This is a genomic window from Neotabrizicola paludis, assembly GCF_044142105.1.
Lineage (GTDB): Bacteria > Pseudomonadota > Alphaproteobacteria > Rhodobacterales > Rhodobacteraceae > Pseudogemmobacter.
In genome coordinates, this window is the sequence record NZ_JBGTYM010000006.1 from 168,877 (window position 1) to 225,545 (window position 56,669).

Sequence of the window (56,669 nt, forward strand, 5' to 3'; positions counted from 1 at the left end):
TGAGCAGCAGTTTTGTCATGTCTTGCAAGCGTCTTCCCAATGTCTTCCGAACGTCTTCCGCAACGCGCGCCCACGACAGGGCGAGCGCAACAGATTTCGGCGGCGCAAGCTCGGGCCTAATTGCCCGCGCTTTCCATCTTGCGATGTGCGATGGTCCGTTCCAGCCAGCCAATCTCCATCTCGGGCACCGAAGACAGGAGGAGGTCGGTGTAATCGTCGAAGGGCGGGGTCAGAACATCGCTTTTCTGGCCGTAGCGAACGACCGATCCCTTGTACATGACCGCGATCTTGTCGGCGATGGCGCGCACCGTGGCGAGGTCATGGGTGATGAAGAGATAGGCCACCTGCGCCTCGGCCTGCAAAGCCATCAAGAGTTTGAGGATGCCATCGGCGACCAGCGGGTCGAGGGCGGAAGTCACCTCGTCGCAGATGATCAGCCTGGGATTTGCCGCCAGCGCCCGGGCGATGCAGACGCGCTGCTTCTGGCCGCCCGAAAGCTCGGCCGGGTAGCGGTCTGCAAAGCCCTTGCCCATCTCGATCTGGTCGAGCAGTTCCTGCACCCGCGTATCGCGCGCCTTGCCGCGCAGGCCGAAATAGAATTCCAGCGGCCGCCCGATGATCGTGCCGACGGTCTGGCGCGGGTTCATCGCCGTGTCGGCCATCTGGTAGATCATCTGGATCTCGCGCAGGTCGTCCTTGGAACGGCCCTTCAACTCGCGTGACAATTGCCGCCCGGCAAAGCTGATGCGACCCTGCGTGGGGGGCAGAAGGCCGGTGATGGCGCGGGCCAGCGTGGATTTGCCCGAGCCGCTTTCCCCCACCACGGCCAGGGTCTGGCCGGGCGCAAGATCGACATTGATGTTCTTCAACACGTCGAAAGTGGTGCCGCGATAGCGCGCGGTCACATTTTCGACCCGGAGCACCGGCGGCGCGGGCGGCTTTTCCTCATGCTCGAGCGAGCGCACCGAGACCAGGGCCTTGGTGTAATCCTGCCGGGGTTCGTGGATGACCTGCGCGGTGGGGCCGTATTCGACCATGCGGCCATGGCGCAGCACCATGATGTCATCGGCGACCTGCGCCACCACGGCAAGGTCATGGGTGATGTACAGAGCGGCGACGCGGGTGTCGCGGATTGCCTCTTTGATCGCGGCGAGAACGTCGATCTGGGTCGTCACGTCCAGCGCGGTGGTCGGCTCGTCGAAGATCACAAGATCGGGCTTGGGGCACAGCGCCATGGCGGTCATGGCGCGCTGCAACTGCCCGCCTGACACCTGATGCGGATAGCGGTTGCCGAAGGTTTCGGGGTTGGGCAGGCCCAGCTTTCGGAACAGCATGACGGCGCGGGCCTCGGCCTCGGACTTCGTCATCACGCCATGCGAGAGCGAGGTCTCGATCACCTGTTCCATCAACTTCTTGGCCGGGTTGAAGGCCGCCGCCGCCGATTGGGCGACATAGGTCACTTCCTTGCCGCGCAGGGTGCGCAGGTCGCGCGGCCCGGCTTCGCGGATCTCGCGCCCGTTCAGGTGTATCGTGCCCTTGGTCAACCGCACCCCGCCACGGCCGTAGGACATGGCGGAAAGGCCGATGGTCGATTTGCCCGCACCGGATTCGCCGATCAGGCCCAGCACCTTGCCGCGCTGAAGTTTCAGGTCGACCCCATGGACCAGCGTCACCTCTTTCGGCGCCTCGCCGGGCGGGTAGGACGTGGCCTCGATCACGAGGCCCTTGATGTCGAGAAGCGTGTCGTCAGCCACCGCGGCCTCCTTTCAGGCTTGAGGTGCGGGTCAGCACCCAATCGGCCACGAGGTTGACGGAAATCGCCAGCGCGGCGATGGCGAAGGCGGGGACCAGCGCCGCCGACTTGCCATAGACCAGGCCGTCCTTGTTTTCCTTGACCATGCCGCCCCAGTCGGCCAGCGGCGGCTGCACGCCAAGGCCCAGGAAGGACAGGGTCGAGATGAAGAGAACGGCGAAGATGAAGCGCAGGCCGAATTCGGCGACCAGGGGCGACAGCGCGTTGGGCAGGATTTCGCGGAAGATGACCCAGCGCCCGCCCTCGCCCCGCAGCTTGGCGGCCTCGACATAATCCATCACCGCGATGTCGACCGCGACGGCGCGCGACAGGCGGAAGACGCGGGTGCTGTCGAGCACCCCGATCACCAGGATGAGGACGGTCAGGTTCAGCGGCAGGACCGAGAGCATGACGAGCGCCACGATCAGCGAGGGGATGGCCATCATCAGATCGACGATGCGCGACAGGGTCTGGTCGATCCAGCCGCCATTCACCGCCGCGAAGAAGCCGAAGAAGGCGCCCAGCGAGAAGGACAGCGCCGATGAGGCCAGCGCGACGAAGATGGTGATCTGGCCGCCATAGATCAGGCGCGACAGGATATCGCGGCCGATCGTGTCGGTGCCAAGCCAGTATTTGTCACTCGGCCCCTCCCACACGCCGCCGACGGCAAGGTCGATCGGATAGGGGGCGATCCATTGCGCGAAGATGGCGCAGAACAGGAACAGCCCGGTGAGGGTGAGGCCGATGAAGGCCGAAACGGGAAGGCGGGTCTGGGTGAAGGGAAGTCTCATTTCGGATGCCTCAGCCGCGGGTTGGCGAGGATGCCGATCACATCGGCCAGCATATTCAGCCCGATATAGACGGCGGCGAAGATCAGGCCGACGGCCTGCACCACCGGCAGGTCACGCTTGGTGACGTGATCGACCAGATATTGGCCCAGGGCGTTGTAGCCGAAGACCACCTCGACCACGACCACGCCCACCACGAGATAGGCGAGGTTGAGCATGACGACCGAGACGACCGGCGCGATGGCATTGGGGAAGGCATGGCGCCAGATCACGGTCATGGGCGAAAGGCCCTTCAGCTCGGCCGTCTCGATATAGGCCGATTGCATGACGTTCAGGATCGCAGCGCGGGTCATGCGCATCATATGCGCCAGGACGACCAGCACGAGCACGATCACCGGCAGGATGACGGCGTTCAGCCTTTCCCAGAACCCCATGCCGGGGAAGACCATGGCGACGGGCAGAAGGCGGCCCGAGCCGCCGGTGAGCCAGCCGATGCCCTGGGTCAGCCAATTGTCCTGGGTGAGAAGGAAGATCACGAAATAGCCGGCGACGAATTCGGGCAGGCTGATCGTGGTCAGCGTGATGCCCGAAATCAGCTTGTCCTGCCATTTGCCGGCATGGCGGGCGGCGATCAGGCCAAGGATGATGGCCAGAGGCACCGAGATCGCGGCGGCGCAGGCGGCCAGGAACAGCGTGTTGCCCAGCCTCTGGCCGATGGAGGTGGCGATATCGGCGCCATTGGTCAGCGCCGTGCCCAGATCGCCGGTCAGTACCCCGCCGAGCCATTGGAAATACCGCGTCAGTGGCGGCTGATCGAGCCCCATCTTCATCCGCAGGTTTTCCAGCGCCTGCGGGGTGGCCGACTGGCCGAGGATGGCCTGGGCGGTGTCTCCCGGCAGCGCCTCGACGCCCAGAAAGATCACCGCCGAACAGGCGAGAAGCAGGATCAGGCCCAGCGCAAGGCGCTGGACCACCAGTTGCAGGACGGGGTGCATGGGTCTGGCCCTCTCAGGCCAGCCAGCACTTGACCTGGGAGCGGCCGTTCATCAGCTCGCCATTCGGATCGTCGACCCAGCCGCCGATCGTGTCGGACACGCCCGAGACGAAATCGTTGAACATCGGCAGGATCAGCCCGCCCTCGTCGCGCAGGATATGGGCCATCTCGCTGTATTCGCCCTTGCGCTTCTCGGCATCCAACTCGCCCCGCGCGGCGAGCAGCAACTCGTCGAACTTGGCATTCTTGAACTTGGTGTCGTTCCAGTCGGCGGTCGAGAGATAGGCGGTCGAATACATCTGGTCCTGCACCGGACGGCCGCCCCAGTAGGAGGCGCAGAAGGGTTCGACATTCCAGACATTCGACCAGTAGCCGTCATCGGGTTCCAGCTTGACCTGAAGCGGGATGCCTGCCGCATTGGCCGAGGCGGCGAAGAGGTTGGCCGCATCCACCGCGCCCGGGAAGGCGCCCGGCGCCGTGCGCAGGATGATCGGGCTGCCGTCATGGCCGGCCTTGTCGTAATATTCCTTGGCCTTGGCGGCGTCATAGTCGCGCTGCTCGATCGTGTCGTCGAACAGCGGATAGGCGGCGTTGATCGGGAAGTCATTCCCGCGCGAGCCGAGGCCGCCCAGGATCTTGTCCACCATTTCCTGACGGTTGATCGCGTATTTCAGCGCCATCCGCATGTCATTGTTGTCGAAGGGCGCCTTGTCGCAATGCATGATGAAGACGTAATGGCCGCGGCCCGCGACGGCCTTGATCGACACGCCGGGAACGCCTTTCAGCAGTTCCACGATCTTGGGATCGACCCGGTTGATCATATGGACCTGGCCCGATTGCAGGGCCGCGGTACGAGCGGTGTTGTCGTTGATGACCAGAATCTCGACCTCGTCGGCATGGCCGATCGAGCTGTCGAAGTAATTGGCGTGCTTCTGGAAGGTGTGGCGGACGCCCGGCTCGTTCACGACGACCTTGTAGGGACCGGCGCCGATGCCCGCAGCCGGATTGTCGACCCCGCCGCCGGGCTGGATGATCAGGTGATAGTCGCCCATCAGATAGGGCAGGTCGGCGCTGGCCGAGGCGAGTTTCAGCGTCACCATATCGCCTTCCTGGCTGATCTCGCTGATACCCTGCACGATGCCCAAGGCGCCCGATTGCGACTTTTCATCGGTATGGCGCTTGAGCGTGGCCACCACGTCCTCGGCCGTGACGGTGCTTCCGTCATGGTATTCCACGCCCTTGCGGATCTTGAACTTCCATTCGGTCGCGTCGGGGGAAGAAGAGATTTCCTCGGCGATGCGATAGTCGATCTGACCGTCCGGCGTCACATCGACCAGCATCTCGCCCCAGGTCATGTTGACCTGGAACGGCACTTCCGAGGCGGCCAGCGCCGGGTCGAGCGAGTTGGTCGATTCGCCGCCCTGCATGCCAACCTTGATCGTGCCGCCCTTCTTGGCTTCCTGCGCCAAGGCGGCCTTGCCAAAGAGCGCCCCTGCGAGGCCCGCCGAGACGCCCAGCGCCGTCGAGCGGCCCAGGAACTCGCGACGGCTCATCGCGCCTTTGCGGACGCGAGCAATGAGCCAGTCCAACTGGTTGTGCTTGTCGTTCATATCCGTCTCCCTGTGGTCTTTCCCCCGGGCGTTGCCGTGGGATTCTTTTGTTGATTGTGCACTCAATAAACCGCGATCTTGACCGCGCGGCAACGGTTTTTACCCGGTTCGTCACACAAAGCTGCGTTCCACCTCTTCGTCCCAGCTCCGTTCGAAAACCAGGGTCTCGCCTTCCCAGGCCCTGAGGTGGGCTTTGAGGCGAAGATGGCTGAGCGTGCCGGTCATTTCCGCCTCGACCCTTGTGCGCACGGACCAGCCGCCGCGCGACAGGCGCTGCTCCCAGCTGTGGAGGGCCTTTGCGCTGAGCGGATCGTCAGGGGCGATTTCCCAGCGCTCCGACATGGTCTCGCCCGAGATGAGGCCGTGGCCCAGGTTTTCGGTGTCGCCCAGGTCATCCTCGACCACCAGCGCTCTTGTGCCTGCGATGAGATCTTCCTCGATGAAGCGACGGGTCTTGCCGGGGCGGATCACCCGATGGGCGAAGGGGCGCGCATGTTCGGCGGGCGGCGGGGTCCATTCCGGGGCATCGGCGCCGCGATGGGCCGGTAGGGTCAGGCTTCCGCCGGTCAGGGTCAGGCTGCCCGCTTCGGGCGAGGGCCAGACGAAGGGCCAGTAGCTGTTCGACAGCGCCAGCCGCAGCCGGTGGCCCGCCTTGAGCCGGTAGCCGGTGAGGTCAAGCTTGAACGCCACATCCATCGCCTGCCCCGGCACCATGGGCGCGGGCCGGTCCATGCCGTCGCGATGGCAGAGGTTCAGCATGCCATGGCAGATGCGGACCGAGGCCCCGTCAGGCCCGACATCGCAAAGCCGCGCCACCACGAAACCAAGCGGCCTGTCGGAAGACAGCGACAGGCGCAACTCGGCCTGGCCCAGAAGCTGGAAGTCCGCCGCCAGGGGCGCCATGTCGAAACAGACCGACAAAGCATCGTCGCCCGCCTGATCGCCCGGCATCTCGGCATTCAGGCCCATCGGGAAGAATTCGCCCGTATGCATGCCCAGATGCTGCGGGGTGGCGATGTCGACGGCAAAGGCCTTTTGCGTTTCTTCTGTTCGCAAATATCCCACGGGGGTCCGGGGGTGTGAAACCCCCGGGGCGTCAAGATGCACCACCATCGGCGTTCCGCGGGCCGATGGCCAGGCGGCTTCGGCCACCCAATGTCCGGCACGGTGCTTGGCGCTGGCATCCGGCGGTTCGGAATGCAGGATATAGGCGCGCAGGGCCGGGTCGTCCTCGGCCCCGTTGTCGATGCCTTTCAGCCAGCGGTCCCACCAGCGGATCGCGCATTGCAGGAAGCCCACCTGCGGCCCCGGCACGGCGGTGTGGGGGTATTGGTGAACCCAGGGGCCGATGACGCCCTTGACCGGCCCCGGCGCATGTTCGGCCAGAAGCCCGACCGTGTTCATGTAATTGTCCGCCCAGCCGCCCCAGATCATCGCGGGCACGGTCATCCGCGTCCAATCCTCGCAGACCGACCCATGCGCCCAATAGGCGTCGCGGGCCTGATGGCGCGCCCAGACCGGCGCGAGCCAGGGTTCGGCATTCAGGCGGGCGAGCCAGTCGCCGCGCCAATCGTTGCGCAAAAGCGGATCGGCCGGGCGCGAGGAATAGGACAGCATCACCGCGCCCCAGCCGAAATTCTCGCCCAGGAGGCAGCCGCCCTTGAAATGGATGTCATCGGCAAAGCGGTCGGTGGTCGAGCAGACCGAGATCACCGCCTTGAGCGCGGGCGGGCCGTTGAAGGCGGCCTGCAGGCAATTGAACCCGCCCCAGCTCTTGCCCATCATGCCCACGCTGCCGTTGCACCAGGGCTGCGCCGCAAGCCAGCCGATCACCGCCTCGGCATCGTCCATTTCCTGACGGGTATATTCGTCGGCCATCAACCCCTGGCTGTCGCCATTGCCGCGCATGTCGACGCGGATGCAGGCATAGCCATGGCCGGCGACATAGGGATGCATCATCTCGTCGCGCGGGGTGGTGCCGTCGCGCTTGCGATAGGGGATATATTCCAGCACCGCCGGGACCGGACGGGTTTCCGCATCGACCGGCATCCAGACCCGGGCCGAAAGGCGGGTGCCGTCGGCCATGGGGATGGACATGTCCTCGGTCTCGGCGATGGCATGGGGTAAGTCGGTGCGGATGGTCATGGCGGCTCCTTAGAGGCTGGATCAGACCAGCGCGGGGGGCGAGAAATTGCCGGATCGCGGCATCTGACCTGACATTTCCGACATTGCGGGTCGCGCGGGCGAAAGGCTAGGCTGTCGCAGGAGGCACCGCGCATGACCGAGCTTTCCTGCCGCTGCGGCCGGTGCCGACTGGCGGTCACCGGCCCGGCCCGACGGCGTTATGACCGCGAAGAACCAGTCGCCCGGATTGATCGCGGCGCTGCTGAAGGCCCGGGCGGCCCTGGCGCGCCGGGCACCGGAACCCGACATGACGGAGGTGGCGGATGACTGATCGCAAGAAGCCTGACAGTGACAAGATCGAAGTGCGCAACGTCGCCTCGCCCGGCCACATCGCTCGCGTCGATGCTGCAAAATATGCCGCCATGCGTCTGGCGCTGTTGAAAATCCTGCCCGACAGCCCGCCCGGCCTGACTGTCGCAGCGGCGAAAGAGGCGCTGTTGCCGCATCTTGACGGCGGGCTGTTTCCGGGGGGCGAGAAGGCGGGCTGGTGGCTGAAATGCGTGCAGCTGGATCTGGAGTTCAAGGGCGTGATCGCGCGGGCGAAGGGCGCGCCGGTGCGGCTTTTCCGCAAGGCGGATGTCGCCTGACGTGGGCGGGGCGGCGCATCCCCGCTATCGCGGCGCGATGGCTGCGCCTAACCTTTCGCCAGACCCCGCGCCGGAGCCCCCGATGAGCCGCCCCAATATCCTGATCCTGATGGCCGACCAGTTGAACGGGACCTTCTTTCCCGATGGCCCGGCGCCCTTCCTTCATGCGCCGAACCTCAAGGCGCTGGCCGCGCACTCGACACGGTTTGCACAGGCCTATACCGGATCGCCGCTTTGCGCGCCGGGGCGCGCCAGCTTCATGTCGGGCCAATTGCCGCGCCGCACCCGGGTCTATGACAATGCCGCGGAATTCGCCTCGGACATCCCGACCTATGCCCATCACCTGCGCCGGGCGGGGTATCAGACCGCGCTGTCGGGCAAGATGCATTTCGTCGGCCCCGACCAGTTGCACGGCTTCGAGCAGCGCCTGACCACCGACATCTACCCCGCCGATTTCGGCTGGACCCCGGATTACCGAAAGCCGGGCGAAAGGATCGACTGGTGGTATCACAACCTCGGTTCGGTCACCGGCGCGGGCGTGGCCGAGATCACCAACCAGTATGAATATGACGACGATGTCGCCTTTCAGGCGAGCCAGAAGCTCTATGACCTGTCGCGCGGCCAGGACAATCGCCCCTGGTGCCTGACCGTCAGCTTCACCCATCCGCATGACCCCTATGTCGCGCGGCGCAAATACTGGGATCTGTACGACGGCGCGGCGGAACTGGAACCGCCGCAGGCTATTCCCTATGACAAGATGGACCCCCATTCGCAGCGCCTGATGGATGCCTGCGACTGGCGCGGGCTGGAGGTCACGCCCGATCATATCCGCCGGGCGCGCCAGGGCTATTTCGCCAATATCTCTTATATCGACGACAAGATCGGCGAGATCCTTGCGGTGCTGGAGGCGACGCGGCAAGAGGCGGTTGTCGTCTTCGTCTCGGACCATGGCGACATGCTGGGCGAGCGCGGATTGTGGTTCAAGATGAACTTCTTCGAAGGCGCGGCGCGGGTGCCCTTGATGGTCGCGGCGCCGGGCATGGCGGCGGAGCGCATCGACACGCCGGTCTCGTCGATCGACCTGCTGCCGACGCTCTGCGATCTGGCCGGGGTGGACATGTCCGAGATCCTGCCCTGGACCGATGGGGTCAGCCTCGTGCCGGTCGCGGGCGGCGCGGCGCGCGGCGCGGTGCCGATGGAATATACCGCCGAAGGCTCGATCACGCCCTTGGTGGGGCTGCGCGAGGGCGCGTGGAAATACATTGCCTGCCCCGCCGATCCCGAGCAGCTTTACGACCTCGCCTCGGACCCGGGCGAACGGGTGAATCTGGCGGGCGATCCACGCGCGGCCGAAGTGCTGGCGCATTTCCGCAAGGCGGCGGCGGCGCGCTGGGATCTGCCCGCCTATGATGCCGAAGTCCGGCAAAGCCAGGCGCGGCGCTGGGTGGTCTATGAGGCGCTGCGCAATGGCAGCTATTTCCCCTGGGATTACCAGCCGCTGCGCGCGGCCAGCGAACGCTATATGCGCAACCACATGGACCTGAACGTGCTGGAAGAGCAGAAGCGCTTTCCCCGGGGGGAGTAGCCTCGCGCGACGGTTGCAGGGGGCTCTGCCCCCTCGGCGCTACGCGCCTCACCCCCGGGATATTTGGAAACAGAAGAAAGACCAGGGATCGCTTCGGCCCTTCTTATCCCGCCAAATATCCCGGTGGCCGCTGCCGGGCGCGCCCGCAGGAAGCTCAGCGCGCGTCATGCAGGATCATCTCGGCCCCCTTCCAGCCGACCATCATCGCGGGCGCATTGGTGTTGCCGGCGATGAGATTGGGGAAGCTTGACGCATCGACCACGCGCAGGCCGCCGATGCCATGGACGCGCAGACGGGTGTCGAGCACGCTTTCGGTCGGGTCGGGCCCCATTCGGCAGGTGCAGGACGGATGATAGACCGTGCCGGAGCGGTTGCGGAAATCCTCGATCAGCTCGGCATCCGACTGAATCTGCGGACCGGGGCGCAATTCCTCATCGACCCAGCGGGCCATGCTGGGTTGCGCCATGATCCGGCGCAGGAATTTCACCGCCGCCAGCATCTCGGTCACGTCGTCCTGGGTTGCATAGGCATTGGCGGTGATGGCCGGATGGGCCAGCGGGTCGGGCGAGGTGATGCGGACATGGCCGCGCGAGCTGGGGCGGCAGTTCGACAGGCCGACCGAGAGGCCGGGGAACGGGTCGGGGGTCAGGAGCGGGCGTTCGCCGGCGCGGGGCAGCAGGGTCGAGAAAGCCTGGAAATAGAGCTGCATATTGGGGCGGTCATGGCCCTCATGCGTGCGGAAGAAGCCGCCGCCATGATTGATCGATTTCGCGAGCGGGCCGCCGCCCAGGGCGAGATACCACAGACCCATCAGGGCCTTGCCCCACCAGGGCCGCAGGATGTTGTTATAGGTCGAGACCTTCATCTTCCAGGTGTAGTTCAGGCCGTGATGGTCGGACATATGGTCGCCGACATTGGCGTTTTCGTGCCGGACCGGGATGCCGTGAGACTGGAGCAGGCTGCCCGGGCCGATACCGGAGAGTTGCAGAAGCTGGGGCGAGTTGATGGCGCCGCCCGCCAGAATGACCTCGGCCTTGGCCCGGAGGGTCTGACGCGCGCCGCCCCGGATGTATTCGACGCCGGTGGCGCGGCCGTTTTCGATCAGGACGCGGGTGACCTGGGCCTGGGTGATGACGCGCAGATTCTTGCGGCGCATCGCGGGGTGCAGGAAGGCGCGGGCGGCCGAGTTGCGGCGGCGGCCCTTGATCGTCATCTGATAGGTGCCGGTGCCTTCTTGGGTGGCGCCGTTGAAATCGGCATTGTAGGGCAGGCCCGCCTCGGTGCAGGCGGCGATGTAATCCTCGACCAGCCAATGCAGGCCGCGGCGGTTGTTCGAGACGTAAAGCGGCCCGCCCTGGCCGCGGAAGTCGTTGGCCCCGGCCTCGTTATGTTCCATGGCCTTATAGGCCGCGAGCACCTGATCCCAGCCCCAGCCGGGGCCGGCCGCCGCCTGCCAGTCGTCGAAATCCCGCTTCTGTCCGCGGATATAGACCATGGCATTGATTGAGGACGATCCGCCCAGGATGCGGCCGCGCGGGATATGGTCGCGCTGGCCGTTGAGACCGGGATCGGGTTCGGCGGCATAGAGCCAGTTGACGGCGGGATCGTAGAACAGCTTGCCATAGCCGAGCGGCATCTGGACGAAGAAGCGGCGGTCATCGCCGCCAGCTTCCAGAAGCGTCACGCGATGGCGGCCATTCTCGCTGAGCCGGTTGGCCAGAACGCAGCCCGCGCTGCCCGCGCCCACGATGATATAATCACTCTCGTCCATATCCGTCCCCTTCGGCGGCACCCTAGGCCACCGCGCCCGCGTGACTTGGCGGTTTGCGACAGGGGGGTGTCGGGTTTCAAGGCTTGCCGTCGGGGCCTTGCGCTTCGGAGGCTTTGCGTTCCACCGGACCGCCCGCCGCGACCCAGCCGGTGAAGCCCTCGGCCACATGGGCGGCGGGAAAGCCCATGTCCTGCAAAAGCGCGACCGAGAGGGCCGAGCGCCAGCCGGAGGCGCAATGGAAGACGAAGCGCTTCGCCTCGCCGAAGATCGGCTTAAAATAGGGGCTGTCGGGATCGACCCAGAATTCCAGCATGCCGCGCGGGCAATGGAAGGCGCCGGGGATCGCCCCCATGCGGTCGCGCTCGCGCGGGTCGCGCAGGTCGACAAAGACGGTATCGGGATCGCCATGCAGCCTGACCGCCTCGGCCGCCGGGATTTCCGTGATCCTTGCGCGCGCCGCCGCGACCATCTGCGCCGCCGTGGTGTTCAGTGCCATATGCGCCCCCTGCTCTGGGCCGCAGTTCAGCGCGGACGGGTCAGAAGGGCAAGGGTCTTGTCGCAGCGCGTGCCGTCAAAGAAGGCGCGCAGGATATCGGCGAAGATGCGGTCCTGCGGGGCGAGGGCTTCGAAAAGCGTCATCGAGGAGCGCAGCTTCTGCGCATCGACCGGGCCAAGCACCTCGGCCGCGGGCTTGGCGCGATGGGCCAGCATGACGCGGCTGATCTCGACCAGGCGGGGGCCGAGGAGAGGATGGGCGCGATAGGCCAGCCCCTCGTCGCGCCCGGCGATGCCATAGGTCTGGGCCATGGCCGAAAGGCCAAGACCGCGCAGTTGCGGCCAGATGAACCACATCCAGTGGCTTTCCTTGCGCCCGGCGCGGATCTCGGCCAGCGCCTGCGGCCAAATCGGGGCCTGAGCCGCGACGAAGCGGTCCAGCCCCTCGAGCTCTACCACCATGGCGCGCAGCGCCCTCATTTCCCCTTCCAGACCGGATCGCGCTTTTCGGCAAAGGCACGGGCGCCTTCAAGCTGGTCTTCCGAGGAATAAAGCTTGTCGACCGTGGCGAACTGGCGCTTGCCGATGCGGGACATGGCATCCTGAAAGCGCAGGTTCTCGGCCTCGCGCACGACTTCCTTGATCGCGGCATAGACGAGGGGCGGGCCGGATTCCAGGAGGCGGGCCAGATCCCAGGCCTTGGACAGCAGGTCCCCGGGCGTGCAGATTTCCTTGATCAGGCCCCAGCGGAACGCTTCCTCGGCATCGAACCAGCGCCCGGTGAGAAGAAGGTCCATGGCGACATGATAGGGGATGCGCTTGGGCAGCTTGATCGAGGCCGCATCGGCCACGGTGCCCGAGCGGATTTCCGGCAGGGCGAAGGTCGCGGTGGTCGAGCAGAGGATCAGGTCGGCCGACAGCGCCAGCTCCAGCCCGCCGCCGCAGCAGATGCCCTGGACGGCAGCGATCACCGGCTTGTTGAGGTTCGGCAATTCCTGCAAGCCGCCAAAGCCGCCGACGCCGTAGTCGCCATCGACGGCATCGCCCTCGGCCGCGGCCTTGAGGTCCCAGCCGGGGCAGAAGAATTTCTCTCCCGCCGCGCGCAGGATGCAGACGCGCAGGCTGTCATCGTCGCGGAAGTCGCGGAAGACATGGCCCATGGCGCGGCTCGTTTTCAGGCTGATCGCATTGGCCTTGGGCGCATCCAGCGTCACCTCAAGGATCGCGCCTTCGCGGCGGGTCTTGACCGGGCTTTCGGTCCGCATTTCCATGGCCATCTCATGCTCTCCTGATCAGCGCATCCACCGCGACCGCGCCCTGCGGGCGCAGGAGGATGGGGTTGATTTCAATCTCTTCCAGTCTCGGATCTTCCAGCATCAGGCCGCCCAGCCGCAGCGCCACATCGGCCAGGGCGGCGGTATCGGCCCTTGGCCGGCCGCGATAGCCGTCGAGGAGCGGCCAGAGCCGCAGGCGGCGCAGCGCATCAAGGATCTGCACCTGCGTAGCGGGCAGGATCAGGGTGACCGTATCGGCAAGTACTTCCGCCGTGACCCCGCCCATGCCAAGCGTCAGCGTCACGCCATAGACCGGGTCGCGGCGCAGGCCGAGCAGGATTTCGGCCACCGTGCCGGTGACCATTTCCTCGACCAGATAGCCCGCAGCGCCCGGCATCTCGGCCTGGCCGTCCAGCGAGGCGAGGCCCAGCCGCACGGCCCCGGCCTCGGTCTTGTGGGCGAAGCCCAGGCCCTTCAGCGCGAGGGGCGGGATCAGGCCCGCCGCACCCTGGGCCAGATCGGCCAGCGTCGGCGCGGTGAAGGAGCGTGGCACCGCAACCCCGGCTTCGGCCAGAAGCGCCTTGCCCTCGGCTTCGGACAAGAGCCTGGTCTCGCGCGCCGGCAGCGCCGGGGCGGGCCGCCAGCCCTGCGGGCCCGGCGCGGTCTGCGCGGCCCTGACCGCGGCCAGCGCGGTTTCAAGGCCCAGAAGCGTGCAGACCCCCTGCCCCATCAGCTCGGCCACGCGCGCCTCGCCGAAATTCTCGGGCAGCGAGGCCACCGGCAGCGCCACCTTGCCGGTGGCCTTCTGCGCCGCGACGATCGCGTCCAGGGCGGGCTGGTAGCCGGACGGATCGCAACGATCGGCGCGTGGCGGGTCGATGATGTAGAGGCCCGCATCATAGGCCTCGAGCATGGCGGTGAAGACCTCGGTCGTCTTCGGCCCGTCGCCCCAGATGAACGTGTGGTAATCCAAGGGGTTCGAGATGGTGGGGATCTCGCCCAGCACGGCGAAGAGCCGGTCATGCGTCGCTTGCGGCACCGGCGGGAAGTCAAGGCCATGGGGGGCGGCCAGATCGGCCACCAGACCGGCCTCGCCGCCCGAACAGGAGAGCGAGCAGATCCGCGTGCCGATGCGCGGGCCGTGGACATGGAAGATCTTCAGCGTCTCGATCAGCTCGGCCGGCGTATTGACCTCGGCCACGCCGATCTGGCGCAGAAAGGCGCTGGAGGCCGCGCCCCCGCCCGCCAGCGAGGCGGTGTGCGAGGCGGCGGCGCTGCGCGACAACTCGGTCTTGCCCGATTTGATCGCGACCACGCCCTTGCCCATCGCCCGCGCCTTCTCGGCCAGGGCGGCGAAGGCCGGGGCATCGTCGATCCCCTCGATGTAAAGCCCGACCGCGGTGACGCGCGGATCGTCCAGAAGCGCCCCGGTCAATTCGGCCAGGCCGACGACAGCGGCATTGCCCAGACAGGCGACATAGGCGACGGGCAGGCCGCGCTGCTGCATGCCAAGGTTGATGACGATGTTCGAGGACTGGCTGACCAGCGCCACCCCCTTTTCGACCCGGACCCCGCCATGCTGATCGGGCCAGAGAAGCGCGCCGTCGAGGTAATTGATCACGCCATAGCAATTGGGGCCAAGGATCGGCATGTCGCCCGCCGCGGCGATGAGCTTTTCCTGCAGCTCCGGCGCCCCGGCCTCGGTCCAGCCCGAGGCGAAACAGATCGCCCCCCCGGCGCCCATGGCGGCCAGTTCGGCCACGACATCCAGCGTGGCATGGCGGTTGACGCCGATGAAACTGGCATCGGGCGGCGCGGGCAGGTCGGCCAGGCTGGCATAGGCCCTGAGCCCGCCGATCTCGGATTTCGTGGGATGGACCGGCCAGACCGGACCGTCAAAGCCCATCTTGCGGCATTGCTCGATGACATTCAGCGCCCAGCCGGCGCCGAGAACGGCGATATGGCGGGGGCGGAGCAGGCGGTCGAGGCGCGTCATCTGCGGGCCTCGCGCTTGTGGCCATTCCCGGGGGCTCTGCCCCCGGACCCCCGGGATATTTTTGAACAGAAGAAAGCGAGACCGGTGGGCGCCGAAATGCCTCGCCCGAGAGATCCGAGCGAGGCGCCTTCTCCCGTTACGGTCATCGGCGTCCCCGCCTGTACCGTGCTGCAAGACTGGCGAATCGAGGTTAACATTCGGTTTCTTCTTCTGTTCAAAAATATCCCGGGGGTCCGGGGGCGGCGCCCCCGGGGCGGATGCGGCAAGACCGGGCCCTACGCCCCGAGGGGCCGCAAGAGCTCGCGGCTGATGATGTGGCGCTGGATTTCCGAGGTGCCTTCCCAGATCCGCTCGACCCGGGCATCGCGCCAGATCCGCTCCAGCGGCAGCTCGTCCATCAGCCCCATGCCGCCATGGATCTGGATCGCCTCATCCGCAATTTTCGCCAGAACCTCGGTCGCCTTCAGCTTGGCCATGGCCATATCGGCCTCGGTCACGGTGCCCTGATCGTATTTCCAGGCCGCCTCGCGGGTCAGCAGTTCCGCCGCCTTCAGCTCCATCGCCATATCGGCAAGCTTGAAGCTGATGCCCTGGAATTTGGCGATCTGCTGGCCGAACTGCTTGCGGTCCGCCGCCCAGGACAGCGCGTGCCCCATGGCGCGTTCGGCACGTCCGAGACAGGTGGAGGCGACTTGCAGCCTTGTGGCGCCCAGCCACTTGCCCGCGACCTCGAAGCCCTTGTGGACCTCGCCCAGAATCTGCGCCCTGGGCAGGCGGCAATTGTCGAATTCGAGGATCATATTGTTGTAGCCGCGATGGCTGACATTGCGATAGCCGTCGCGCACGGTGAAACCGGGGGTGCCCTTGTCGACCAGGAAAGCGGTGATCAGCTTCTTCCTGCCGCGCGGCGTGTCCTCTTCGCCGGTCGCCATCCAGACAATGGCAAAATCGGCGAGATCGGCGTGGCTGATGAAATGCTTGGTGCCGTTCAGGACGAAATCATCGCCGTCCTGGTGGGCGAAGGATTTCATGCCGCGCAGGTCGGAACCGGCACCCGGTTCGGTCATCGCCTGGCAATCATGCTTCTCGCCGCGGATGCAGGGGAAGAGGTACTTGTCGCGCTGCTCGCCCTCGCAGGCGAGAAGGATGTTCGAGGGGCGTGAGACGCAGGTCCAGTGCAGGGCGTAATTGGCCTTGCCCAATTCCTTTTCATAGAGGAGCCAGGTCAGGGTATCGAGACCGGCCCCGCCGACCTCGACCGGCATATTGGCAGCGTAAAGACCCGCGTCGATGGCCTTTTGCGCCAGTTCCTTGCGCAGCTCTTCCCGCAGCACGCCCGTGCGTTCGACCTCGGCCTCATGCGGGTAAAGCTCCGTCTCGACGAAGGCCCGCGTCGTGTCGACGATCATCTGCTGTTCTTCGGTCAGGCCGAAATCCATAATCTTACCTCACGGGTCCACATTGTAGGTCATGCCATCGACCGACAGCGCCTGGCCCGAGACCATGCGCGCCGCGTCCGAGGCGAGGAAAAGCGCCATATCGGCGACGTCTTCCGGGTTGGTCAGTTGTTTCAGCGCCGTGCCGGAGGCATAGCCCTGGCGAACGGCATCGGGTGTCATGCCCTTGGCGCGGGCTTCCGCCTCGATCACCTGGTCGATGCGGGGACCGTTCACCGAGCCTGGGCAGATCGCATTGGCGCGGATACCATGGGGGCCAAGTTCCATCGCCACGGTCTTCATCAAACCAATCACGCCCCATTTCGCCGCCACATAGGGCGCGCGGAAGGGGGTGCCATAAAGGCCGGAGGTCGAGGAGAGAAAGACCATCGCCCCCTTGCCGGCCGTTTTCATCAGCCGCGCCGCACCGCGCGCCGCAAGCATGGCGCCGTCAAGATTGACGCCAAGACATTGGTGCCAGCCTTCCAGCGGCATGTCCTCGATCGCCGCCGTGGGACCCTTGATCCCGGCATTGGCGACCAGCACGTCCAGCCCGCCCCACTCCGCCGTGAGTTCGGCAAAGAGCAGATCCATCGCGGGTTCCGAGGCCGCATCGCAGAGCGTGCCGCGGATGCCCGGCGGCAGGGCCGCAATCATGGCAGCGTCAACATCCGTCACCCAGACCTGATCGCCATGGGCGGCAAAGGCCCGGGCCATCACCAGCCCGATGCCATTCGCCCCTGCGGTGATCAGGATCCGGCGGATCACTTCTTCTGCCCCACGGCGCGGCCGGCGCCTTCAGGAAGGGGCAGGCCCGCCTGGGCCTCGGCGATCGCCTTGAGCTTGGCCCAGACCTGCGGCGCGGCCGGGGCCGACTTGCCCGCCGCCATATCGACATGGAGGCAAAGTTGCTCAACTGTGGCAACCACTTCCTTGCCTTTCTTCACCTGCACAAAAGAGCGGAAGCGCTTCTCGTCGGCAGAGAGGATCTGCAGAGTGCAGGTCAGACGGTCGCCCAGTTTCGCTTCGCCCAGATGGCGGATATGGGTTTCGGCCGAATAGAAGGAATGGCCGCCGGCGACATAGTCCATACCCGCCCCGATCAGGCGCAGGAAATTGTCGACCGCTTCGGAATTGGCGAAGTAGTAGCGGCTTTCGGTCATGTGGCCGTTATAGTCGATCCAGCCCGGCAGGACCTGCAGCTGGGCCATGACCAGCGGTTCGGCTTTCGGCCCGCTGTCAAGATCGCCCAGGAAGGTGGCGGCGCGGCGTTCGTCATGTTCGCGCAGCACCTTGCCGGCACCCCAGTTCCGCTCCTTCAGCGCACGCAGGAAGCCCACCAGGTTCTGATCGCGGATCCGTTCCAGCTCGCGGATGCCATACATGCCCGATTGCGCGTCGGACTGGTTCGCCACCAGATCGACCAGCTCGTCGTTGAATTCGGGCACGTCCATCAGCTTGGTCCAGGGCCATTTCAAGGCCGGGCCGAATTGCGCCATGAAATGCCGCATGCCCGCCTCGCCGCCGGCGATGCGATAGGTCTCGAACAGGCCCATCTGGCCCCAGCGCAGGCCAAAGCCCATGCGGATCGCCTCGTCGATTTCCTCGGTCGTGGCGATGCCGTCCTTGAGCATCCACAGCGCCTCGCGCCAGACGGCTTCGAGGAAGCGGTTGCCGATGAAGGCGTCGATCTCATGCCGGATCACCAGGGGGAACATCCCGATGTCCTTCATGATCTGCACCGTCTTTTCAACGGTTTCCGGGGTGTTCTTCGGGCTGCCCGAGACCTCGGAAAGCGGCAGCAGGTAGACCGGGTTGAACGGATGCGCGACGATGATGTTTTCCGGCGCAGGGCTGCCCTGTTGCAAGTCGCTGGCCTTGAAGCCCGAGGTGGATGAGCCGATCAGCACGCCGGGATTGGCCTGTTGCAGCTGGGCATAGACCTTGTGCTTCAGCTCGATCCGTTCGCTGACGCTTTCCTGCACATATTCCGCACCCTCGACCGCCTCGCCGATCGTGCCGTGGAAGGTCAGTTTCCCTTCGGGCGGCATCGGCACATCCGACAGCGCCGGCAGCGCCAGCCGCGCGTTGGACATGACGGCGGCGATCTTGCGTTCCGCCTCGGGATCGGGATCGAAGACGCCGACATCCCAGCCATTCAGCAGGAACCGCGCGGCCCAGCCGCCGCCGATCACCCCACCCCCGATAATTGCAACCTTGCGCGCCATTTCGGCCTGTCCTCGCATGAAGAATATTCGATTAGGTAAAGCGGCGCCGGGCTACTTCGCCATCGGCGCCCGCTTTTCCAGCTTCAGCCGCGCCCGCACCTCGGCCGGGGTGATCACCCGCGCGCCCAGGTTCTCGATGATCGTGGCGGCGCGTTCCACCAGTTGCGCGTTGGTGGCCAGCACGCCCTTGTCCAGCCAGAGATTGTCTTCCAGCCCCACCCGCACATTGCCGCCCGCCAGCACCGAGGCCGCGACATAGGGCATCTGGTGGCGGCCCAGCGCGAAGGCCGACCAGTGCCAGTGCTTGGGCACGTTGTTGACCATGGCCATGAAGGTGTTCAGGTCATCCGGCGCCCCCCATGGCACGCCCATGCACAGCTGCACCAGCACCGGGTCGGGGATGACGCCCTCGTCGGCCAGGGCCTTGGCCAGCCAGAGATGGCCGGTGTCAAAAGCCTCGATCTCGATCCGGGTGCCGCTGGCCACCATGCGTTTCGCCATGTCGCGCAGCATGCCGGGGGTGTTGACCATCACGTAATCGGCTTCGTTGAAATTCATCGTGCCGCAGTCGAGCGTGCAGATCTCGGGCCGGCAGTCGACGACATGGGCGACGCGTTCCTCGGCCCCGGCCATGTCGGACTTGGCGCCCATGCGGTTCATCGCTTCGGTGCCGTCGAACAGCAGGTCGCCGCCCATGCCGGCGGTCAGGTTCAGCACCACGTCGGTGTCGCTGTCGCGGATACGCTCGGTGACTTCGCGATAGAGCGCCGGGTCGCGGGCGGGCTTGCCGGTTTCGGGATCGCGGACGTGGCAATGCACCACCGCCGCGCCCGCCTTGGCCGCCGCGATGGCGCTTTCGGCGATCTGCTGGGGCGAGCGGGGAACGTGGGGCGAGCGGTCCTGCGTGCCGCCCGAGCCGGTCACGGCACAGGTGATGAAGACTTCGCGATTCATGGTCAGCGGCATGGGGCCCTCCTGTCTTGGGCGGCAGATTAGCCCCCTTGTGCGGCGATGTTTTGCGATTTACGAAATTACCATGACGGAAAACGCGATCTTCACGGCGGCGACAGGGCCGCTGACCATGGCGCTTCTGGTACTGCCGCAAGCCTCGATCCTTGAGGTCGCCTCGGCGCTGGACCCGTTGCGCAACGCGAACCGGCAACTGGGGCATGAGGCCTATCGCTGGCGCGTGGTGACGCCGGATGGCGCGCCGGCGCCGCTGACCTGCGGGTTATCGTTGCCGTCCTCGGGGCCTTTGTCGGCGGCGGTGGGGGCCGAGGCGCTGATCGTGATCGCGGGCTACCGGCTGCAAGAAGCGGTGACGCGACCCCTGATCCGAGACCTGGCCCGCATCGCGCCGCGTTTCGCGCTGGTGGGGGGCGTGGATGCGGGGCCCTGGGTGATGGCGCGGGCGGGGCTGCTGAACGGCTATCGCGCCACGGTGCATTGGGAGGATCTGGAGGATCTGGCCGCGAGCTATCCGGAGGTCGAGGTCGTGCCCGACCGCTATGTGATCGACCGCAACCGCGCCTGCATCGGCGGCGCGGCCCCGGCGCAGGATTTCATGCTGCATCTGATCCGGGCGCGGCATGGCGCGGCGCTGGCACGGCAGGTGGCGAATTCCTTCCTGACCCGCGCCCGGCCCGGGGCCGAACCGCAGATCGCGCCGCCCGCGCTGGACCCGGTTCTGGATCCGCGCGTCGCGGCGGCGCTGGCGCGGATGGAGGCGCGGATCGACGCCCCTGAAACGGTGGCCGAGACGGCGGCGGCGGTCGGCCTGTCGCCCCGGCGGCTGGAGGCGCTGTTCCGCGCCGCCCTGGGCATGCCCCCCGGCGCGCATATGCTGGGGTTGCGGCTCCAGGTGGCGCGGCGCATGCTGACCGAGACCCCCCATCCCTTGGCCGAAGTGGCGCTGCGCACGGGGTTTTCCAGCCCGGCCACCCTGAGCCGGGCCTTTCGTGGCGCTTTCGGCCATGCACCCGGGGGATTGCGCAAGCCAAAGGCCCGGAAGACCTGACGGTCAGGCCGGTTCCAGAAGGCCCCTGCCCTTCAGCAGCGCCTCGACGCCGGGCATGCGGCCGCGGAATTGCAGGTAAAGGGCTTCGGCCTCTTCGCTGCCACCCGCCGAGAGGATGAATTTCTCCAGCTTCTGCGCGGTCTGCGGATCGAAGGGATCGCCCACCTCTTCGAAGGCGGCGAAGGCATCGGCATCCATCACCTCGGACCACATGTAGCTGTAATAGCCCGAGGAATAGCCGTCCCCCGAGAAGACATGGGCGAAATGCGGCGTGGCATGGCGCATGCGGATGGCGTGGGGCAGGCCCAGGGATTCCAGCACTTCCGCCTGTTTCTGCATCGGATCGGCGGGGGGCGGGCCGCTGTGAAACTCAAGATCGACCATGGCGGAAGAGACAAACTCCACCGTGGCGAAGCCCTGGTCATAGGTGCCGGCCTCGAGAAGACGCTTGAGCAGGTCGGCCGGCATGGGTTCGCCGGTCTGAAAGTGTTTCGCGTGTTCTTCCAGGACCGAAGGAACCTCAAGCCAGTGTTCGTAAAGCTGGCTGGGCAATTCGACGAAATCGCGCGCGACGGAAGTGCCCGAGATGAAGCCATAGGTCACGTCGGAAAGCATCTGATGCAGCGCATGGCCGAATTCGTGGAACAGCGTGCGGGCATCGTCATAGGACAGAAGGCAGGGATCGCCCTTGGCGAAGTTGCAGACATTGACCACGATGGGGCGCTGATCGCCGCCCAGCTTCTTCTGGCTGCGCATGGCGGAACACCAGGCACCGGAACGTTTCGAGCCGCGGGCGAAATAATCGCCCAGAAAGACCGCGATATGCGCGCCGTTGCGTGTGACCTCCCAGCCGCGGACGTCGGGGTGGTAGAAGGGGCCGGGGATCTCGTGGAATCCGAGCCCGAACAGCCGATGGGCGCAGTCGAACATCGCGCCCAGCATCGCATCCAGCGACAGATAGGGTTTCAGCGCCGCCTCATCCAGATCATGTTCGGCCTTGCGGCGCTTTTCCGAATAATAGCGCCAGTCCCAGGGTTCCAGCGGGCCGGAGATGCCATCGGCCTGCAGCATCGCCTCGAGCACGGCGCCATCAGCCAGCGCCTTGGCGCGGGCGGGTTGCCAGACCCGCATCAAGAGATCGCGCACGGCCTGCGGCGTCTTGGCCATTTCGGGTTCCAGTTTGAACTGTGCGAAATCCGCATAACCCAGAAGCTGCGCCCGCTCGTGACGCAGCGCGAGGATTTCCGCTGCGATGCCGCGATTGTCGGTGCTCCCGCCATTCGCGCCGCGCGCGACCCAGGCCGCATAGGCCTTTTCGCGCAGCGCGCGCCGGGGTGAGAATTGCAGGAAGGGCACGATGAGCGAGCGGTTGAGCGTCACGACCGGGCCGCCCAGGCCCCGCTCCTGCCCCGCTGCCCGCGCCGCTTGCACCACGAAATCGGGCAGGCCTTCCAGATCGGCTTCGGCCAGATCCATGTACCAGCTGCGCTCATCGGCCAGAAGGTTCTGGCTGAACTGCGTGCCCAGCACGGCAAGCCGCGCCTTGACGGCGGTCAACCGCTCGGCCTTCTCCCCTTCAAGCGCCGCGCCCGAGCGGACGAACATGCGGCGGTAAAGGTCGAGCACGCGGCGCTGTTCCGGCATCAGGTCGAGCGTTTCGCGCACCTGCCACAATGCCTCGATCTTGGCGAAAAGCGGCTTGTTGTTGGTCACTTCGCTGGAAAAGGCGCTGAGCTTCGGCGCCAGGACGCGCTGCAATTCCTCGCGCGCCTCGTTGGAATCCGCACCGGCGAGATTGTAGAAGACGCCCGAAACCCGGTCGAGATCGGTTTCGGCCAGTTCCAGCGCCTCGATCACTTCTGCAAAGCTTTGGCCCGGCCCCTCGGCAATCGCCGCAATCGCCGCGCGCGCCCGGGCCAGCGCCTCGTCAAAGGCGGGCAGGAAGTCCGCGTCCTTGATCTCGGCAAAGGGCGGCAGGCCAAAGGGCGTGTCCCAGTTCTGCAAAAGCACGTTCATCGCCCTCTCCTTCGCCATTTCATCTTGGCAAGAAATACTCGGGGGGTCCGGGGGCAAGGCCCCCGGGGCTTCACATCAGCGCGACCGCATCCTGGCCTCGACCCGCCGCAGCAACAAGGACAGGCCGATCGTCATCATGAGATAGAGCAGCGCCGCGACGTTATAGGTCTCGAAATAGCGGAAATTGCCCGCCGCCGTCACCTTGGCCAGCTGGGTGATGTCGGCCACGCCCAGAACCGAGACCAGCGAGGAATCCTTCACCATGGCGACGAAATCATTGCCAAGAGGCGGCAGGATCAGGCGGAAGGCCTGCGGCAGGGTGATGTGGCGGAACCGTTGCCAACCCGACAGGCCCAGCGCCTGCGCCGCCTCGATCTGGCCCACAGGCACGGCCTGAAGCCCGGCTCGGAAGATCTCGGCCAGAAAGGCGGAATAGGCCAGCATCAGCGCGATCACCGCGCGGGCGATCAGGGGAAAGTCGCGCGGGCGCCAGACCTCTTCGCCCGCCAGCGCGTTGACCCCGGCGACCAGAGCGGGCGCCAGCGCGAAAGCGACATAGAGGAGAAGCACGATGATCGGCACGCCGCGCATCACCTCGATGTACAACCGGGCGATCTGGCGCAGGATCAGGTGGCGCGAGAGCGACATCACCGCCAGGCCAAGCCCGATCAGGCAGGCGCCAAGATAGGCGATGACCGCGACGGCAACGGTCACGCCGATGCCCTTGGCCAGCGTCTGCAAGACGGCGGTGTAATAGTCGCGCGAGAGGACTTCCCAAAACAGCCAGAGGCTGGTGAACACAAGGATCACCAGCCACCAGGGGAAATCTTCGTCCCTTTTGCCTTGCGGGCCCAGCATCGGCCCCCTGCCCCGTCTTGCGCCCGGATCAGTTGCCCATGGCGTAGTCGAGGAACCACTTCTTGTTCAGCGCCTCGAAGGTGCCATCGGCCTTGAGGCTGGCGATGGCGGCATTGATCGGGGCCACAAACTCGGATCCCTTGGGGAAGATGAAGCCGAATTCCTCGGTGCCAAGCGGCGCGCCCACGATCTTCAGCGCCCCGTTCGAAGCGGCGACATAGCCCGCGCCGGCGGTGCCGTCGGTCAGGACCAGATCGACATCGCCCGCTTTCAGCGCCTCGACCGAAGCGCCGAAGGTTTCAAAAAGCTTGATGCGCGGGTTTTGCTCATTGCCGTCCAGCACGGAATAGACGGCGGTGTAGAAGGGCGTGGTGCCCGCCTGCGCGCCGATCAGCAGGTCGGCATTGGCACCGAAGCTGGTGGCATCGGTGAAGCGGGTCTCGTCACCGCGCACCAGCATGACCGATTCCGAGGTCATGTAGCTGTCCGAGAAATCGACCTGCTCTTTGCGCTCATCGGTGATGGTGATGCCGGTCATGCCCATGTCATACTGGCCTTCGGCCACGGCGGGGATCATCGCCTCCCAGGAAGTGTTCTGATAGGTGACCTTGAGGTTCAAGCGCTTGGCGATCTCGGCCATGGCGTCATATTCCCAACCCACCGCCGCACCGCTGCCATCGACGAATTGCAGGGGCGGATAGGCGTTCTCGGTGACGACGACGATTTCCTTGCCGGACAGGTCGGGCAGGTCCTGGGCAAAAGCCGCGGCAGCGGCAAGAGACAGCGCGACGGCGCCGAAGGCGGCGGAGAGTTTCATGGGTCAGGCTCCCGTTTGGTTTCACCCAGTTAGCCCGGCCCGCCGGGCGCTTGCAAGCGGGTGCGGACGGCCGGCGACAATCGCAATGCGGTCAAGGACTGCCGCAGACCGGGCAATCGGGGCGTTTCTTGACGGTGATGGTGCGAGTCTCGGCATAAAGCGCGTCATGGATCATCAGGCGGCCCGTCAATGTTTCGCCCGCACCGGTCAGGTGCTTGACCGCCTCCATCGCCATCATCGCGCCGATCACGCCCGGCAAGGGCGAGGCGACACCCGCCTCGGCGCAGGTCGGCACCATGCCGGGGGCCGGGCGCACCGGGAAGACACATGCATAGCAGGGCCCGCCCGACGCCGGATGCCAGAGCGAGAGCTGGCCTTCCCATTGCGTGATGGCGCCCGCGATCAGCGGCTTGCCCAGCGCGGCGCAGATGCGGTTGACCAGATAGCGGGTGTCGAAATTGTCTGTGCCGTCCAGCACCAGATCGTAGTCGGCGATCAGTTCTTTGGCGGTCTTCTCGTCCAGCCAGCGGTGGTAGGGCAGGATTTCGATGAAGGGGTTCAGCGCCTGCAGGGCCTGTTGCGCCGAAAAGACCTTGGGCATCCCGACCCGGTCTTCGCTGTGGATGACCTGGCGTTGCAGGTTCGACGACTCGACAACATCGGGGTCGATCACCCCGATCCGGCCTACGCCGCTGGCGGCGAGGTAGAGAAGCGCAGGCGCGCCAAGACCGCCGGCGCCGACCACCAGAACCTTCGCCCCTTTCAGCGCCTTTTGCCCCGGTCCGCCGATTTCGCGCAGCAGGATGTGACGGGCGTAGCGGTCGAGTTCCGCGGGCGAGAAGCTGCCAGAGGCGGCGGGGGCTTTGGCGGGCGCGGCGCGGGCCTTGAGGCGGCTCAGAAGCGCCAGATAGCCCGCGACCAGCACGGCGAGGGCGCCAAGCAGCACCCAGAGCCGGAAATCGCCGCCCAGCGTGGCGGCAAGGCCGGGCGCGCCGATGTGCGGGGCAGTGGCAAGCACAAGGAACGCCCACCAGAGGGCAATGAGGCCAAGCGCCAGCGCGCGCGGCCAGCCGAACCAGCGCGACAGGCCCCAGATCGCAGCAAAGCCAAGAAGGCCGATCATCTGTCGCCCATCATCGTTTTCCGGTGGAGCCGAAGCCGCCCTCGCCCCGATCGGTCGCCTCAAGGGCTTCGACCAGCACATAGGCGGCCCGGATCACCGGCGCGATCACCGCCTGCGCCACCCGGTCGCCGTGGCGGATCGTGTAATCCTCAGCGCCAAGATTGATCAGCGCCACGCCCAGGGGGCCGCGATAATCACTGTCGATCGTGCCGGGCGTGTTCGGCAGGGTGATGCCATGTTTGGTGGCCAAGCCCGAGCGCGGGCGGATCTGCATCTCGTAGCCGTCAGGAATGGCGACGCGCAGGCCCGTGGGGCAGATCAGGCGCTGCATCGGCGCAAGGGTCACGCCCTGCGACCGGATTTCGGGCGGCAGGTTGGCGACAATATCAGCCCCGGCGGCGCCTGCGGTCTGGTATTCCGGCAGCGGCAGGTCGGGATCGGCCCAGCTTTCGCGCAGGATCTGGACGGTGACGCTCATGCCAGAGCCTCTGCGATGCGTTCGGCCAACCGGCGGGCGACCATGGCTTTCGGCATCCGCTCCCAGGTCTCGGCGCCCGCTGCGCTGATCAGCGTCACCGCATTCTCGGCCCCGCCCATGATCCCGGTCGCCGGGCTGACATCATTGGCGACGATCCAGTCGCAGCCTTTGCGCAGCCGTTTGGCGCTGGCGTGATCCACCACCTTCTCGGTTTCGGCAGCGAAGCCGACCACCAGCCTTGGCCGCTGCGCGCCTTTCGATACGGTGGCGAGAATGTCGGGGTTCTCGGCAAATTCCAGCGCGGGCGCGCGGCCAGAGCCGTCCTTCTTCATCTTCTGCGCGCCCTGATTGGCGACACGCCAGTCGGCCACCGCCGCCGCCATCACCGCCGCATCGGCGGGCAGCGCCGCCTGCACGGCGTCCAGCATCTCGCGCGCGGTTTCCACGCTGACGACCGCCACGCCCTGCGGCGGCGGCACTGTGGCGGGGCCGGTGATGAAGGTCACGCGCGCCCCAAGATCGCGCAGCGCGGCCGCCAGAGCCGTGCCCTGCGCCCCGGACGAGCGGTTGGCGATGTAGCGCACCGGATCAATCGGCTCATGCGTGGGGCCGGAGGTGACAAGGACATGCCGCCCCGCCAGCGGTCCGCCGCCCAGGGCCGCCTCGGCAGCGGCAACGATGTCCAGCGGTTCGGCCATGCGGCCTTCGCCCGCCTCGCCCGCCTCGGCCATCTCGCCCCGCGCCGGGCCGATGAACAGCACGCCATCCGCCGCCAGCGTGGCGCGGTTGCGCAGCGTGGCCGGACGAGACCACATGCGCGGGTTCATTGCCGGGGCGATCAGCACCGTCTTGTCGGTGGCAAGAAGAATGGCGCTGGCAAGATCGTTCGCCAGCCCATTGGCAAGTTTCGCCATGAGGTCGGCCGTGGCGGGCGCGACGACGATCAGATCTGCCTCGCGCGCCAGGCGGATATGGCCGACATCCTGCTCGTCCTGCCGGTCGAAAAGATCAGTGAAGACATGGTCCGCCGTCAGCGCACCAACCGACAGGGGCGTGATGAATTGCTGGGCGGCCTGGGTCATCACGGCGCGCACGCGCGCGCCCCTTTCCCGCAAGCGGCGGATCAGGTCGAGCGCCTTATAGGCCGCGATGCCGCCGCCGATGATCAGAAGAATGCGCTTGTCCGCCAGCATATGCCACCTTTCGTTGCGCCGACCCTAGGCCCGCGCCGGGGCAAACTCAACCGTCCGAAGGGGGTGCAAAGGCGGCGCAGGGGTCCGGGCGCGGCGCGGGCGCGGTGACGAGCCAAAGGTCGAAGGGGGCGCCGACACCGGGGTCTTCCTCGGCCTGGCCGATCGCCAGCACGCGCAGCCCCGGCGCGGCAAGGGCAAGGGCGGCCGGAACGCCGCGATCCTTGCGGGCATGTTCAGTGCCGGTGATCACGGCGACCGGGCCGCCGGTCTCCTGCATGGCCTGCAGAACGGCACGTGCAAGGGTGGCATCGCGCAGGCGCTGCGCCTCGACCATGCCATCCATCATCTCCATCGGCATGGCACCGCAATGGGCGCTGAACTGTTCCTCCGCCCGGGCTGCGGCCTCGGCTTCGGGCAGCGGCTGGTCAAGGCCGTATAGGGCGGCATCGGCACCGAAGACCGCTGACGCACCCTGCGAGACGGCAAGCCGCGCCTGATCGCGCTCGACCTCGCCGCCATAGATCCGCGCGGCAGGCGCGGCGAGGAAGATCGGATGATAGAGCGCGAAATCGGGCCAGCCGGAGCCTTCCCAGCCGAATGCCGCCGCCAGCGCCTTGGGATCGTTGCGGTCGGCGGGGGCGCGGGCGGCCTCGGCTTGTGTCAACATCTCGAAGACCAGCGCCCTGGGCTGCAAGGCCGCCACGGCGCGGGCCTGATTGGCATGATGTTCGGGATTGTCATGCACCTCGCCCAGCACCACCACATCGGCGGCGGGCAGATGGTCGAGGGCCGCGGGATCGATCCGTTCGGCCAGGGCCGGGGTTGCGCAGAGAAGAAGCAGGGACAAAAGACGCATGCCCCCTGATGCACAATGCGCAGCGCGGCGGCAAGACGAAGGGCTCTGGTCGCGCGCGAAGGCGGCGGATAGGGTCCGGCCATGCAGATCGACCTTCCCCAACTGACCCTTGTGACCGGCGGCGCCCGTTCGGGCAAATCACGCCATGCCGAGATCCTGGCCCGCGCCACCGGCCTGCCCCGCCGCTATATCGCCACGGCCCAGGCGCTGGACGATGAAATGGCCGACCGCATCGCCCAGCACCGCGCGGATCGCGGCGGCGACTGGGAGACCTTCGAGGCACCGCTGGACCTTGGCCCGGCGCTTGCCGTTGCGCCGCCGCATAGCGTCACGCTGGTCGATTGCGCGACGCTGTGGCTGACCAACCACCTTCTGGCCGGGCATGACCTGCCCGCCGCCATGGCCGATCTGCGCGCGGCGATCGCGGCCTGTGCGGGCCGGGTGATCGTGGTGACGAATGAGGTCGGCTGGGGCATCGTGCCCGGCGATGCGCTGTCGCGGCAGTTCCGCGACGAACAGGGACGGCTGAACCAGCGGCTGGCGCAGGATGCCGGGCTGGTGGTGGCGGTGATGGCGGGCCTGCCTTTGGCGCTCAAGGGCCAGTTGCCCGCCCTGCCCCCGGATCTGGCATGAGCCGCTTCTGGCTGGTCCGCCATGGCCCGACCCATGCGAAAGGCATGGTGGGCTGGACCGATCTGCCCGCCGACCTGTCGGATCATGCCGCGTTGGCACGGCTGAACGCTCATTTGCCGGCGGTGCCGGTGATCTCTTCCGATCTTTCGCGCGCCGTGGCCACCGCCGACGCCCTGGCCCCCCGCCCGCGCTTGGCCCATGACCCGGCCCTGCGGGAAATGCATTTCGGCCGGTGGGAGATGCGCGGCTGGACCGAGGTCGAGGCCGAAGACCCGGTGCTGGCCCGCGCCTTCTGGGAGCGGCCGGGCACGGTTTGTGCCCCCGGCGGCGAATGCTGGGATGCGCTGACCGCGCGGGTGGAAGGCGCCCTGATCCGGCTGGCGCAGGAGACCGATGAGCTGATCGTCGTCGCCCATTTCGGCATGATCGTCGCGGCCGTGCAACTGGCCGAAGGCCTGTCGCCCGAAGCGGCACTGGCGCATCGGATCGACAATCTGTCGGTCACAAGGGTCGAGTTCGGACCGGGCACCCGGCGGGCGGGGCCGATCAATCACATTCCGTGATGGACGGCGCCACAATTCGTCGTTTCCCGAGGTTTGTCTGCGCGCCTATCCTGCCGCCAGTGATGGAGATGTGGCATGACCTATGACCTTGTGATCGGCGACCGCGGCTATTCCAGCTGGTCCTTGCGTGGCTGGCTTCTGTTCGATGCTTTCGACATTCCGGTCCGCACCCATTCCGCCCGTCTTTACACCGACGAATTGCCGAAACTCTTGCAGGACTATCGCCCCGCCCGCACCGCGCCCACCATGCGCACGCCGGAAGGCGCGGTGGTGCCCGAGACCATCGCCATCGCCGAGGAGCTGGCCACCCGCCATCCCGAGGCCGGGCTCTGGCCCGAAGCGCCGGTGGCGCGGGCCACGGCCCGCGTGCTGGCCGCCGAGATGCATGCGGGCTTCGTCGCCCTGCGCAGCCATTGCCCTATGAATCTGCGGGTGAGCTATGAGGACTGCGCCCCGACGCCCGAGGTTCTGGCCGATCTGGCCCGGCTGGAGGAGATCTGGGCCTGGGCGCGCGACGCGACGGGCGCGCGCGGCCCCTGGCTGTGCGGCGAGTATTCGGCGGCCGATGCCTTTTTCGCCCCGGTCGCGGGGCGGATCGCGGGATACAATCTGCCGGTCGGCCCGGCCGCCATGGCCTATGTGAATGCCCATCTTGCGCATCCCTCGTTCCGGCGCTGGCGGGCCATGGGGTTGGTGGACGGAGCCGATCAGGCCTTCTACCGCCGCGACTACAAGCGGCGCGACTGGCCCGGTCCGGTGCCGCTGCCCGCCCGCGCGGTGGCGGGGACCCAGGCCGAGAATGCCGCCTGCCCCTATTCCGGCAAGCCGATCACCCATGTGCTTGAGGTTCAGGGCCGCCGCTTCGGTTTTTGCAACGCCTTCTGCCGCGACAAGACCGTCGCCGATCCGGAAGCCTGGCCGAAGTTCCGCACCCTTCTGGCGGGCGAGCTGGCCTGAACGCCAGGGGTGCGATTTTTCGACGAAAAATCGGCCTTGGCGGGCGGATCTTTACCTTCCGCTAACCATTGACCGACTACCGATTAACCAAGGTTAAACGGAGTCGGGTATGGTGGCGCGGGCCTATACGGTGGCCTTCGAGGGGATCGAGGCCCGCATGGTCGAGGTGCAATGCGCCGTCACCACCGGGCCGCCGACCTTCGCGCTGGTCGGACTGCCCGACAAGGCGGTTTCGGAGGCGCGCGAAAGGGTGCGGGCGGCGCTGCAATCGCTATCGATCGCACTGCCATCGAAGAAGATCACCGTGAATCTCTCGCCCGCCGACCTGCCGAAAGAGGGCAGCCATTTCGATCTGCCCATCGCGCTGGCGCTGCTGGCGGCGATCGAGATCATCCCGAAGGACGAGATCGAACATACCGTCGCCTTGGGGGAATTGTCGCTGGACGGGCGGTTGATGCCCGTTCTGGGCGCCCTGCCCGCCGCGATGGCCGCAGCGGAAGAGGATCGCGCGCTTCTCTGCCCGCGCGCCTCGGGGGCGGAGGCCGCCTGGGTGGGGGCCGCCGAAGTGCTGGCGGCGGGGTCTCTGGACGAGGTGGTGCGACACTATACCGGCCAGGCGCCCCTGCCGCCGGCCCGGGCGGGCGAGGTGGTGCCGGGGCCCTCTGGGCGCGACCTGCGCGATGTGAAAGGCCAGGAACGCGCCCGCCGCGCGCTGGAGATTGCCGCGGCGGGGCGGCATCACCTGATGATGATCGGCACGCCCGGTTCGGGCAAATCCATGCTGGCGGCGCGTCTGCCGGGCATCCTGCCGCCCCTGACCCCGTCCGAGGCGCTGGAGACCTCGATGATCCATTCCCTGGCGGGGTTGCTGAACGAGGGCGGCATCTCACGGCAAAGGCCGTTCCGCGAGCCGCATCACACCGCGTCGATGGCGGCCATCGTCGGCGGCGGCAAGGGGGCGAAACCCGGCGAGATCAGCCTGGCGCATAATGGTGTGCTGTTTCTGGACGAGTTCCCGGAATTTCCGCGCGCCGTGCTGGAAACCCTGCGCCAGCCGATCGAGACCGGCGAAGTCATGGTGGCGCGGGCCAATGCCCATGCGCGCTATCCCTGCCGCTTCCTGCTGATCGCGGCGGCGAATCCGTGCAAATGTGGCTATCTGAGCGATCCGTCCCGCGCCTGCGGAAGGGCGCCGCTTTGTGGCGAGGATTACCTCGGCCGCATCTCGGGGCCTCTGATGGACCGTTTCGACCTGCGCGTCGAAGTGCCGCCTGTGGCCTATTCCGATCTCGACCTGCCCGCGACAGGCGAGACTTCTGCCAAGGTCGCGGCACGGGTGGCACAGGCGCGGGCGGTGCAGGCCGACCGCTTCGGTCCGGGCAGCGGGTTGCGGGTGAATGCCGATCTGGAAGGCGAGATGCTGGAACACCATGCCGCGCCCGATGCCGAGGGCCGGGCGCTGATCTCGCAAGTGGCGGAACGGATCGGGCTTTCGGCGCGCAGCTATCACCGGGTCTTGCGGGTCGCGCGCACCATCGCCGATCTCGACGGGGAAGAGGCGGTGCGGAAACGCCATATCGCCGAGGCGGTCTCGTTCCGGCTGGTCAGCGCGAAAGGGGTTTGAAAGCGGACTCGTCGAGAGGAAGACAGGCCGCAGGCCCCGGAGAAGACCGCTCAGCCCGCCCGTTTCGCCTCGATCGCCTCCCAGATCTTCGCGGCCGTGTTCGTGCCGTCGAACCGCTCCAGTTCCTGAATGCCGGTGGGCGAAGTCACGTTGATCTCGGTCAGCCAGTCGCCGATCACGTCAATGCCAACGAAGATCTGCCCCTTCTCGCGCAACACGGGGCCGATGGTGCGACAGATCTCCAAATCGCGCTCGGTCAGGCCCACCTTCTCGGGCCGCCCGCCGACATGCATGTTCGAGCGCGTCTCACCCGCCTGCGGCACCCGGTTGATTGCGCCGACCGCTTCACCATCGACCAGGATCACGCGCTTGTCGCCCTTCGCCACGGCAGGCAGGAATTTCTGCACGATCAGCGGCTCGCGCGAGAAGCCGGTGAAAAGCTCGTAAAGCGACGAGAGGTTGCGGTCATTCTCGTCCAGCCGGAACACCCCCGCCCCGCCATTGCCGTAAAGCGGCTTGAGGATGATGTCGCCATGCCGTGCCTTGAACGCGCGGATCGTGGCCAGATCGCGGGCTATGGCGGTGGGCGGCGTCAATTTCGGGAACCGCAGGACCAGAAGCTTCTCGGGAGAATTGCGCACCCAGAACGGGTCGTTCACCACCAGCGTCTTGGGATGGATCATGTCCAAGAGATGGGTCGAGGTGATATAGGCCATGTCGAAGGGCGGATCCTGGCGCAGCCAAACCACGTCGAAATCACCAAGATCGACCTCTGTCTCTGCGCCATAGCTCACATGGTTGCCGATCTCGCGGCGCAGCTCGATCGGGAAGCCGCGCGCCATGACGCGACCTTCGACAAAGGCCAGCTTGTCCGGCGTGTAGAAGAACAGCGCGTGGCCACGCGCCTGCGCTTCGAGCGCGATGCGAAAGGTCGAATCGGCGTTGATGTTGACCGACCCGATCGGGTCCATTTGCAGGGCGACTTTCAGGGCCATGGCGCGCTCCGTTCTCGGCTCGCGCCTTTCTGGCGCATTGTCGCGCCCGATGCAAACCGCCGGCGGGACGATCAGGGCAGGAAGAAATCTTCGCGGATCGCGACCTGCCCCGTGCCGTCGACCGTCGCCAGATGATACTGGCGGTCGATGAAGGGCTGGCCCAGCACCTGATCGACATATTCCTCGACCGCAAGGCAGATGCGGCCTCGTTGCGCCGCATCGAGCCGTTCTGCGGCAAGATCATGTGTTTGGGCACATTTGACCTCGACGAAGATCAGACCTTCGGGGCCGTCGAACACAAGGTCGATCTCGCCCGAGAGCCCGCGCCAGCGCCGCGCAAGCACCTTCTGGCCAAGCTGAAGGTAATGGCGTTCGACGCCCGCTTCGGCGGCAAGGCCGGACAGGTAGGCCCGCTTTCCGCGCAAGCGACGGGTTTCGGCAAGGTCGGGCGCAAAGTCGAAGGGCATCTGGTTTTCCCGGGTTCAGGCCTTGGCCAGCGCCAGCGCGGCCTGATAGACCTCGCGGCGCGGCGCCCCGGTAGTTTGCGCGACAAAAGTTGCGGCATCCTTTACGGACATAGTTTGTAGCGCGACCCGCAGGGCGGCTTCGATCGTCTCGGCCCCGGCCGCCTGTGGGGCGGCGCGATCAAGGCAAAGCACGATCTCGCCTTTCGGATCGCTCTCGCCCAAGGCGGCCAGAATCTCGTCCAGCGTGCCGCGGATCACCTCTTCATGCTTCTTGGTCAGTTCCCGGCACAGGGCCGCGCGGCGGGTGCCGCCCAGCGACGCCGACAGCTCGGCCAGCAAGCGCCGCACCCGGCGCGGCGATTCGTAAAGGACCAGCGTCGCGGGCACCGCGGCCATCTCGGACAGAAAGCGCGCCCTTTCGCCCGCGGCTGTCGGCGGGAAACCCGCGAACAGGAAGCGGTCGCTGGGCAGACCCGCTACGGTCAAAGCCGCCAGAACCGCCGAAGCGCCGGGGGCGGCGATGACCTTCTGCCCGGCCTCGGCCGTCGCGCGCGCCAGGATGAAGCCCGGGTCGGATACCAGCGGCGTGCCCGCTTCTGAGGCATAGGCGACCGATTTCCCGGCGGAGAGCGCGCCCAGGATGCGCGGCAGGACCTCGGCCTCATTATGGTCGTGGCAGGCGATCAGCGGGCGGCCCGCCAGCGCGATGCCGTGAATTTCCATCAGATGCCGCAGAGTTCGGGTATCCTCGGCCGCGAGGATGTCGGCCCCGGCCAGCACGTCCAGCGCGGTCAGGGTGATGTCGCGCGCCGCCCCGATCGGCGTGGCCACCAGATGCAGCCCGGGCGCCACCGGCCGCGCGCTTCCGCCCGTCCATCCCGACCTTTCCGCCGAGGTGCCGGAACCCGCCGTGCCGCTCATGGGTGACCCCGGCGCAAGTTTACTTCCCCTTCGGAACGCTTTAGCTTGCCCATGGTCATCGCGCCTGTCCTGTCGAGGGGGGAATCCCATGTTGTTCGCAATCCATCTGGCCCGCAAGTCCTTGGGCCGGTTCGCTCTTGTCCTTCTCGCCCCGGTCATGGCCCTGGTCCTGTCGGCCTGTGTGCCCGCAGGCGAGGGCGGCGCCCCCGCCCCCAAGGGCGGCAAGGTCACCGTGGCGCTGCTGGTGCCCGGCGGATCGGGCAATGCCTCGGACCAGATCATGGCCGACAGCCTGGCCAATGCCGCCCGGATGGCGGTGGCCGATCTTGGCGGCGGCGCGCAGATCGACCTCAAGGTCTACCAAACCGGTGGCAGCCCGGCCATGGCGGCCTCGCTGGCCACCCAGGCCGCCGATGAAGGCGCGCAGATCATCCTTGGCCCGGTCTATGCCGCCGAGGCCAATGCGGTGGGCGTGGCCATGGCGCCGCGTGGCATCAGCGTTCTGGCCTTTTCGAACAACACCGCCATCGCAGGCGGCAATGTCTTCGTCCTCGGGCCGACCTTCGAGAATTCGGCCCGCCGCGTCGCCGGCTATGCCGTGCGCCAGGGCAAGAACCGCGTGATGATCGTCGCCGACAAGAACACTGCCGGCGAGGCGGGCAGCGCCGCCATCCAGCGCGGCGTCGCCGCGGTGGGCGGCACGGTAGTGGCCTCGACCTCGTATGAATTCTCGCAATCGGGCATCGCCGCCGCGGCGGCGGGCATCGTCGCCACCGCGCGCTCGGCCGAAGCCTCGGCCCTGTTCCTGACGGCCGATACCGCGGGCGCCCTGCCCGTCCTGTCGCAATCGCTGGTGGCGGCGGGCCTCGACACGGCGACGATGAAATTCCTGGGCCTGACGCGCTGGGACATTCCGAGCCAGACCCTGTCGCTGCCCGCGCTGCAAGGAAGCTGGTTCGCCCTGCCCGATCCCAATCTCTATGCCCAGTTCCAGAGCCGCTACATGTCGGCCTATGGCGCGGCGCCGCTTCCGATTTCGGGGCTGGCCTATGACGGCATCGCCGCCATCGGCGCGCTGGCCAAGCAGGGCCGCGACCTGTCAGGCGGGTCGCTGACCCAGAATGCCGGCTTCGTCGGCGTCTCGGGCATCTTCCGGCTGCGTGCCGACGGCTCGAACGAGCGCGGGCTGGCGATTGCGGAAATCCGCCAGGGTCAGGCCGTGGTGATCGATCCGGCCCCCCGCAGCTTTGCCGGTGCCGGGTTCTGACCCGGCGCTGACCCAGAGCCAAAAGGCCAGACGTGCCCCAGGATCTCGACAAGCTGGCCCCGCCCCCGCTGCCGCCCCTGCCGGATGAAGGCCCGCCCTTGCCTTCAGCGGCGCCCCCGCTGGAGGCAAGGGCCGCCGAGATCGACCCCGAGGCCTTGACCGCGCGCATCCTGGCGGAAGTACCCGCGGGGACCGAGCCGCGGGAAATCCGGGCCATTGCCGTGCGCCAGATGGCCGAGGCCCGCAGCGCCGCCATGGCCGCGCTGGCGCTGGCCTTCGCCGAGCGCCCGCGCGAGGCGCGCCCGCTGGTGACCGCGATCTCGCAGGTGACCGACGCGCTGGTGACCACCGCCTTCGCCATCGCGCGCAAGTTGCACCCCTTGGCGAACCCCACCGGGCAGGAACGCATCGCCCTTCTGGCGGTGGGCGGCTATGGCCGGGCCGAGATGGCCCCGTTCTCGGACGTGGACCTGCTGTTCCTGACGCCCTGGAAGATCACGCCCTGGGCCGAAAGCGTGATCGAGAGCCTGCTCTACATGCTTTGGGATCTGAAGCTGAAGGTCGGCCATTCCTCGCGCACGGTGAAGGATTGCATCCGCCTTGCACGCGAGGACATCACCATCCGCACCGCACTTCTTGAGCATCGCTTCATTGTAGGCGACGAGGCGCTGGCGGGTGAACTGGCCGAAAAGCTGTGGACCGAACTTTTCCGCAACACCGGGCCGGAATTCATCGAGGCAAAGCTTGCCGAACGGGCCGAGCGCCACCGCCGCCAGGGCGGCCAGCGCTATGTGCTTGAGCCGAATGTGAAAGAGGGCAAGGGCGGATTGCGCGACCTCCAGACGCTATACTGGATCGGCAAATACCTCAACCGCGTGCCCAAGGCGGCGGGGCTGGTCGATGCGGGCCTGTTCACCCGTGAGGAATACGAGGCCTTCGCCCGGGCCGAGGACTTTCTCTGGGCGGTGCGCTGCCATCTGCATTTCCAGACCGGGCGGGCCACCGACATCCTGTCCTTCGACCTGCAACCCGAAGTCGCGGCGCGCATGGGCTATGCCGACACGCGCGGACGGCGCGATGTTGAGTATTTCATGCAGGACTATTTCCGCCAGGCCACCCGTGTGGGCGAATTGACCCGCATCTTCCTGACCGAGCTGGAGGCGCGCCACGCCAAGCGCGAGGCCAGCATCCTGGGCTTCTTCAAGCGCGGCAAACGGGTGAAACCGGGCTACCGACTGGTGCAGGGCCGCATCGACCTGCGGGATCCGCAGGATTTTCTGAAGGACAAGCTGAACCTGCTGCGCGTCTTCGAGGAGGCGCTGCGCACCGGCTATCTTCTGCACCCGAACGTCATGCGTCTGGTCGCCGCCAATCTGGATCTGATCGACGATGGAATGCGCGAGGCCCCGGAAGCGAAACGCATCTTCCTGGACCTGCTACTGAAACACGGCAACCCGGAACGCAGCCTGCGGCGGATGAACGAACTGGGCGTGCTGTCGGCCTTCATCCCGGAATTCGAGCCGATCGTCGCGATGATGCAGTTCAACGTCTACCATCACTACACGGTGGACGAGCACATCATCCAATGCATCTCCTGCCTGGCGCAGATCGAGCGGGGAGAGCTGGTCGAAGATCTGCCGCTGTCCTCGAGCATCCTCAAGGAAGGGGTGAACCGCCGCGTTCTTTACGTGGCCCTGCTGCTGCATGACATCGGCAAGGGCCGCCCGGAAGATCATTCTATCCTGGGCGCGCAAATCGCCCGAAAGGTCGCGCCACGCCTTGGGCTGAACGAAGAAGAGGCGGAGACCGTCGAATGGCTGGTGCGCTGGCACCTGCTGATGTCGGACATGGCCCAGAAGCGCGACATCGGCGATCCGCGTACGGTGCGCGATTTCGCCCGTGCGGTGAAAACGCGCAAGCGGCTCGACCTTCTGACCGTGCTGACGGTCTGCGACATCCGCGGCGTCGGCCCCGGAACCTGGAACAACTGGAAGGCGCAGCTTCTGCGCACGCTGTACAAGAGCACGACCGAGGCGCTTGAAGACGGGCTGGAAAGCCTGAACCGCGAGAATCGCGAAGACGAGGCCAAGGCCGCGCTGCGGGCGCAACTCTCCTCCTGGGATGCCAAGGACCTGCGTCACGAAACCGAGCGCCACTACGCGCCCTATTGGCAGGGCCTCCCGGCCGAGACCCATGCCGTTTTCGCCGAATTGCTGCGCGGGCTGGGCAATGACGAGATCCGCATCGACCTGCACCCGGACGAGGCGCGCGACGCGACCCGCGCCGCTTTCGCGCTCGCCGACCATCCGGGCATCTTCTCGCGTCTTGCAGGCGCTCTGGCGCTGGTCGGGGCCAATGTGCGCGACGCCCGGACCTATACGACCAAGGATGGCTATGCGACGCCCGTGTTCTGGATCCAGGATGGCGAGGGCAAACCCTACGAGGCCTCGCGTCTGCCGAGGCTGCGGCAGATCATCGAGAAGACGCTGAAAGGCCAGGTCATCGCCCGCGATGCGCTGAAGGACCGCGACAAGGTCAAGAAGCGCGAGCGCGAGTTCCGCTTCCCGACCCATATCACCTTCGACAATGACGGATCGGACATCTACACGATCATCGAGGTCGACACACGGGACCGGCCCGGCCTGCTTTACGATCTGACGCGGACACTGGCCAACAACAACATCTCGATCGTCTCGGCGGTGATCGCCACCTATGGCGCGCAGGTGGTGGACAGCTTCTATGTCAAGGACATGTTCGGGCTGAAACTGCACCAGAAGAGCCGGCAGGAAAGCCTGGAGCGCAAGCTGCGCCAGGCGATTGTCGAAGGCACGGAGCGCGCGCAGGGATGAAGGTCGTGGACGCAAGCGCCACTCAAGCAGGATCCGCCAAGCGATGAAACCGATCCGCCTTGTCTCGGGCTTCCTGACCGTCGGGGTCTGGACCCTGCTGTCGCGCGTCGTGGGCTTCATCCGCGACGCTATGGTTGCGGCCTGGCTGGGATCCGGCCCGGTGGCCGAGGCCTATATCGTCGCGCAATCGCTGCCGAACATGTTCCGCCGCTTCTTCGCGGAAGGGGCCTTCAACATGGCCTTCGTGCCGATGTATGCCAAGAAGCTTGAAGCCGGCGAGGATGCCGAAGGTTTTGCGCGCGACGCCTATTGGGGCATGGCCGCGCTGCTTACCGTCTTCTCAGTGATCGGCCATATCGCCATGCCGCTTCTGGTTCTGGCCATGGCGCAGGGCTTCTATGGTGACACGCGTTTCGACCTTGCCGTCACGCTGGGCCAGATCGCCTTTCCGTTCATCCTCTTCATCTCGCTGACGGCGCTGATCTCGGGAATGCTGAACGCCATGGGGCATTTCTTCGCCACGGCGGTCGTGCCCGTGCTGATGAACATCTTCCTCGTCATCTCGATGTATGCCGCCCCCATTTTTGGCTGGGAGATCGGACGGACGCTGGTCTGGACGATCACCCTGTCGGGCGTTTTGCAACTTTTGTTCGTCTGGATCGTGCTGCGCTGGCATGGCGTGTCGCTGGCCTTTCGCCGGCCGCGCCTGACGCCTGATCTGAAACGGCTGGCGATCATCGCCGCCCCTGCCGTGCTCGCGGGCGGCGTGGTGCAGATCAACCTGCTGGTCGGGCGCACCGTTGCCTCGTTCACCGAAGGCGCGATGGCCTGGCTGTATAATGCCGACCGGCTGTATCAGCTGCCGCTGGGCGTGGTCGGCATCGCGGTGGGCGTCGTGCTGCTGCCAGACCTGTCGCGCCGCCTGCGGGCAGGGGATGAAGCGGGCGGGCGCGAAAGCTTCAACCGGGGGGCCGAGTTTGCCCTGTTCCTGACCGTGCCCGCCGCCGTGGCGCTGGCCGTCATCTCGCTGCCGCTGATCGCGGTCCTGTTCGAGCGCGGCGCCTATACCGCCGCCGACAGTGCCGCCACCGCACCTGCGCTGGCTATCTATGCCCTGGGCCTGCCCGCCTTTGTGCTGCACAAGGTCTTGCAGCCCCTCTACTACGCCCGCGAGGATACGCGGCGGCCCTTCAACTATGCCATCGTCTCGCTGGTGGTGAACGCCGTCATCGCCTTCGCCCTGATGCCGGTGATCGGCTATCTCGCCGCCGCCCTGGGCACGACCCTGTCCTCTTGGGCGATGGTCTGGCAGCTTTGGCGCGGCACGCGCAGCATGGGCGAGGCGGTGCGGCTGGATGCCCGTTTCCGCCGCCGGGTGCCGCTGGTCTTCGTGTCCTCGGCAGTGATGGGGCTGGTGCTCTGGGGCTTGATGGAGGCCTTTGGCAGTGCCGCCACCCTGCCCGGGCAGCGGACAGGGATTCTGCTGATCCTGATCCTTGCAGGCGCCATAAGCTATTTTGCGACGGCCTTCCTGACCGGGGCGATGGGGATCAAGGAACTGAAATCGGTGCTCCGCCGCCGCAAACCCTGAAGCGCCCGCGGCGGCCATCCTCGTGGAGGGGGTTTGCTCCCCTCCAGACCACCCCGCAGAATATCTGGCCTTGGGTGACGACGGGACCGTTGCCTAGCGTTCTCGCATGCGGGCCTGCACCCGCGACCAGCCGCCGGGCGAGACGACGAAGCTGAGGAGAAAGCCGGTGGCAAAGCCCGCCAGATCGGCAACCCATTCCCAATTGCCGCCGAAGAGCATTCCGAACAGCAACTGGAACCCCAGAAGGAAACCGATCAGGGTGAAGGCGCGCGCCTGTGTGCCGCCGGTCGCGGCCAGGCGCACCCAGAGCATGAAGGTGAAGGCGCCGATCAGCCCGTAGACCGCCGGGAAAGTGCCGATGATGGGGATCTGGTTGCCGGGAATGGCATAGGCATAGGCCAGCGCTCCCAGCGCCGCCGCCGCGATGAAGACCAGCGCCACCGCCCACCAGCGGAAGACCTCTCCCACCATCTTGCCCAGCGCCAGCAGCATGACAACCGAGAAGACGGTCGAGGTCAGCGAGGCATTGACCAGCACATAGCTGATCAGGCGATAGCCGCGTTCGGCCAGGCGGCCCGTGGCCAGATCGTCGCGGAACCAATCGGGGACGAAGGCAAAATACTGCACGGCCTCCAGCCGCCAGTTCGACGACACCCCGCCTCCCGCCAGGCCCATCGCATGCAATTGCACCACGATCTCGACCGCGATCAGGGGCAGCGCCAGCGCCCAGACGATCCAGGGCAAGGGGTTCAAGGGCGGGGCATTATAGTCGCGGTCGGTCATTGGTACCTTCTCCACGGAGGGTCCGGGGGGCAATTGACGCCCCGCGCCCCATCATCTACCCACGTCGCGCCAGACATTCCAGTCGGCAATCCCGCTGCATCTCTGACGGAGCCCGCCATGACCTCCACCTTCAAGCCGCGCATCTTCTCGGGCATCCAGCCCTCGGGCGGGCTGACGCTGGGCAATTACCTGGGCGCGCTGAAGCGGTTCGTCGAAAAGCAGGATGAGGGGATCGAGACGATCTACTGCCTGGTCGATATGCACGCGATCACCGTCTGGCAGGAGCCGGAGAAGCTGCGTCAGCAGACGCGCGAGGGGGCTGCGGCCTTTATCGCAGCGGGGATCGACCCCGCGCGCTCGATCCTGTTCAACCAGTCGCAGGTTTCGGCCCATGCCGAACTGGGCTGGATCTTCAGCTGCATCGCCCGCATGGGCTGGATGGGCCGGATGACGCAATGGAAGGACAAGACGGCGGGCAAGAATGCGGAGGCCGCCTCGCTGGGCCTGTTCGCCTATCCGGCGCTGATGGCGGCGGATATTCTGGTCTATCACGCCACGATGGTGCCGGTGGGCGAGGATCAGAAGCAGCATCTGGAACTGACCCGCGACATCGCGATCAAGTTCAACAATGACTATGGCGTCGATTTCTTTCCGATCACCGAACCCGTCATCGAAGGCGCGGCGACGCGGGTGATGAGCCTGCGCGATGGCACCAAGAAGATGTCGAAATCCGATCCGTCAGACCAAAGCCGCATCAACCTGACCGACGATGCCGATACGATTGCCGCCAAGATCCGCAAGGCCAAGACCGACCCCGAGCCCCTGCCGGAGACGCTGGAGGGGCTCAAGGACCGGCCCGAGGCGCGCAATCTGGTCAATATCTATGCGGGTCTGTCGGGGCTGTCGGCGGCCGCGGTCGTGGCCGAGAATGCTGGTGCCCAATTCGGCAGCTTCAAACCCAAGCTGGCCGAGCTGGCTGTGGCGAAACTCGCGCCGATCACGACCGAGATGAACCGTCTTCTGAAGGACCCGGCCGAGATCGACCGCATCCTGGGCCAGGGCGCCGACCGCGCCGCGGCCATCGCGCAGCCGATCCTTGATCGGGTCTATGACATCACCGGCATGATCCGCTCGCGCGGGCGGGGCTGAGGATGCGGCGGGCGGTCCGGCGGATCGCCCGAGCGGGCCTTGCGGCCCTTCTGGTCATGTCGCTGGTCACCGGCGCCTGGTCGGTGGTGCGCATCGCGCATGACCCCCTGCTGCGCCCGCTGATTGATCGGGGGGCCGCCGAATTTGCCGCAGCGCTGGAAAGCGAGCTGGCCCAAGCTGCGACGCCGCAGGCGGTGGCCGAACGGATCACGGCTTTGCTGGATGCCCCGCCCCGCAACTGGATTGCCATTCAGGCGGTCGAAGAGGTGGCCGCCGCGCGCGGCATCGCCCTTCCCCCCGACCTGGCGGCGCGGCGCGCGGCGCAGTGGAACGAGGACAGCGGCTTTGTCACCGTTGCCGGGGCCTGCATGTCCTGCATGGTCGATGCCGCCGCCTGCTCGCTGTCGCAGGCCATGATGTGCAATATGCCGGTGGCGCTGACGCCGGTCGGCGACGTGATCGGCCTGGGCAAGGCGGGCTATGCCGCCGCGACCGGGGGCGAGGTCGATCAACTGGACTTCGCACTTTCGGCCATCGGGCTTGGCGCCACGGTGGCGGTGGTGGCGACGGGCGGCACTTCCTATACTCTGAAAGCCGGGACGAGCCTCTTGCGCATGGCCCGCAAGATGAGCCTGCTGCCGCCGCGTCTTCTGGGCCTGATCGCAGATGCCGCCCGCACGGGTATCCGCTGGGACGAGGCGGCGCGGCTGGACACTCTGGCCGATCCCGCGCGGATCCTCGTGCCCGAGGTCATCGCGCCGGTCGCCTCGGTCGCGACCGACCTGGGCCGGATGAGCGACACGCTGGGCGGCACGCGGACGCTGCATCTGTTGCGTTATGTCGACGGGCCGGACGATGCCCGCCATCTGGCCGATGCGGCCGAAACGCTGGGGTCGCGCACTCTGGGCACGCTGGAACTTCTTGGCAAGAGCCGCTTCATGCGGGCGGCGCTGCGCTGGTCGGACGAGGCGGCGGCCCTGGTCGTGGGCTTTGTCGGCACGCTGGCCGCGCTGACCGCGGCCCTGACCTCTGCCCTGCACAGCCTTGTCCTGCGCCGCCTGCGCAGCGGTCTGCGCCAGGCCGTACGATAACGGCGCAAAGACGCCCTGTCATATGGCTGAATCTTGTTGCCGCTATGGCTGCAAGGGTCGGGCGGGCCTGTCCCCCATTTGTGTTGTCCTGCCGGGTTCGCCCCCTGCATCCGGCAAGACCCCGCCCCGGCCCCCGTGTGCCCCTCGCACGGGGGCCGCTTTTTGATGGGCAGCGGACGCCCGTCGGCGGCTCGCCAGCCCAGCGTCTTGCCTCGCCCTAGGCTGGTTCGGGCGACCTTCGGCAGCATCTGCCTGCCGGGATGAGATTCAAATGCTCAACCCCGACCGCGCCACGGCACGAGTCTTCTCTCGGCCAGCCGCATCAGGATATCGATGCCATAGCCGATCGCACCAATCAGGATGATGCGCGTGACCAAGATGTCGGTCAGCTGGACCTTGGAGGCGCCAAGAACCATCATCCCTGCTCCCTTTGCTGCCGCGACCAGTTCTGCCGCGACCACCGTGCCCCAGCAGACACCAAGCGCAACGCGCAGGCCTGTGAAGATGTCGGGCAGCGAATTGGGAATGATCACATGCCAGAGCACCTGCACCTTTGACGCGCCAAGGTCAGGCGGCAAGGCGTCCCAAATTACAGAGGAACCCCTGATCTGGCGCACTGATGGAGAGAGCACGGGTTTATGCCGTTGCGCGCTGCGGAGGCGGCCGCCGACAATCGCAGAGAGCGCAGCACCTCCCGAACGTTTGGGACCGCCGCAAGGCCGGGGTCTGGAAGTGATGGCGGCGGTCCAAACTTCCACTGACAATCAGTGACGGGCAAGCGCGTCAGTACGATCACAGCTCGCCCAGAAGATCCTTCAGGCTACGGACCGTTTCCCGCTCTCCGGCCAGGCGCAGCTCTTTCTCCACATGTTCCAGATGATGCGCCATCGCCGCCTGGGCCTTCTCAAGATCTCCATTGCGAAGATGGGACAGGATCTCTTCATGCTCGTCAGGGCCGCAATTATATTTCGCGGAATCGCGGAAGGCGGCGGTGATCAGCGAGCTGCGGCTGATCAGATCGCGCATCAGCCCGCCAAGGAACTCCGCCTCCGACATGTCGGCCAGCATCTGGTGAAAGCCGCCCGACAGCCGGATGATCTGGCGCTGGTCGTTCTCGGCATTGGCGAGGCGCTCCTGCTCGACATGGCGGCGGATGGTATCCAGCTTCTTCTTGTCCAGCCGTCCGACCAGCCGCTCCAGCACGCGGTGTTCGACCGTGCGGCGCACATGGAAGATGTCCTTCGAATCCTCCACCGAGGGCTCGGAGACGAAAGCGCCCTTGTTCACCTCAATGGTGACCAGCCCCTCGCGTTCCAGCATGGCCAACACCTGCCGGACCCGGGCCCGGCTGACCTTGAACACTTCGGCCAGCTCGGTTTCCTTCAGCCGCATCCCGGGGCGCAGCCGACGTTCGGCAATGGAAAGCCAAATCAGCTCGGCAATCTGGTCGGCCGTCTGCGCGCCCATGATGATCCTGAAAAAAGATGTCTTGTAGGCCAACTAGCCATGTTTTTCACTTCTGGTCCAGCAAAAATGCTGTCATTATTGTCGACAATAGTGTCGGCATTAGTTATTTGCGACGCGCAACGAAGGAGCGGGAAGCATGGACTTCGACTTCACCCGGATGGACCCGATGGATCGCTATCGGCTGCTGACGAACTTCGTCGGGCCCCGGCCCATCGCGCTGGTCACCACGCGCTCAGAGGATAGTCGTGACAACGGCGCGCCGATGAGTTTCTTCAACGTCTTCTCGCATGATCCGGCCATCGTCGTGCTGGGCATCCAGCCGCGGGCGGACGGGCGCGAGAAGGATACGGTCGCAAACATCCGCCGGACCGGAGAGTTCACGGTGAACATGGTGGATATGGCCCTGTCCCGCACCATGCTGATCTGCGGGCTGGGGGTGGAAAGCGATGTGGATGAGCTGGCTCTTGCGGGTGAATCGGTGGCGCCGGGCGCGCAGATCGGCGCCTCCTGGATCCCGGCCAGCCCCTGCGCGATGGAATGCCGGGTGGAGCGGCTGATCGAATATCCCAAGCGCGTTCTGGTGCTGGGCGAGGTGGTGCATATGCATGTTCGGCGCGACTGCCTGGATGCGCAGGGGCGGTATGTGGACCCCGAGGTTTATCAGCCCATCGCCCGTCTGCATGCCGACAATTATATCGTCTCAGACCAGCAATTCGTGCTGAAAGCGCCGCCTCTGAGCGATGTTCTGGCCGGAAGGGGGCGCTGAGATGCAGGTTTTCGTCATAAACCCCAATGCAACCGAGTCGATGACCGACATGGCGGCGCTCACCGCGCGCCGGGTGGCCGCGCAGGGGACCGAGATCCGCTCCGCCACCGGTCGCGGCCTGTCACCTCGCAGCATCGAGGGCTTTGCGGATGAGGCAATGTCCGTGCCGTCCATGCTGGAACAGATCCGCGAGGCCGAGGCGGCGGGGGCGCAGGCCACTGTGATCGCCTGCTTCGACGACCCGGGACTGGATGCCGCGCGCGAGGTGGCCACTGGGCCGGTGATCGGCATCTGTCAGGCCGGAATCCAGGCGGCGATGGTGCTGTCGAAGCGCTTTTCCATCGTCACGACGTTGCCCCGCTCGGTCCCCGCGATCGAGGATCTGGTGCTGCGCTACGGCGCCAGCCACCATTGCCGCAAGGTGCGCTGCATCGACCTGCCGGTGCTGTCGATCGAGAGCGACTCCCAGCACGCCTTCAGCCTGCTGGCGGGCGAGATCGCCCGTGCGCGGGACGAGGATGGCGCCGAGGCGGTGTTGCTGGGCTGCGCAGGAATGTCCGAGATGACCGAATCACTCTCGCGCGCCACCGGGGTCGTGGTGATCGACGGAGTGGTCGTGGCGGTGAAGCAGGCCGAAGCGCTGGTGGGCAGCGGATTGCAGACATCCAAGGCGAACGCCTATGCCCGTCCGCGGATAAAGGTCTGAGCTTCCGACCGTTTGCCGGGCGATGAGGGCGCAGGCATAGCCGACTGAACATCGGCAGGTCGATATTTGTCGCCGAAATTGTCGACAAAATAGTTGACACATACCGCAGCAGTTCTAGGGTAACAAAAATGCTGCACCCGACATGCAGCGGCAGGGGGAGATGTCATGATCCAGCGGGACGCCAAGATCACCATGATGCGGCCGACCTCCCGGCCCGCCGCGCAGCGCGAAGGCTGAACCGATGCTGGTCTTCATCATCAAGAAGCTTGCCAACGCGATCTTCGTCATGCTCGCCGTGGCCTTCCTGGCATTTCTGATTTTCCGCCTGGCGGGCGATCCGGTCGACATGATGTCGACCGAACAGACGACCGAAGCCGACCGCGCGTTGCTGCGCGAGAAGCTTGGCCTGAACGACAGCTTCCTCGTCCAGTATGTCCGCTTCGTCACCTCGGCTGCGCGGGGCGAATTCGGCATCTCCTATCGCAACGGGCAGAATGTCCTTGGGCTGATCGCCGACCGTTTCCCCGCCACGATGGAATTGGTGATCGTCGCCACCCTGCTGTCACTGCTGATCGGCCTGCCTCTGGGAGTGCTGACCGCGATCAAGCGCGGCAAATGGTATTCCGAGATCCTGCAGTTCGGCTCGATCATCGGGGTGTCCTTGCCCAGCTTCGTCGTGGGCATCCTTCTGATCCTGGTCTTCTCGGTCACCCTGGGCTGGCTGCCGGCCTTCGGGCGCGGCGATGTGGTGGAACTGGGCTTCTGGTCCACCGGCTTCCTCACCCAGTCGGGTCTGGTGGCGCTCGTGCTGCCTTCGATCTCGCTCTCGCTCTACCAGATCACGCTGATCATGCGGCTGGTCCGTGCCGAGATGCTGGAGGTCATGCGGTCGGACTACGTGAAATTCGCCCGGGCAAGGGGCATCAGCCGCTACAAGATCTACTTCCGCCACGCCCTGCGGAACTGCCTGATGCCGGTGGTGACGCTGACCGCGATGAACATCGGCACGCTGATCGCCTTCGCGCTGATCACCGAGACGGTGTTCCAATGGCCGGGCATGGGGATGCTGTTCATCCAGGCGGTGACCTTTATCGATATCCCGGTGATGGCGGCCTATCTCTGCATCGTCGCCTTCATCTTCGTCTTCCTGAACACGATGGTCGATATCGCCTATGCGGTGATCGACCCCCGTCTTCGCACCGCGAAATAGGGGCCTGACCATGACCTCGACACCCGCTCCCACCCGTCCCTCGCGCCTGGCCCGGTTCCGGCAAAGCGACCTGTGGTACAGCTTCACCCACAGCTGGAGCGCCCGGATCGCTGCCGTGCTGCTGATCGTGCTGATCGGCACCGCCTTCCTGGCCCCGCTGATCGCGCCGCAGAACCCCTATGATGCGGCCCAGCTGGACATGTGGAAATCCGAGCTGCCGCCCTTGTGGCAGGAGGGCGGCGAGTGGCCATTCCTTCTGGGCACCGACACGCAGGGGCGCGACATGCTGTCGGTCCTGCTCTACGGCACCCGCATCTCGGTCCTGATCGGCTTCGCCTCGGTCGTGCTGTCGCTGGCCATCGGCCTGTCCTTGGGTTTGGTCGCCGGTTATTTCGGCGGCATCGCGGACAATGTGCTGATGCGCGTGGGCGATGTGGTGCTGTCGATCCCGACGATCCTGATCGCCATCCTCGTCTCGGCCGTGGTGCGCCAGATGCTGCCGCCGGGGTTGCGAGAGATCGGCGCCTCCGCCGTGCTGGTGCTGGCGATCACCCTGTCGGGCTGGGTGCAATATGCCCGCACCGTCCGCGCCCAGACGATTGTCGAACGCGGCAAGGAATATGTCATGGCGGCGCGGCTGCTGAACGTGCCGAAGCGCCGGATCATGTTCCGCCACATCCTGCCCAACACCCTGACGCCGGTCCTGGTCGCTGCCACCCTGTCCTTCGGCATGGCGATCCTGACCGAGGCGACCCTGTCCTTCCTCGGGATCGGGATGCCCCCCGGCCAGCCCTCGCTGGGCACGCTGATCCGCATCGGCAACCAATATCTGTTCTCGGGCCTGTGGTGGATGGTGATCTTCCCCGTGGTGCAGCTGTCGCTTCTGGTCATCTCGGTGAACCTCTTGGGCGATTGGCTGCGCGATGCCCTCAATCCGAAGCTGAGGTAAGACCATGAGCAACCTGATCCTGCGGAACATCCGACCGCTGGGCGAGGCCGCGACCGATGTGCTGATCCGCGACGGCAAGATCGTTGCCTATGGCCCGGTGCCTGCGAGCGATGGCGTGAAGGAGGAAGACGGAGAGGGTGCCATTCTCTGGCCCGGCCTGATCGACGCGCATACCCATCTGGACAAGACCACCTGGGGCATGGGCTGGCATGAGAACAACCGCGCCGCCGTGCTGCGCGAGCGGATCGATTATGAGCGCGAGAACCGCATTGCCCTGGGCATGGACGCGCATCGCCAGTCGATGCGCCATGCCATCGGGCTGGCCGCCCATGGTGCAACCCATATCCGCAGCCACGTGGACATCGACCCGACCCATGGGCTGAAGCTGGTCGAGGGCGTGCAAGAAACCCGCGAAAAGCTGCGCGGCGTGATCGACATCCAGATCGTCGCCTTCCCCCAATCCGGGCTGATGGTCATGCCCGGCACGCTGGAGCTGCTGAACGCCGCCCTCGCCAATGGCTGCGAGGTTCTGGGCGGCATCGACCCCTGCGGCATCGACCGCGACCCCAAGGGCCAACTCGACGCCATCTTCGTTTTGGCCGTGAAGCACGGCGCGCCGATCGACATCCACCTGCATGAGGCGGGCGAACTCGGCGCCTTCACCATGGAGTTGATCTTCGAACGGGTCCGCGCCAACGGGATGCAAGGCAAATTCGTCATCAGCCATGCCTTCGCCTTGGGCATGAACGACCATCTCCGCGTGGGCAAGCTGATCGAGGAGATCGCCGAACTCGACATCGGCATCGCCACCACCGGCGCGCCCTCGGCCACAGTGCCTTCCGTGAAGCGGCTGCGCGAGGCGGGGGTGCGTGTCGGCGCGGGCTGCGACGGCATCCGCGACACCTGGGGTCCATGGGGCCTGCCCGACATGATGGACCGCGCGCGGATCATCGGGATGAAGAACGGCGTCCGGTCGGACCACGACCTGCGCCACATGCTGGAAATCGTCAGCCAGGGCGGGGCCGATCTGATGGGCCTGCAAGGCTATGGCGTGGCCCCGGGCGATAGCGCCGATTTCACTCTGCTGCAGGGCGAAACCATCGGCCATGCCGTCGTCCAACCTTCCCTCCCGCCCTTGGTGGTGAAGGGCGGGAAAGTGATCGCCCGCAACGGCCAATGCATCGTGGACATGCCATGACCGCCTCCGCGCAACAGGCCCTTGCAGCTCTGCCCCTCGGCAAACGCCCCGAAGGCCGCACGCTTCTGACCGCCGATTGGGTTCTGGCGCATGAGGGGGACGGTCATGCTCTCCTCCGCCGCGGCGAGGTGGTCATGGAAGGCGGCGAGGTGGTCTTCACCGGCCACGCCTTCCCCGGAGAGGTCGCCCGCCGCCTCGACTTCGGCGCTGCGCTGATCTCTCCCGGCATGATCGACCTCGATGCCCTGTCCGACCTCGACACCACCATCCTCGGGATCGACCATTTCCCGGCCTGGAAGAAGGGCCGGGTCTGGCCGCTCTCCTATGTCGAGAACGGCCCCTATGAGATGTATTCTCCCGAGGAACTGGCCTTCCAGAAGCGTTTCGCCTTTGGTCAGCTGCTGTTGAACGGCATCACCACCGCCGCGCCCATCGCTTCGCTGTTCTACCGGGAATGGGGCGAGACCACCGCCGAATTCGACGCCGCCGCCGATGCCGCAGGCGATCTTGGCCTGAGGGTCTTCCTCTCGCCCGCCTATCGCGCTGGCGGCATGGTCCTGCACGCCCCCGGCGACATGCGTCCGCATTTCGATGAGGCGCGGGGGCTGAAAGGTCTGGCCGAGGCCGCCGAGTACATCGCCCGCCAGGCGGGGCGGCATGAGGGGTTGGTGCAGGGTCTGCTGGCGCCGGACCGGGTGGAGACCTGCACCGCCGTTCTCCTCCGCGAGACCTTCGCCCGGGCCGAAGATCTCGGGGTAAAAGTCCGCCTGCACATGGCGCAGGGCGTGATGGAGGTGGAGACGGTCCGCAAGCTTCATGGGTCCACCGCTCCCGCATGGCTGGCGCAGGAAGGCCTGCTCTCCGAGCGGCTGATCGCACCCCATGCCACCAATGCGACCGAGGAAGACCAGAAGCTTTACGCCGAACGCGGCGTCTCCATCGTCCATTGCCCGCTTGTCTCGGGACGTGGCGGCAGCAGCCTGAACTCATTCTCCAAAATCCGGGACATGGGCGTGAACATCGCCATGGGCACCGACACCACGCCGCCCGACATGCTGATGAATCTGCTGGCGGGCCTGATCACGGGACGGATGAATGACGGCGCGCCCGACCGCCTTCTGACCCGCGACCTGTTCGATGCGGCCACCCTTGGCGGTGCCAAGGCCCTTGGCCGCAGCGATCTGGGCCGCCTCGCCCCCGGTGCCCGCGCCGATATCGCGGTTTTCGGGCTGGATGACGTTTCCATGGCGCCCTCCATCGACCCGATCACCACGCTTGTCACCGGCGGCTCGGGCAAGGTCACCCAAGCGGTCTTCGTCGATGGCCGCCTCTCCATGCGCTTTGGCGAAGTGGCGGGCATCGACATGCGGGCCGCCCGCGCACAGGCGCAGGCGCAGTTCGACCGGCTGATCGCGCAATATCCGGCCCGCACCTGGGGCCATCCGACGGTCGAAGAGATCTTCCCCCCCAGCTACCCCATCAGGGAGGCCCGGAATGCTTGACGCTGTTGCGACTGATACCTGTCTCGAGGTGCGCAACCTGACGGTGGAATTTCCCAACCGTCACGGCACCCTGACCGCGCTGAACGACATCTCACTGGAGATCCGACCCGGAGAGATCCTGGGCATGGTGGGCGAATCCGGCGCGGGGAAATCCATGACCGGCCTTGCCATCCAGGGCCTGCTGGAACGCCCTGGCCGCATCGCGGGGGGTGAGGTCCTGCTGTCCGGGCGGCGGATCGACAACCTGTCCGACCGGGCGATGGAGCAGATCCGGGGGCGCGAGATCGGGGCGATCTTCCAGGACCCGCTGACCTCGCTGAACCCGCTCTTCACCGTGGGCGGACAACTGGTCGAGACGATCCGCCAGCACATGCCGGGCATGAGCAAAGCCGCCGCGCGGGAGCGGGCGATTGGGCTCTTGAAGGAGGTCGGCATCCCCGCGCCCAGCGAGCGGATCGACCATTACCCGCACCAGTTTTCCGGCGGGATGCGGCAACGGGTGGTGATCGCGCTGGCGCTTTCGGCCAATCCGAAGCTGATCATCGCAGATGAACCGACGACCGCGCTGGACGTGTCGATCCAGGCGCAGATCACCGGGCTGCTGCGCCGGCTGTGCAAGGAGCATGGCACGGCGGTGCTGCTGGTCACCCATGACATGGGCGTCATCGCCGAAACCGCCGACCGGGTGGCGGTGATGTATGCCGGACGCCTGATCGAGATCGGGCCGGTGGAAACCGTCCTGAAGACCCCGTCACATCCCTATACCAAGGGCCTGATGGCCTCGATCCCCGCCTTGGGGGCGCGGGTGCAGCACCTGCACCAGATCGACGGTGCCATGCCCCGGCTGAACGCCATTCCCGAAGGCTGCACCTTCAACCCGCGCTGTCCGATGGCCGGACCGCGCTGCAGGCGCGAGCGCCCGGCACTGGTCCCCACTGGCGCAGGCGCCGCAGCCTGCTGGCTGCATGACGGAGGTGTCGCATGATCGCGCAACCCAATCCAACCTCCGCCCCTGCGGTTGATCGGCCCGCCGCGCTGGAAGTCACCGAACTCGACCGGATTTTCGACGTTTCGCCCCCGTTCCTGAACCGGGTGATCTATCGTGAAAAGCGCAAGGCGCTGCATGCGGTGAATGACGTTTCCTTCACCGTGCCGATGGGCGGTTGCCTGAGCTTGGTCGGCGAGTCCGGTTGCGGCAAGTCCACTGTGGCGCGACTGGTGACGGGGATCTACGCGCCGAGCAGCGGGCAGATTCGTTTCGCCCCTGGCAAATCCGGCAAGCCCTTGTCGGCGCAGATGATCTTCCAGGATCCCTATGCCTCGCTGAACCCGCGCTGGCGGGTGAAGAACATCATCGCGGAACCGCTGCGCGAGCTGAAACTGCGCGCGACCGAGGCCGAAGTGATGGACCGCGTGGCCGAGTTGCTGGGCATCGTGGGCCTGAATGCCGCCGATGGCGACAAGTTCCCGCATGAGTTTTCCGGCGGGCAGCGGCAGCGCATCTCCATCGCCCGGGCGTTGGCTTCGGAACCCGAGTTCCTGGTCTGTGACGAGCCGACCTCGGCCCTCGACGTGTCGGTTCAGGCGCAGATCTTGAACCTGATGCGGCGGTTGCAGGATGAGCTGGGGCTGACCTATCTGTTCATCAGCCATGACCTTTCGGTCGTGCGCCACATGTCAGACCGGATCGCGGTCATGTATCTGGGCCGCATCGTCGAAGAGGCCGCGACCGAGACGCTGTTCGCCGATCCCAAGCATCCCTACACCCAGCTGCTGCTGCAAACGATCCCCAACGTCGCCGATCCGCAGCGCGACCGCGAGATCGCGGCGGGCGAGGTACCAAGCCCCCTCAACCCGCCTTCGGGCTGCACCTTCCACACCCGCTGCCCGCTGGCGACGGATCGCTGCAAGGGCGAACGGCCCGAGCTCTTGAGCAAACCGGATGGAGCCCGCGTGGCCTGCCATTTCGCATGAAGCCGCTCCGAGCCGTCAGGCTCGGGGCCAAGAGAACCCACGGAAAACCACAGGAGAGGACGATGTCCATTTTCAAGTCTCTGGTTGCGGCGCTGGCCGTGACCGTCAGCACGACTGCGCTTCAGGCGGAAACCGTCAAATGGGCTTCGCGCGCCGATATCTATTCGCTGGATCCGAATTCGATCCCCTCGACCGCCAATCTCGCCTTCCTGAACCATATCTACGAAGGCCTTGTCCGCTATGACAAGACCTTCGGGCTGGAGCCGGCGCTGGCGACGGAATGGGAGCTGGTGGACGGCAAATTCTGGCGCTTCAAGCTGCGCGAGGGCGTGAAATTCCACAACGGCGCCGATTTCACCGCCGATGACGTGGTGGCCTCGTTCAAACGGGCGGCCGATCCGGCCTCGCCCCTCAAAGGCAACATGCCGCTGTTCAAGGACATCCGGAAGATTGACGACTATACGGTCGAGATCGACGTGACGACGCCCTCGTCCCTGTTCCTGAACGACATCACCAATATCTTCGTCTTCGATCAGGACTGGCTGAAGGACAACAACACCGAAAAGCCCACCGACTATGCGGCGGGTTCGGAAGGCTATGCCACCTCGCACACCAATGGCACCGGCCCGTTCAAGCTGGAAAGCCGTGCGCCGGATTCGATGACCGTGCTGCTGGTCAACGATGGCTGGTGGGATGAGAAGAAGCATAACATTGACCGGCTGGAATTCATCCCGATCACCTCGGCGGCCACTCGCATTGCGGCGCTGCTGTCGGGCGAGGTCGACATCATCGATTCAGCCCCGATCCAGGATCTGGAGCGTCTGAAGGCCGACCCCAGCATCAAGGTCATCAGCCTGACCGAGCTGCGCACCGTCTTTGTCGCCTTCAACCGGCGCGAGACCCTGCCCGCGGGCGCGCCTAACCCGTTCAACGATCTGAAGGTCCGGCAAGCGTTTGAACTCGCCATCGACCGCGACCTGATCAATGCGCGAATCATGCGTGGCCTCGCGCGTCCCTCGGGTTCGCTGATCGCCCCGGATATCGCCGGTTACGCGCCGGAGCTGGACACCTACGCGCCGGCAGACCCGGAAAAGGCCAAGGCCCTGCTTGAGGAAGCGGGCGCCCTGGGCACCGCCTTCACCTACACCTGCATGAACGACGAAAGCATCAACGAGGAAGACTGGTGCCAGGGCATCGCCAATATGCTGACCCGTGCGGGCTTTGCCCCCACGATCGACATGGGGCCGCGCGCCGTGCAATCGCCGAAGCGGTCGAAGGGCGAGACCGAGGTCTTCAACGTCAGCTGGGCGAATGAGCCGACGCTGGACGCCTTCTCGCTGTTGTCGCAAGTGCTGGCGACGAAGGAAGGCAGCTATGGCGTGTCCAACTATGGCGGCTGGTCGGTCCCTGCGCTGGACGATCTGGTGAAGCAGGCTGCGGCGGCCACCGATCCGGCGGAACGCCTGAAGTTCGAGGCTGACGCCCTGAAGATCGCCAAGGACGAGGTTCTGCTGATCCCGCTGCACCAGCAGCCGATCGCCTGGGCCACCTCGCCCAAGATCGAAAGCATCGACCTGCGTGCCGACAACAAGGCCCGCCACTGGTTCACCGTGGTCGGCCAATAATCTCCCCCTGCCGCCCTTTCCCAGTTCTCGGGGAAGGGCGGCTCTTTTTTGCGACATACAGATTCCATGCCCACGTCCCATGCCATGCCGCCCCTGGGCGTCCGACCCCGGGGCCGCAGCCTCCTGACCGCCGACTGGCTGCTGGCCCATGACGGCTTCAGCCATGTCTTCCACCGCAACGGCGAACTGGTAATCGAAGGGCAGCGCGTCCTCTATGCCGGGCCGAAGTTTCCCGGCGAGGTCGCCCGCAGGCTGGACTTCGGCGCGGCGCTGATCAGCCCCGGCCTGATCGACCTCGACGCGCTGTCCGATCTGGACACCTACACGCTGGTCCTGGACAACCAGCCCGGCTGGTCCCGTGGCCGCACCCTGCCCGAGACCTATCTGCGGCGCGGCCCGTATGAAATGTATGCGCCCGAGGAACTGGCCTTCCAGAAGCGCTACGCGTTCGCCACGCTGCTGCTGAACGGCATCACCACCGCGCTGCCGATCGCCTCGCTCTACTATCGGGAATGGGCCGAGACGGTGGAGGAATTCGACGCCGCCGCCGATGCGGCCAAGGATCTGGGCCTGCGCGTCTTCCTCGGCCCGGCCTATCGCTCGGGTGGAACCTATGTGGATGGTTCTGGCGCCTTCCAGATGCAGTTTGACGAGGCGCGGGGGTTCCAGGGTCTTGGCGATGCCATCGAATTCATTCGCCGTCGCGCCGGAGATGGCGGCGGGCTGGTGAACGGGTTGCTTGCTCCCGACCGGGTCGAGACCAACACTGCCGCCCTGATGCGCGCGACCATGGCGGCGGCGGAGAATCTGGACGTGCCGGTGCGGCTGCACATGGCGCAGGGCAAGCTGGAGTTGCAGATGATGCAGCGCCTGCATGGCCGTACCGCCGCCGAGTGGCTGGTGGGTCTGGGCGCCTTCAACCACCGACTGATCGCGCCGCATGGCACCCATGCGACCGCAAGCGACATCGGGCTTTACGCCGAACATGGCGTGACGCTGGCCCATTCGCCGCTGGTCTCGGCCCGGATGGGATCGGTGCTGAACTCCTTCGCCGCCATCCGCGCGCGGGGCGTGAACATCGGCATGGCAACGGATACCGCACCGCCCGACATGTGGATGAACATGCTGATGGGCCTTTCGGCCTGCCGCATTGCCGAAGGCCGGTCCGACGCCGCCTTCAGCGCCGATTTCTTCGAAGCCGCCACCCTTGGCGGCGCTCGGGCGCTGCACCGCCCCGATCTGGGGCGACTGTCGCCGGGGGCGCTGGCAGATATTGCCGTGTTCCGGCTGGACGATCCGCATATGACGCCCACGGTCGACCCAATCACCACGCTGGCTCTGGGCGGCAACGGCAAGGTCACCGAGGCGGTCTTTGTCGATGGTCGCCTGTCGATGTATAGGGGCCGCGTGGCGGGCTTCGACATGGCGCAAGCCCGCGTCCGCGCTCAGGCGCAATTCGACGGGCTGATCGCCAAATACCCCGACCGCAGCTTCAGCCATCCGCCGGTGGAGCAGCTGTTCCGCCCCTCTTTCCCCCTCCGCTGAAAGGCCCTGCCCATGGCGACGCTCTTCACCCATGCCACCATCGTCACGCTGGACCCCGCGCGCCGGGTGCTGGAGGATTGCGCGCTGCGGGTTCAGGGGGACCGCATCACAGCGATCGACCCCGGCCTGCGCCCCGAACCGGGCGAGAAGGTGATCGACTGCCGGGGCAAGCTGTTGATCCCCGGCCTGATCGACGCCCATGGCCATGCCGGGCATTGCCTGATCCGGGGCATCGGCGCGGACACCAGTCCGCTGTGGATGAAGATCGTCACGCCCACCTACTGGCACCAGACCACGCGGGAATTCTGGGCGGCGGAGGGCCTCGTCTCCGGCCTCGAACGCCTGCGGGCGGGGGTGACGACCGGGGCGAGCATCATTTCCTCCATGCCGCGCTCGGACGACCCGGAATTCGCCGCGGCGCATGCAAGTGCCTATAAGACGCTGGGCCTGCGCAACATCCTGTGCACCGGCCCCGCCGGTCTGCCCTGGCCCAGGGACGCCACCAGGTGGGAAACCGGGAGACCCGTCCGCCGCAGCATCAGTTTCGCGGAGATGATGGAAGGCGCCGAGGCCACGATCCAGACGCTGGACGGCACGGCCGAGGGGCGGATCAAGGTCTACCTCACGCCCTTCACCATCGTGCCCTCGATCGAGACCTCGAACATCTCGACCCCCGATCAGGCGGTGCGTCTGACGCAGGACGACCGCGATCATGCCCGCGCCGTGCGGGAGCTGGCGC

General features: G+C 66.3%; 50 protein-coding genes and 1 pseudogene (2 of these 51 only partly in view). 23 read left to right on the forward strand and 28 right to left on the reverse strand.

Going from position 1 to position 56,669, the window contains the following annotated elements:
• The 6 genes from ACED67_RS14240 to ACED67_RS14265 form a co-directional block, all read right to left on the reverse strand.
• Positions 1 to 19, reverse strand: partial view of an alkaline phosphatase family protein gene (locus tag ACED67_RS14240; RefSeq protein WP_395542349.1) — the 5' portion only. 815 nt of this gene lie to the left of the window's left edge; only the first 19 of its 834 coding nucleotides appear in the window; its start codon is at positions 17 to 19; its stop codon lies beyond the left edge, outside the window.
• Between the two features lie 97 nt (positions 20 to 116).
• On the reverse strand, positions 117 to 1,754 hold the full coding sequence (locus ACED67_RS14245) for an ABC transporter ATP-binding protein (RefSeq protein WP_395542350.1): 1,638 nt from the start codon (positions 1,752 to 1,754) through the stop codon (positions 117 to 119).
• Positions 1,747 to 2,583, reverse strand: coding sequence for an ABC transporter permease (locus tag ACED67_RS14250; RefSeq protein ID WP_395542351.1), 837 nt, complete (start codon positions 2,581 to 2,583; stop codon positions 1,747 to 1,749). The genes ACED67_RS14245 and ACED67_RS14250 overlap by 8 nt, the downstream gene beginning before the upstream one ends.
• A complete protein-coding gene (locus ACED67_RS14255; RefSeq protein ID WP_395542352.1) occupies positions 2,580 to 3,575 on the reverse strand; it encodes an ABC transporter permease in 996 nt (331 codons plus the stop codon). The genes ACED67_RS14250 and ACED67_RS14255 overlap by 4 nt, the downstream gene beginning before the upstream one ends.
• A gap of 13 nt (positions 3,576 to 3,588) precedes the next feature.
• Positions 3,589 to 5,184 carry an ABC transporter substrate-binding protein gene (locus tag ACED67_RS14260; RefSeq protein ID WP_395542353.1) on the reverse strand — a complete coding sequence of 532 codons (1,596 nt, stop codon included), beginning with the start codon at positions 5,182 to 5,184 and terminating at the stop codon, positions 3,589 to 3,591.
• 111 nt (positions 5,185 to 5,295) lie between these two features.
• Positions 5,296 to 7,329 carry a CocE/NonD family hydrolase gene (locus ACED67_RS14265; protein ID WP_395542354.1) on the reverse strand — a complete coding sequence of 678 codons (2,034 nt, stop codon included), beginning with the start codon at positions 7,327 to 7,329 and terminating at the stop codon, positions 5,296 to 5,298.
• Between the two features lie 302 nt (positions 7,330 to 7,631).
• On the opposite strand from ACED67_RS14265, the gene ACED67_RS14270 reads away from it, so the two are divergent.
• Together ACED67_RS14270 and betC are read left to right on the forward strand one after the other, a co-directional pair.
• Complete coding sequence (locus tag ACED67_RS14270; RefSeq protein ID WP_395542355.1) at positions 7,632 to 7,955, forward strand: DUF6958 family protein; 324 nt, start codon at positions 7,632 to 7,634, stop codon at positions 7,953 to 7,955.
• Between the two features lie 82 nt (positions 7,956 to 8,037).
• Complete coding sequence (betC, locus tag ACED67_RS14275) at positions 8,038 to 9,540, forward strand: choline-sulfatase (protein WP_395542356.1); 1,503 nt, start codon at positions 8,038 to 8,040, stop codon at positions 9,538 to 9,540.
• A 154-nt stretch (positions 9,541 to 9,694) separates the two neighbouring features.
• Here the strand turns inward: betC and ACED67_RS14280 are convergent, their stop codons facing one another.
• The 9 genes from ACED67_RS14280 to bcoG form a co-directional block, all read right to left on the reverse strand.
• Positions 9,695 to 11,311: a GMC family oxidoreductase gene (locus ACED67_RS14280; RefSeq protein ID WP_395542357.1), complete on the reverse strand. Its 1,617-nt coding sequence runs from the start codon at positions 11,309 to 11,311 to the stop codon at positions 9,695 to 9,697.
• Between the two features lie 76 nt (positions 11,312 to 11,387).
• The gene (locus ACED67_RS14285; protein WP_395542359.1) at positions 11,388 to 11,807 is read right to left on the reverse strand and encodes a rhodanese-like domain-containing protein; all 420 of its coding nucleotides are present in this window, start codon (positions 11,805 to 11,807) and stop codon (positions 11,388 to 11,390) included.
• Positions 11,808 to 11,833: 26 nt separating this feature from the next.
• Positions 11,834 to 12,286 (reverse strand): DUF1810 domain-containing protein, encoded by a 453-nt coding sequence (locus tag ACED67_RS14290; protein WP_395542360.1) that lies wholly within the window; start codon positions 12,284 to 12,286, stop codon positions 11,834 to 11,836.
• Entirely contained in the window at positions 12,283 to 13,083 is an 801-nt protein-coding gene (locus ACED67_RS14295) for a carnitinyl-CoA dehydratase (protein ID WP_395542361.1), read from the reverse strand. Before ACED67_RS14295 ends, ACED67_RS14290 begins: the two co-directional genes overlap by 4 nt.
• 1 nt (position 13,084) lies before the next feature.
• Positions 13,085 to 15,076, reverse strand: a complete 1,992-nt coding sequence (locus ACED67_RS14300; RefSeq protein ID WP_395542362.1) for an acetate--CoA ligase family protein — start codon at positions 15,074 to 15,076, stop codon at positions 13,085 to 13,087.
• 275 nt (positions 15,077 to 15,351) lie between these two features.
• Complete coding sequence (locus ACED67_RS14305) at positions 15,352 to 16,515, reverse strand: acyl-CoA dehydrogenase family protein (protein WP_395542364.1); 1,164 nt, start codon at positions 16,513 to 16,515, stop codon at positions 15,352 to 15,354.
• 9 nt (positions 16,516 to 16,524) lie between these two features.
• Positions 16,525 to 17,277, reverse strand: coding sequence for an SDR family oxidoreductase (locus ACED67_RS14310; protein WP_395542453.1), 753 nt, complete (start codon positions 17,275 to 17,277; stop codon positions 16,525 to 16,527).
• Positions 17,277 to 18,740, reverse strand: a complete 1,464-nt coding sequence (locus ACED67_RS14315) for a carnitine 3-dehydrogenase (RefSeq protein WP_395542365.1) — start codon at positions 18,738 to 18,740, stop codon at positions 17,277 to 17,279. The genes ACED67_RS14310 and ACED67_RS14315 overlap by 1 nt, the downstream gene beginning before the upstream one ends.
• A gap of 51 nt (positions 18,741 to 18,791) precedes the next feature.
• Complete coding sequence (gene bcoG / locus ACED67_RS14320; RefSeq protein ID WP_395542366.1) at positions 18,792 to 19,706, reverse strand: 3-dehydrocarnitine:acetyl-CoA trimethylamine transferase BcoG; 915 nt, start codon at positions 19,704 to 19,706, stop codon at positions 18,792 to 18,794.
• A 70-nt stretch (positions 19,707 to 19,776) separates the two neighbouring features.
• Here bcoG and ACED67_RS14325 point away from each other — a divergent pair, with 70 nt between their 5' ends.
• Positions 19,777 to 20,757: a GlxA family transcriptional regulator gene (locus ACED67_RS14325; RefSeq protein WP_395542368.1), complete on the forward strand. Its 981-nt coding sequence runs from the start codon at positions 19,777 to 19,779 to the stop codon at positions 20,755 to 20,757.
• A 3-nt stretch (positions 20,758 to 20,760) separates the two neighbouring features.
• Here the strand turns inward: ACED67_RS14325 and ACED67_RS14330 are convergent, their stop codons facing one another.
• The 7 genes from ACED67_RS14330 to ACED67_RS14360 form a co-directional block, all read right to left on the reverse strand.
• Positions 20,761 to 22,773 carry a M3 family metallopeptidase gene (locus tag ACED67_RS14330; RefSeq protein WP_395542370.1) on the reverse strand — a complete coding sequence of 671 codons (2,013 nt, stop codon included), beginning with the start codon at positions 22,771 to 22,773 and terminating at the stop codon, positions 20,761 to 20,763.
• Positions 22,774 to 22,848: 75 nt separating this feature from the next.
• Entirely contained in the window at positions 22,849 to 23,631 is a 783-nt protein-coding gene (locus ACED67_RS14335) for an amino acid ABC transporter permease (RefSeq protein ID WP_395542371.1), read from the reverse strand.
• 28 nt (positions 23,632 to 23,659) lie between these two features.
• On the reverse strand, positions 23,660 to 24,448 hold the full coding sequence (locus ACED67_RS14340) for a transporter substrate-binding domain-containing protein (protein WP_395542372.1): 789 nt from the start codon (positions 24,446 to 24,448) through the stop codon (positions 23,660 to 23,662).
• A gap of 91 nt (positions 24,449 to 24,539) precedes the next feature.
• On the reverse strand, positions 24,540 to 25,571 hold the full coding sequence (locus ACED67_RS14345) for a HesA/MoeB/ThiF family protein (protein ID WP_395542373.1): 1,032 nt from the start codon (positions 25,569 to 25,571) through the stop codon (positions 24,540 to 24,542).
• 10 nt (positions 25,572 to 25,581) lie between these two features.
• Positions 25,582 to 26,049 (reverse strand): dUTP diphosphatase, encoded by a 468-nt coding sequence (gene dut / locus ACED67_RS14350; protein ID WP_395542375.1) that lies wholly within the window; start codon positions 26,047 to 26,049, stop codon positions 25,582 to 25,584.
• Positions 26,046 to 27,242 (reverse strand): bifunctional phosphopantothenoylcysteine decarboxylase/phosphopantothenate--cysteine ligase CoaBC, encoded by a 1,197-nt coding sequence (gene coaBC / locus ACED67_RS14355; protein WP_395542377.1) that lies wholly within the window; start codon positions 27,240 to 27,242, stop codon positions 26,046 to 26,048. The genes dut and coaBC overlap by 4 nt, the downstream gene beginning before the upstream one ends.
• 46 nt (positions 27,243 to 27,288) lie before the next feature.
• Entirely contained in the window at positions 27,289 to 28,098 is an 810-nt protein-coding gene (locus ACED67_RS14360; protein WP_395542378.1) for a ChaN family lipoprotein, read from the reverse strand.
• An 81-nt stretch (positions 28,099 to 28,179) separates the two neighbouring features.
• Between ACED67_RS14360 and cobU the strand changes: the two genes are divergently transcribed.
• From cobU to ACED67_RS14380, 4 genes are all read left to right on the forward strand, one after another.
• On the forward strand, positions 28,180 to 28,731 hold the full coding sequence (gene cobU / locus ACED67_RS14365; RefSeq protein WP_395542379.1) for a bifunctional adenosylcobinamide kinase/adenosylcobinamide-phosphate guanylyltransferase: 552 nt from the start codon (positions 28,180 to 28,182) through the stop codon (positions 28,729 to 28,731).
• Complete coding sequence (locus tag ACED67_RS14370) at positions 28,728 to 29,294, forward strand: histidine phosphatase family protein (protein WP_395542380.1); 567 nt, start codon at positions 28,728 to 28,730, stop codon at positions 29,292 to 29,294. The genes cobU and ACED67_RS14370 overlap by 4 nt, the downstream gene beginning before the upstream one ends.
• Before the next feature lie 75 nt (positions 29,295 to 29,369).
• Positions 29,370 to 30,251: a glutathione S-transferase N-terminal domain-containing protein gene (locus tag ACED67_RS14375; RefSeq protein ID WP_395542381.1), complete on the forward strand. Its 882-nt coding sequence runs from the start codon at positions 29,370 to 29,372 to the stop codon at positions 30,249 to 30,251.
• A 109-nt stretch (positions 30,252 to 30,360) separates the two neighbouring features.
• Complete coding sequence (locus ACED67_RS14380) at positions 30,361 to 31,875, forward strand: YifB family Mg chelatase-like AAA ATPase (protein WP_395542382.1); 1,515 nt, start codon at positions 30,361 to 30,363, stop codon at positions 31,873 to 31,875.
• Between the two features lie 50 nt (positions 31,876 to 31,925).
• On the opposite strand, the gene gshB is transcribed toward ACED67_RS14380, so the two are convergent.
• The 3 genes from gshB to rsmI all read right to left on the reverse strand — a co-directional run bounded on the left by gshB (position 31,926) and on the right by rsmI (position 34,258).
• Entirely contained in the window at positions 31,926 to 32,870 is a 945-nt protein-coding gene (gene gshB, locus ACED67_RS14385; RefSeq protein ID WP_395542384.1) for a glutathione synthase, read from the reverse strand.
• 71 nt (positions 32,871 to 32,941) lie between these two features.
• Positions 32,942 to 33,337 (reverse strand): YraN family protein, encoded by a 396-nt coding sequence (locus ACED67_RS14390; protein ID WP_395542386.1) that lies wholly within the window; start codon positions 33,335 to 33,337, stop codon positions 32,942 to 32,944.
• Positions 33,338 to 33,352: 15 nt separating this feature from the next.
• A complete protein-coding gene (gene rsmI / locus ACED67_RS14395; RefSeq protein WP_395542387.1) occupies positions 33,353 to 34,258 on the reverse strand; it encodes a 16S rRNA (cytidine(1402)-2'-O)-methyltransferase in 906 nt (301 codons plus the stop codon).
• An 88-nt stretch (positions 34,259 to 34,346) separates the two neighbouring features.
• Between rsmI and ACED67_RS14400 the strand changes: the two genes are divergently transcribed.
• From ACED67_RS14400 to murJ, 3 genes are all read left to right on the forward strand, one after another.
• Positions 34,347 to 35,525, forward strand: a complete 1,179-nt coding sequence (locus tag ACED67_RS14400) for a penicillin-binding protein activator (RefSeq protein ID WP_395542388.1) — start codon at positions 34,347 to 34,349, stop codon at positions 35,523 to 35,525.
• 98 nt (positions 35,526 to 35,623) lie between these two features.
• Positions 35,624 to 38,374, forward strand: a complete 2,751-nt coding sequence (locus ACED67_RS14405) for a [protein-PII] uridylyltransferase (RefSeq protein ID WP_395542454.1) — start codon at positions 35,624 to 35,626, stop codon at positions 38,372 to 38,374.
• A gap of 43 nt (positions 38,375 to 38,417) precedes the next feature.
• The gene (murJ, locus tag ACED67_RS14410) at positions 38,418 to 39,965 is read left to right on the forward strand and encodes a murein biosynthesis integral membrane protein MurJ (protein ID WP_395542389.1); all 1,548 of its coding nucleotides are present in this window, start codon (positions 38,418 to 38,420) and stop codon (positions 39,963 to 39,965) included.
• A gap of 93 nt (positions 39,966 to 40,058) precedes the next feature.
• On the opposite strand, the gene ACED67_RS14415 is transcribed toward murJ, so the two are convergent.
• Positions 40,059 to 40,748, reverse strand: coding sequence for a rhomboid family intramembrane serine protease (locus ACED67_RS14415; protein WP_395542391.1), 690 nt, complete (start codon positions 40,746 to 40,748; stop codon positions 40,059 to 40,061).
• A gap of 117 nt (positions 40,749 to 40,865) precedes the next feature.
• Here ACED67_RS14415 and trpS point away from each other — a divergent pair, with 117 nt between their 5' ends.
• Both trpS and ACED67_RS14425 read left to right on the forward strand, forming a co-directional pair.
• Positions 40,866 to 41,897, forward strand: coding sequence for a tryptophan--tRNA ligase (gene trpS, locus ACED67_RS14420; RefSeq protein ID WP_395542392.1), 1,032 nt, complete (start codon positions 40,866 to 40,868; stop codon positions 41,895 to 41,897).
• Positions 41,898 to 41,899: 2 nt separating this feature from the next.
• Positions 41,900 to 42,988, forward strand: coding sequence for a hypothetical protein (locus tag ACED67_RS14425; protein ID WP_395542393.1), 1,089 nt, complete (start codon positions 41,900 to 41,902; stop codon positions 42,986 to 42,988).
• Between the two features lie 275 nt (positions 42,989 to 43,263).
• Here ACED67_RS14425 and ACED67_RS14430 read toward each other — a convergent pair.
• Positions 43,264 to 43,554 (reverse strand): annotated as a pseudogene (locus tag ACED67_RS14430) (ABC transporter permease subunit); the annotation flags it as partial.
• 226 nt (positions 43,555 to 43,780) lie between these two features.
• Positions 43,781 to 44,455 (reverse strand): GntR family transcriptional regulator, encoded by a 675-nt coding sequence (locus tag ACED67_RS14435; RefSeq protein ID WP_395542395.1) that lies wholly within the window; start codon positions 44,453 to 44,455, stop codon positions 43,781 to 43,783.
• A 136-nt stretch (positions 44,456 to 44,591) separates the two neighbouring features.
• Between ACED67_RS14435 and ACED67_RS14440 the strand changes: the two genes are divergently transcribed.
• From ACED67_RS14440 to ACED67_RS14490, 11 genes are all read left to right on the forward strand, one after another.
• The gene (locus ACED67_RS14440; RefSeq protein ID WP_395542396.1) at positions 44,592 to 45,221 is read left to right on the forward strand and encodes a flavin reductase family protein; all 630 of its coding nucleotides are present in this window, start codon (positions 44,592 to 44,594) and stop codon (positions 45,219 to 45,221) included.
• A gap of 1 nt (position 45,222) precedes the next feature.
• On the forward strand, positions 45,223 to 45,927 hold the full coding sequence (locus ACED67_RS14445) for an aspartate/glutamate racemase family protein (protein ID WP_395542398.1): 705 nt from the start codon (positions 45,223 to 45,225) through the stop codon (positions 45,925 to 45,927).
• Between the two features lie 241 nt (positions 45,928 to 46,168).
• Positions 46,169 to 47,137 carry an ABC transporter permease gene (locus ACED67_RS14450; RefSeq protein WP_395542399.1) on the forward strand — a complete coding sequence of 323 codons (969 nt, stop codon included), beginning with the start codon at positions 46,169 to 46,171 and terminating at the stop codon, positions 47,135 to 47,137.
• A gap of 10 nt (positions 47,138 to 47,147) precedes the next feature.
• Positions 47,148 to 48,086: an ABC transporter permease gene (locus ACED67_RS14455; RefSeq protein ID WP_395542401.1), complete on the forward strand. Its 939-nt coding sequence runs from the start codon at positions 47,148 to 47,150 to the stop codon at positions 48,084 to 48,086.
• A 4-nt stretch (positions 48,087 to 48,090) separates the two neighbouring features.
• Positions 48,091 to 49,284 carry an amidohydrolase family protein gene (locus tag ACED67_RS14460; protein WP_395542403.1) on the forward strand — a complete coding sequence of 398 codons (1,194 nt, stop codon included), beginning with the start codon at positions 48,091 to 48,093 and terminating at the stop codon, positions 49,282 to 49,284.
• Positions 49,281 to 50,786: an amidohydrolase family protein gene (locus ACED67_RS14465; RefSeq protein WP_395542405.1), complete on the forward strand. Its 1,506-nt coding sequence runs from the start codon at positions 49,281 to 49,283 to the stop codon at positions 50,784 to 50,786. The genes ACED67_RS14460 and ACED67_RS14465 overlap by 4 nt, the downstream gene beginning before the upstream one ends.
• A complete protein-coding gene (locus ACED67_RS14470) occupies positions 50,779 to 51,771 on the forward strand; it encodes an ABC transporter ATP-binding protein (RefSeq protein ID WP_395542407.1) in 993 nt (330 codons plus the stop codon). Before ACED67_RS14465 ends, ACED67_RS14470 begins: the two co-directional genes overlap by 8 nt.
• On the forward strand, positions 51,768 to 52,760 hold the full coding sequence (locus tag ACED67_RS14475) for an ABC transporter ATP-binding protein (RefSeq protein WP_395542408.1): 993 nt from the start codon (positions 51,768 to 51,770) through the stop codon (positions 52,758 to 52,760). The genes ACED67_RS14470 and ACED67_RS14475 overlap by 4 nt, the downstream gene beginning before the upstream one ends.
• A gap of 62 nt (positions 52,761 to 52,822) precedes the next feature.
• On the forward strand, positions 52,823 to 54,385 hold the full coding sequence (locus ACED67_RS14480; RefSeq protein ID WP_395542410.1) for an ABC transporter substrate-binding protein: 1,563 nt from the start codon (positions 52,823 to 52,825) through the stop codon (positions 54,383 to 54,385).
• 66 nt (positions 54,386 to 54,451) lie between these two features.
• Entirely contained in the window at positions 54,452 to 55,930 is a 1,479-nt protein-coding gene (locus ACED67_RS14485) for an amidohydrolase family protein (protein ID WP_395542412.1), read from the forward strand.
• 12 nt (positions 55,931 to 55,942) lie between these two features.
• Positions 55,943 to 56,669 carry the 5' portion of an amidohydrolase family protein gene (locus ACED67_RS14490; protein WP_395542414.1) on the forward strand. 725 nt of this gene lie beyond the right edge of the window, so 727 of the gene's 1,452 nt are visible here — the first part of the coding sequence; the start codon lies at positions 55,943 to 55,945; its stop codon lies off the right edge, out of view.

What these genes read in the sequence shown, in the direction of transcription:
- bcoG (WP_395542366.1), bottom strand. Translation starts at nt 19,706, where the DNA reads ATGCCGCTGACCATGAATCGCGAAGTCTTCATCACCTGTGCCGTGACC.
- rsmI (WP_395542387.1), bottom strand. Translation starts at nt 34,258, where the DNA reads ATGAGCGGCACGGCGGGTTCCGGCACCTCGGCGGAAAGGTCGGGATGG.
- ACED67_RS14480 (WP_395542410.1), top strand. Translation starts at nt 52,823, where the DNA reads ATGTCCATTTTCAAGTCTCTGGTTGCGGCGCTGGCCGTGACCGTCAGC.
- ACED67_RS14435 (WP_395542395.1), bottom strand. Translation starts at nt 44,455, where the DNA reads ATGGGCGCGCAGACGGCCGACCAGATTGCCGAGCTGATTTGGCTTTCC.
- ACED67_RS14325 (WP_395542368.1), top strand. Translation starts at nt 19,777, where the DNA reads ATGACGGAAAACGCGATCTTCACGGCGGCGACAGGGCCGCTGACCATG.
- ACED67_RS14300 (WP_395542362.1), bottom strand. Translation starts at nt 15,076, where the DNA reads ATGACGCGCCTCGACCGCCTGCTCCGCCCCCGCCATATCGCCGTTCTC.
- ACED67_RS14375 (WP_395542381.1), top strand. Translation starts at nt 29,370, where the DNA reads ATGACCTATGACCTTGTGATCGGCGACCGCGGCTATTCCAGCTGGTCC.
- ACED67_RS14315 (WP_395542365.1), bottom strand. Translation starts at nt 18,740, where the DNA reads ATGGCGCGCAAGGTTGCAATTATCGGGGGTGGGGTGATCGGCGGCGGC.
- ACED67_RS14280 (WP_395542357.1), bottom strand. Translation starts at nt 11,311, where the DNA reads ATGGACGAGAGTGATTATATCATCGTGGGCGCGGGCAGCGCGGGCTGC.
- ACED67_RS14330 (WP_395542370.1), bottom strand. Translation starts at nt 22,773, where the DNA reads ATGAACGTGCTTTTGCAGAACTGGGACACGCCCTTTGGCCTGCCGCCC.
- ACED67_RS14455 (WP_395542401.1), top strand. Translation starts at nt 47,148, where the DNA reads ATGACCTCGACACCCGCTCCCACCCGTCCCTCGCGCCTGGCCCGGTTC.
- ACED67_RS14370 (WP_395542380.1), top strand. Translation starts at nt 28,728, where the DNA reads ATGAGCCGCTTCTGGCTGGTCCGCCATGGCCCGACCCATGCGAAAGGC.
- ACED67_RS14485 (WP_395542412.1), top strand. Translation starts at nt 54,452, where the DNA reads ATGCCCACGTCCCATGCCATGCCGCCCCTGGGCGTCCGACCCCGGGGC.
- ACED67_RS14360 (WP_395542378.1), bottom strand. Translation starts at nt 28,098, where the DNA reads ATGCGTCTTTTGTCCCTGCTTCTTCTCTGCGCAACCCCGGCCCTGGCC.
- coaBC (WP_395542377.1), bottom strand. Translation starts at nt 27,242, where the DNA reads ATGCTGGCGGACAAGCGCATTCTTCTGATCATCGGCGGCGGCATCGCG.
- ACED67_RS14470 (WP_395542407.1), top strand. Translation starts at nt 50,779, where the DNA reads ATGCTTGACGCTGTTGCGACTGATACCTGTCTCGAGGTGCGCAACCTG.
- ACED67_RS14305 (WP_395542364.1), bottom strand. Translation starts at nt 16,515, where the DNA reads ATGGATTTCGGCCTGACCGAAGAACAGCAGATGATCGTCGACACGACG.
- ACED67_RS14425 (WP_395542393.1), top strand. Translation starts at nt 41,900, where the DNA reads ATGCGGCGGGCGGTCCGGCGGATCGCCCGAGCGGGCCTTGCGGCCCTT.
- ACED67_RS14265 (WP_395542354.1), bottom strand. Translation starts at nt 7,329, where the DNA reads ATGACCATCCGCACCGACTTACCCCATGCCATCGCCGAGACCGAGGAC.
- dut (WP_395542375.1), bottom strand. Translation starts at nt 26,049, where the DNA reads ATGAGCGTCACCGTCCAGATCCTGCGCGAAAGCTGGGCCGATCCCGAC.
- ACED67_RS14400 (WP_395542388.1), top strand. Translation starts at nt 34,347, where the DNA reads ATGTTGTTCGCAATCCATCTGGCCCGCAAGTCCTTGGGCCGGTTCGCT.
- ACED67_RS14440 (WP_395542396.1), top strand. Translation starts at nt 44,592, where the DNA reads ATGGACTTCGACTTCACCCGGATGGACCCGATGGATCGCTATCGGCTG.
- ACED67_RS14345 (WP_395542373.1), bottom strand. Translation starts at nt 25,571, where the DNA reads ATGATCGGCCTTCTTGGCTTTGCTGCGATCTGGGGCCTGTCGCGCTGG.
- ACED67_RS14260 (WP_395542353.1), bottom strand. Translation starts at nt 5,184, where the DNA reads ATGAACGACAAGCACAACCAGTTGGACTGGCTCATTGCTCGCGTCCGC.
- trpS (WP_395542392.1), top strand. Translation starts at nt 40,866, where the DNA reads ATGACCTCCACCTTCAAGCCGCGCATCTTCTCGGGCATCCAGCCCTCG.
- cobU (WP_395542379.1), top strand. Translation starts at nt 28,180, where the DNA reads ATGCAGATCGACCTTCCCCAACTGACCCTTGTGACCGGCGGCGCCCGT.
- ACED67_RS14415 (WP_395542391.1), bottom strand. Translation starts at nt 40,748, where the DNA reads ATGACCGACCGCGACTATAATGCCCCGCCCTTGAACCCCTTGCCCTGG.
- ACED67_RS14465 (WP_395542405.1), top strand. Translation starts at nt 49,281, where the DNA reads ATGACCGCCTCCGCGCAACAGGCCCTTGCAGCTCTGCCCCTCGGCAAA.
- ACED67_RS14390 (WP_395542386.1), bottom strand. Translation starts at nt 33,337, where the DNA reads ATGCCCTTCGACTTTGCGCCCGACCTTGCCGAAACCCGTCGCTTGCGC.
- betC (WP_395542356.1), top strand. Translation starts at nt 8,038, where the DNA reads ATGAGCCGCCCCAATATCCTGATCCTGATGGCCGACCAGTTGAACGGG.
- ACED67_RS14285 (WP_395542359.1), bottom strand. Translation starts at nt 11,807, where the DNA reads ATGGCACTGAACACCACGGCGGCGCAGATGGTCGCGGCGGCGCGCGCA.
- ACED67_RS14295 (WP_395542361.1), bottom strand. Translation starts at nt 13,083, where the DNA reads ATGGCCATGGAAATGCGGACCGAAAGCCCGGTCAAGACCCGCCGCGAA.
- ACED67_RS14250 (WP_395542351.1), bottom strand. Translation starts at nt 2,583, where the DNA reads ATGAGACTTCCCTTCACCCAGACCCGCCTTCCCGTTTCGGCCTTCATC.
- murJ (WP_395542389.1), top strand. Translation starts at nt 38,418, where the DNA reads ATGAAACCGATCCGCCTTGTCTCGGGCTTCCTGACCGTCGGGGTCTGG.
- ACED67_RS14475 (WP_395542408.1), top strand. Translation starts at nt 51,768, where the DNA reads ATGATCGCGCAACCCAATCCAACCTCCGCCCCTGCGGTTGATCGGCCC.
- gshB (WP_395542384.1), bottom strand. Translation starts at nt 32,870, where the DNA reads ATGGCCCTGAAAGTCGCCCTGCAAATGGACCCGATCGGGTCGGTCAAC.
- ACED67_RS14445 (WP_395542398.1), top strand. Translation starts at nt 45,223, where the DNA reads ATGCAGGTTTTCGTCATAAACCCCAATGCAACCGAGTCGATGACCGAC.
- ACED67_RS14255 (WP_395542352.1), bottom strand. Translation starts at nt 3,575, where the DNA reads ATGCACCCCGTCCTGCAACTGGTGGTCCAGCGCCTTGCGCTGGGCCTG.
- ACED67_RS14460 (WP_395542403.1), top strand. Translation starts at nt 48,091, where the DNA reads ATGAGCAACCTGATCCTGCGGAACATCCGACCGCTGGGCGAGGCCGCG.
- ACED67_RS14290 (WP_395542360.1), bottom strand. Translation starts at nt 12,286, where the DNA reads ATGAGGGCGCTGCGCGCCATGGTGGTAGAGCTCGAGGGGCTGGACCGC.
- ACED67_RS14270 (WP_395542355.1), top strand. Translation starts at nt 7,632, where the DNA reads ATGACTGATCGCAAGAAGCCTGACAGTGACAAGATCGAAGTGCGCAAC.
- ACED67_RS14335 (WP_395542371.1), bottom strand. Translation starts at nt 23,631, where the DNA reads ATGCTGGGCCCGCAAGGCAAAAGGGACGAAGATTTCCCCTGGTGGCTG.
- ACED67_RS14450 (WP_395542399.1), top strand. Translation starts at nt 46,169, where the DNA reads ATGCTGGTCTTCATCATCAAGAAGCTTGCCAACGCGATCTTCGTCATG.
- ACED67_RS14340 (WP_395542372.1), bottom strand. Translation starts at nt 24,448, where the DNA reads ATGAAACTCTCCGCCGCCTTCGGCGCCGTCGCGCTGTCTCTTGCCGCT.
- ACED67_RS14380 (WP_395542382.1), top strand. Translation starts at nt 30,361, where the DNA reads ATGGTGGCGCGGGCCTATACGGTGGCCTTCGAGGGGATCGAGGCCCGC.